Origin of the sequence: Burkholderia sp. RS01, from assembly GCF_039748055.1 — a bacterium.
Lineage (GTDB): Bacteria > Actinomycetota > Actinomycetes > Actinomycetales > Micrococcaceae > Arthrobacter.
On record NZ_JBDLAK010000018.1, the window covers coordinates 1 to 57,075 of the forward strand.

52 protein-coding genes and 1 pseudogene (1 of these 53 only partly in view) are annotated in these 57,075 nt (G+C 66.2%); 16 read left to right on the top strand and 37 right to left on the bottom strand.

Annotated features, from left to right (window positions below; genetic code table 11):
• The 3 genes and pseudogenes from ABFP37_RS16175 to ABFP37_RS16185 form a co-directional block, all read left to right on the top strand.
• Window positions 1-481, top strand: a pseudogene (locus ABFP37_RS16175) (lipoyl synthase); the annotation flags it as partial.
• An 89-nt stretch (window positions 482-570) separates the two neighbouring features.
• Window positions 571-1,317, top strand: a complete 747-nt coding sequence (locus ABFP37_RS16180) for a DUF4191 domain-containing protein (RefSeq protein ID WP_078028940.1) — start codon at window positions 571-573, stop codon at window positions 1,315-1,317.
• A 107-nt stretch (window positions 1,318-1,424) separates the two neighbouring features.
• A complete protein-coding gene (locus tag ABFP37_RS16185) occupies window positions 1,425-1,829 on the top strand; it encodes a DUF3817 domain-containing protein (RefSeq protein WP_078028941.1) in 405 nt (134 codons plus the stop codon).
• A 68-nt stretch (window positions 1,830-1,897) separates the two neighbouring features.
• Here ABFP37_RS16185 and ABFP37_RS16190 read toward each other — a convergent pair whose 3' ends face one another.
• Window positions 1,898-2,335, bottom strand: coding sequence for an RDD family protein (locus tag ABFP37_RS16190; protein WP_078028942.1), 438 nt, complete (start codon window positions 2,333-2,335; stop codon window positions 1,898-1,900).
• 273 nt (window positions 2,336-2,608) lie between these two features.
• Here ABFP37_RS16190 and glnA (ABFP37_RS16195) point away from each other — a divergent pair, with 273 nt between their 5' ends.
• On the top strand, window positions 2,609-4,033 hold the full coding sequence (glnA, locus tag ABFP37_RS16195) for a type I glutamate--ammonia ligase (protein WP_078028943.1): 1,425 nt from the start codon (window positions 2,609-2,611) through the stop codon (window positions 4,031-4,033).
• Window positions 4,034-4,525: 492 nt separating this feature from the next.
• Here the strand turns inward: glnA (ABFP37_RS16195) and ABFP37_RS16200 are convergent, their stop codons facing one another.
• The 5 genes from ABFP37_RS16200 to glnA (ABFP37_RS16220) form a co-directional block, all read right to left on the bottom strand.
• A complete protein-coding gene (locus tag ABFP37_RS16200) occupies window positions 4,526-5,161 on the bottom strand; it encodes a hypothetical protein (protein ID WP_347034179.1) in 636 nt (211 codons plus the stop codon).
• A gap of 249 nt (window positions 5,162-5,410) precedes the next feature.
• Window positions 5,411-5,926 (bottom strand): GNAT family N-acetyltransferase, encoded by a 516-nt coding sequence (locus tag ABFP37_RS16205; RefSeq protein WP_078028945.1) that lies wholly within the window; start codon window positions 5,924-5,926, stop codon window positions 5,411-5,413.
• A 31-nt stretch (window positions 5,927-5,957) separates the two neighbouring features.
• Entirely contained in the window at window positions 5,958-6,386 is a 429-nt protein-coding gene (locus ABFP37_RS16210; RefSeq protein WP_347034180.1) for a VOC family protein, read from the bottom strand.
• A gap of 75 nt (window positions 6,387-6,461) precedes the next feature.
• Window positions 6,462-9,476, bottom strand: a complete 3,015-nt coding sequence (locus tag ABFP37_RS16215; protein ID WP_347034181.1) for a bifunctional [glutamine synthetase] adenylyltransferase/[glutamine synthetase]-adenylyl-L-tyrosine phosphorylase — start codon at window positions 9,474-9,476, stop codon at window positions 6,462-6,464.
• A gap of 9 nt (window positions 9,477-9,485) precedes the next feature.
• Window positions 9,486-10,826 (bottom strand): type I glutamate--ammonia ligase, encoded by a 1,341-nt coding sequence (gene glnA / locus ABFP37_RS16220; RefSeq protein WP_078028948.1) that lies wholly within the window; start codon window positions 10,824-10,826, stop codon window positions 9,486-9,488.
• Between the two features lie 268 nt (window positions 10,827-11,094).
• Here glnA (ABFP37_RS16220) and panB point away from each other — a divergent pair, with 268 nt between their 5' ends.
• The gene (gene panB, locus ABFP37_RS16225) at window positions 11,095-12,000 is read left to right on the top strand and encodes a 3-methyl-2-oxobutanoate hydroxymethyltransferase (protein WP_347034182.1); all 906 of its coding nucleotides are present in this window, start codon (window positions 11,095-11,097) and stop codon (window positions 11,998-12,000) included.
• Window positions 12,001-12,038: 38 nt separating this feature from the next.
• On the opposite strand, the gene ABFP37_RS16230 is transcribed toward panB, so the two are convergent.
• Window positions 12,039-12,203: an SPOR domain-containing protein gene (locus ABFP37_RS16230; protein ID WP_139362865.1), complete on the bottom strand. Its 165-nt coding sequence runs from the start codon at window positions 12,201-12,203 to the stop codon at window positions 12,039-12,041.
• 126 nt (window positions 12,204-12,329) lie between these two features.
• On the opposite strand from ABFP37_RS16230, the gene map reads away from it, so the two are divergent.
• Window positions 12,330-13,208 (top strand): type I methionyl aminopeptidase, encoded by an 879-nt coding sequence (gene map, locus ABFP37_RS16235; RefSeq protein ID WP_347034183.1) that lies wholly within the window; start codon window positions 12,330-12,332, stop codon window positions 13,206-13,208.
• A gap of 81 nt (window positions 13,209-13,289) precedes the next feature.
• Window positions 13,290-14,093 carry a polyphosphate--glucose phosphotransferase gene (gene ppgK, locus ABFP37_RS16240; RefSeq protein WP_078028951.1) on the top strand — a complete coding sequence of 268 codons (804 nt, stop codon included), beginning with the start codon at window positions 13,290-13,292 and terminating at the stop codon, window positions 14,091-14,093.
• 136 nt (window positions 14,094-14,229) lie between these two features.
• Here ppgK and nrdR read toward each other — a convergent pair whose 3' ends face one another.
• The 3 genes from nrdR to ABFP37_RS16255 all read right to left on the bottom strand — a co-directional run bounded on the left by nrdR (window position 14,230) and on the right by ABFP37_RS16255 (window position 16,884).
• On the bottom strand, window positions 14,230-14,742 hold the full coding sequence (gene nrdR / locus ABFP37_RS16245) for a transcriptional regulator NrdR (protein ID WP_078028952.1): 513 nt from the start codon (window positions 14,740-14,742) through the stop codon (window positions 14,230-14,232).
• A gap of 113 nt (window positions 14,743-14,855) precedes the next feature.
• Window positions 14,856-16,238, bottom strand: a complete 1,383-nt coding sequence (hisD, locus tag ABFP37_RS16250; protein WP_078028953.1) for a histidinol dehydrogenase — start codon at window positions 16,236-16,238, stop codon at window positions 14,856-14,858.
• Between the two features lie 82 nt (window positions 16,239-16,320).
• The gene (locus ABFP37_RS16255; protein WP_078028954.1) at window positions 16,321-16,884 is read right to left on the bottom strand and encodes a hypothetical protein; all 564 of its coding nucleotides are present in this window, start codon (window positions 16,882-16,884) and stop codon (window positions 16,321-16,323) included.
• A 138-nt stretch (window positions 16,885-17,022) separates the two neighbouring features.
• Here ABFP37_RS16255 and ABFP37_RS16260 point away from each other — a divergent pair, with 138 nt between their 5' ends.
• On the top strand, window positions 17,023-17,523 hold the full coding sequence (locus tag ABFP37_RS16260; protein ID WP_078028955.1) for a flavin reductase family protein: 501 nt from the start codon (window positions 17,023-17,025) through the stop codon (window positions 17,521-17,523).
• 70 nt (window positions 17,524-17,593) lie between these two features.
• Here ABFP37_RS16260 and dnaE read toward each other — a convergent pair whose 3' ends face one another.
• The 23 genes from dnaE to dinB all read right to left on the bottom strand — a co-directional run bounded on the left by dnaE (window position 17,594) and on the right by dinB (window position 44,832).
• On the bottom strand, window positions 17,594-21,151 hold the full coding sequence (dnaE, locus tag ABFP37_RS16265) for a DNA polymerase III subunit alpha (protein WP_078028956.1): 3,558 nt from the start codon (window positions 21,149-21,151) through the stop codon (window positions 17,594-17,596).
• Window positions 21,152-21,276: 125 nt separating this feature from the next.
• On the bottom strand, window positions 21,277-22,203 hold the full coding sequence (locus ABFP37_RS16270) for an RluA family pseudouridine synthase (protein ID WP_347034184.1): 927 nt from the start codon (window positions 22,201-22,203) through the stop codon (window positions 21,277-21,279).
• Entirely contained in the window at window positions 22,196-22,768 is a 573-nt protein-coding gene (gene lspA / locus ABFP37_RS16275; protein WP_078028958.1) for a signal peptidase II, read from the bottom strand. Before lspA ends, ABFP37_RS16270 begins: the two co-directional genes overlap by 8 nt.
• Before the next feature lie 81 nt (window positions 22,769-22,849).
• Window positions 22,850-23,536 (bottom strand): DivIVA domain-containing protein, encoded by a 687-nt coding sequence (locus tag ABFP37_RS16280; protein WP_078028959.1) that lies wholly within the window; start codon window positions 23,534-23,536, stop codon window positions 22,850-22,852.
• 166 nt (window positions 23,537-23,702) lie between these two features.
• On the bottom strand, window positions 23,703-23,990 hold the full coding sequence (locus tag ABFP37_RS16285) for a YggT family protein (RefSeq protein ID WP_347034185.1): 288 nt from the start codon (window positions 23,988-23,990) through the stop codon (window positions 23,703-23,705).
• A gap of 127 nt (window positions 23,991-24,117) precedes the next feature.
• Complete coding sequence (gene sepF / locus ABFP37_RS16290) at window positions 24,118-24,648, bottom strand: cell division protein SepF (protein WP_078028960.1); 531 nt, start codon at window positions 24,646-24,648, stop codon at window positions 24,118-24,120.
• Between the two features lie 88 nt (window positions 24,649-24,736).
• Entirely contained in the window at window positions 24,737-25,477 is a 741-nt protein-coding gene (locus ABFP37_RS16295) for a YggS family pyridoxal phosphate-dependent enzyme (RefSeq protein WP_078028961.1), read from the bottom strand.
• On the bottom strand, window positions 25,470-26,159 hold the full coding sequence (locus ABFP37_RS16300; protein ID WP_078028962.1) for a polyphenol oxidase family protein: 690 nt from the start codon (window positions 26,157-26,159) through the stop codon (window positions 25,470-25,472). The genes ABFP37_RS16295 and ABFP37_RS16300 overlap by 8 nt, the downstream gene beginning before the upstream one ends.
• A gap of 69 nt (window positions 26,160-26,228) precedes the next feature.
• Window positions 26,229-27,461 carry a cell division protein FtsZ gene (ftsZ, locus tag ABFP37_RS16305; RefSeq protein ID WP_078028963.1) on the bottom strand — a complete coding sequence of 411 codons (1,233 nt, stop codon included), beginning with the start codon at window positions 27,459-27,461 and terminating at the stop codon, window positions 26,229-26,231.
• A 189-nt stretch (window positions 27,462-27,650) separates the two neighbouring features.
• Window positions 27,651-28,643 (bottom strand): FtsQ-type POTRA domain-containing protein, encoded by a 993-nt coding sequence (locus tag ABFP37_RS16310; RefSeq protein WP_347034186.1) that lies wholly within the window; start codon window positions 28,641-28,643, stop codon window positions 27,651-27,653.
• The gene (gene murC / locus ABFP37_RS16315; RefSeq protein WP_078028965.1) at window positions 28,636-30,015 is read right to left on the bottom strand and encodes a UDP-N-acetylmuramate--L-alanine ligase; all 1,380 of its coding nucleotides are present in this window, start codon (window positions 30,013-30,015) and stop codon (window positions 28,636-28,638) included. The genes ABFP37_RS16310 and murC overlap by 8 nt, the downstream gene beginning before the upstream one ends.
• Window positions 30,012-31,112, bottom strand: coding sequence for an undecaprenyldiphospho-muramoylpentapeptide beta-N-acetylglucosaminyltransferase (gene murG, locus ABFP37_RS16320; RefSeq protein WP_347034187.1), 1,101 nt, complete (start codon window positions 31,110-31,112; stop codon window positions 30,012-30,014). The genes murC and murG overlap by 4 nt, the downstream gene beginning before the upstream one ends.
• A 10-nt stretch (window positions 31,113-31,122) precedes the next feature.
• Entirely contained in the window at window positions 31,123-32,463 is a 1,341-nt protein-coding gene (gene ftsW / locus ABFP37_RS16325) for a putative lipid II flippase FtsW (RefSeq protein ID WP_078028966.1), read from the bottom strand.
• Between the two features lie 2 nt (window positions 32,464-32,465).
• Entirely contained in the window at window positions 32,466-34,055 is a 1,590-nt protein-coding gene (gene murD, locus ABFP37_RS16330; RefSeq protein ID WP_347034188.1) for a UDP-N-acetylmuramoyl-L-alanine--D-glutamate ligase, read from the bottom strand.
• Entirely contained in the window at window positions 34,052-35,161 is a 1,110-nt protein-coding gene (mraY, locus tag ABFP37_RS16335) for a phospho-N-acetylmuramoyl-pentapeptide-transferase (protein WP_078028968.1), read from the bottom strand. Before mraY ends, murD begins: the two co-directional genes overlap by 4 nt.
• Entirely contained in the window at window positions 35,158-36,627 is a 1,470-nt protein-coding gene (gene murF / locus ABFP37_RS16340) for a UDP-N-acetylmuramoyl-tripeptide--D-alanyl-D-alanine ligase (protein WP_078028969.1), read from the bottom strand. Before murF ends, mraY begins: the two co-directional genes overlap by 4 nt.
• A 6-nt stretch (window positions 36,628-36,633) precedes the next feature.
• Complete coding sequence (locus ABFP37_RS16345; RefSeq protein ID WP_078028970.1) at window positions 36,634-38,319, bottom strand: UDP-N-acetylmuramoyl-L-alanyl-D-glutamate--2,6-diaminopimelate ligase; 1,686 nt, start codon at window positions 38,317-38,319, stop codon at window positions 36,634-36,636.
• 106 nt (window positions 38,320-38,425) lie between these two features.
• A complete protein-coding gene (locus ABFP37_RS16350) occupies window positions 38,426-40,234 on the bottom strand; it encodes a penicillin-binding protein 2 (protein WP_347034189.1) in 1,809 nt (602 codons plus the stop codon).
• Window positions 40,235-40,278: 44 nt separating this feature from the next.
• On the bottom strand, window positions 40,279-40,908 hold the full coding sequence (locus ABFP37_RS16355) for a hypothetical protein (RefSeq protein WP_347034190.1): 630 nt from the start codon (window positions 40,906-40,908) through the stop codon (window positions 40,279-40,281).
• Entirely contained in the window at window positions 40,905-41,903 is a 999-nt protein-coding gene (gene rsmH / locus ABFP37_RS16360; RefSeq protein WP_347034191.1) for a 16S rRNA (cytosine(1402)-N(4))-methyltransferase RsmH, read from the bottom strand. Before rsmH ends, ABFP37_RS16355 begins: the two co-directional genes overlap by 4 nt.
• Window positions 41,904-42,068: 165 nt before the next feature.
• The gene (gene mraZ / locus ABFP37_RS16365) at window positions 42,069-42,497 is read right to left on the bottom strand and encodes a division/cell wall cluster transcriptional repressor MraZ (RefSeq protein ID WP_347034192.1); all 429 of its coding nucleotides are present in this window, start codon (window positions 42,495-42,497) and stop codon (window positions 42,069-42,071) included.
• 438 nt (window positions 42,498-42,935) lie between these two features.
• Window positions 42,936-43,307 carry a DUF3040 domain-containing protein gene (locus tag ABFP37_RS16370; RefSeq protein ID WP_078028974.1) on the bottom strand — a complete coding sequence of 124 codons (372 nt, stop codon included), beginning with the start codon at window positions 43,305-43,307 and terminating at the stop codon, window positions 42,936-42,938.
• 298 nt (window positions 43,308-43,605) lie between these two features.
• Window positions 43,606-44,832 carry a DNA polymerase IV gene (dinB, locus tag ABFP37_RS16375; RefSeq protein WP_078028975.1) on the bottom strand — a complete coding sequence of 409 codons (1,227 nt, stop codon included), beginning with the start codon at window positions 44,830-44,832 and terminating at the stop codon, window positions 43,606-43,608.
• 74 nt (window positions 44,833-44,906) lie between these two features.
• Between dinB and ABFP37_RS16380 the strand changes: the two genes are divergently transcribed.
• Both ABFP37_RS16380 and ABFP37_RS16385 read left to right on the top strand, forming a co-directional pair.
• Window positions 44,907-45,440 carry a hypothetical protein gene (locus tag ABFP37_RS16380; protein WP_078028976.1) on the top strand — a complete coding sequence of 178 codons (534 nt, stop codon included), beginning with the start codon at window positions 44,907-44,909 and terminating at the stop codon, window positions 45,438-45,440.
• On the top strand, window positions 45,437-46,531 hold the full coding sequence (locus tag ABFP37_RS16385) for a polyprenyl synthetase family protein (RefSeq protein WP_078028977.1): 1,095 nt from the start codon (window positions 45,437-45,439) through the stop codon (window positions 46,529-46,531). The genes ABFP37_RS16380 and ABFP37_RS16385 overlap by 4 nt, the downstream gene beginning before the upstream one ends.
• Before the next feature lie 109 nt (window positions 46,532-46,640).
• Here the strand turns inward: ABFP37_RS16385 and ABFP37_RS16390 are convergent, their stop codons facing one another.
• The gene (locus tag ABFP37_RS16390; protein ID WP_078028978.1) at window positions 46,641-46,994 is read right to left on the bottom strand and encodes an Rv2175c family DNA-binding protein; all 354 of its coding nucleotides are present in this window, start codon (window positions 46,992-46,994) and stop codon (window positions 46,641-46,643) included.
• 253 nt (window positions 46,995-47,247) lie between these two features.
• Here ABFP37_RS16390 and ABFP37_RS16395 point away from each other — a divergent pair, with 253 nt between their 5' ends.
• Together ABFP37_RS16395 and ABFP37_RS16400 are read left to right on the top strand one after the other, a co-directional pair.
• Window positions 47,248-48,573 carry a LysM peptidoglycan-binding domain-containing protein gene (locus ABFP37_RS16395; protein ID WP_347034193.1) on the top strand — a complete coding sequence of 442 codons (1,326 nt, stop codon included), beginning with the start codon at window positions 47,248-47,250 and terminating at the stop codon, window positions 48,571-48,573.
• Between the two features lie 102 nt (window positions 48,574-48,675).
• Window positions 48,676-50,880 (top strand): PASTA domain-containing protein, encoded by a 2,205-nt coding sequence (locus ABFP37_RS16400; RefSeq protein ID WP_347034194.1) that lies wholly within the window; start codon window positions 48,676-48,678, stop codon window positions 50,878-50,880.
• 133 nt (window positions 50,881-51,013) lie between these two features.
• Here the strand turns inward: ABFP37_RS16400 and ABFP37_RS16405 are convergent, their stop codons facing one another.
• Both ABFP37_RS16405 and ABFP37_RS16410 read right to left on the bottom strand, forming a co-directional pair.
• On the bottom strand, window positions 51,014-52,372 hold the full coding sequence (locus ABFP37_RS16405) for a 3-deoxy-7-phosphoheptulonate synthase class II (protein ID WP_347034221.1): 1,359 nt from the start codon (window positions 52,370-52,372) through the stop codon (window positions 51,014-51,016).
• A 132-nt stretch (window positions 52,373-52,504) separates the two neighbouring features.
• Complete coding sequence (locus tag ABFP37_RS16410; protein ID WP_347034195.1) at window positions 52,505-53,368, bottom strand: lysophospholipid acyltransferase family protein; 864 nt, start codon at window positions 53,366-53,368, stop codon at window positions 52,505-52,507.
• A gap of 126 nt (window positions 53,369-53,494) precedes the next feature.
• Here ABFP37_RS16410 and ABFP37_RS16415 point away from each other — a divergent pair, with 126 nt between their 5' ends.
• From ABFP37_RS16415 to ABFP37_RS16425, 3 genes are read left to right on the top strand one after another with little or no spacing between them, the layout of a single operon-like run.
• Window positions 53,495-54,283 (top strand): alpha/beta fold hydrolase, encoded by a 789-nt coding sequence (locus ABFP37_RS16415; protein WP_347034196.1) that lies wholly within the window; start codon window positions 53,495-53,497, stop codon window positions 54,281-54,283.
• The gene (locus tag ABFP37_RS16420; RefSeq protein ID WP_347034197.1) at window positions 54,280-55,092 is read left to right on the top strand and encodes an alpha/beta fold hydrolase; all 813 of its coding nucleotides are present in this window, start codon (window positions 54,280-54,282) and stop codon (window positions 55,090-55,092) included. Before ABFP37_RS16415 ends, ABFP37_RS16420 begins: the two co-directional genes overlap by 4 nt.
• Window positions 55,085-55,699: a hypothetical protein gene (locus ABFP37_RS16425; protein ID WP_347034198.1), complete on the top strand. Its 615-nt coding sequence runs from the start codon at window positions 55,085-55,087 to the stop codon at window positions 55,697-55,699. The genes ABFP37_RS16420 and ABFP37_RS16425 overlap by 8 nt, the downstream gene beginning before the upstream one ends.
• A 28-nt stretch (window positions 55,700-55,727) precedes the next feature.
• Here ABFP37_RS16425 and ABFP37_RS16430 read toward each other — a convergent pair whose 3' ends face one another.
• Window positions 55,728-56,843 (bottom strand): ROK family glucokinase, encoded by a 1,116-nt coding sequence (locus ABFP37_RS16430; RefSeq protein WP_347034199.1) that lies wholly within the window; start codon window positions 56,841-56,843, stop codon window positions 55,728-55,730.
• A 171-nt stretch (window positions 56,844-57,014) separates the two neighbouring features.
• On the opposite strand from ABFP37_RS16430, the gene ABFP37_RS16435 reads away from it, so the two are divergent.
• On the top strand, window positions 57,015-57,075 hold the 5' end (the start) of the coding sequence (locus ABFP37_RS16435; protein ID WP_347034200.1) for an AMP-dependent synthetase/ligase. The gene runs 1,760 nt beyond the window's last position; 61 of the gene's 1,821 nt are visible here — the first part of the coding sequence; it begins with the start codon at window positions 57,015-57,017; the stop codon falls past the right edge of the window.

Below are 57,075 nucleotides of genomic sequence, written 5' to 3' on the forward strand. Positions count from 1 at the left end.
CTTCGCCCACAACGTCGAGACCGTGCCGCGGATCTTCAAGCGGATCCGCCCCGCGTTCCGCTACGACCGGTCCCTGGACGTCATCACCCAGGGCCGGAACCTGGGCATGGTGACCAAGTCCAACCTGATCCTGGGCATGGGCGAGACCCGCGAGGAAATCTCCGAGGCGCTCCGGGACCTGCACGAGGCCGGCTGTGACCTGATCACCATCACCCAGTACCTGCGCCCGTCCGAACGCCACCTCCCGGTGGACCGCTGGGTCAAGCCGCAGGAATTCGTGGACCTGCAGCAGGAAGCGGACGAGATCGGCTTCCTCGGCGTCATGTCCGGACCCCTCGTCCGGTCCTCCTACCGGGCCGGCCGGCTCTGGGCCACCGCGATGCGCAAGAAGGGCTGGGACATCCCGGCCGAACTCGCCCACATCGAGTCCTCCGGAACCACCCGCCAGGAAGCCAGCTCACTGCTCGCGGCGCACTCCTAAAGAAACACATCTTTTCCTTGGCCGGGGGCCGGGGCCGGTTCTCTCCGGCGTCCGGCCCTTTGTCGTGAATCACGTAGAATTAAGGCACTATGGCGAAATCCCCTGATTCCAGCAACTCACCGGCAGCTGACGCTCCCAAGCGCGGCCTCTTCTCGCGCAAGCCCAAAGAGGCAAAGGACAAGAAGCCCAGCCGGCTTAAGCAGATCGGCGAAGTCTTCAACATGACGCGCCGCCACGATCCCATGGTTCCGTGGCTCATGTTGCTGGCCTTCCTTGGCGTCGTCGCCGTAAGCCTCATCATTGGCCTGGTGCTGGAAAACTGGATCACCGCGCTGATCATCGGCATCCCGCTTGGCTTCCTCGCCGCCACCCTGATCCTGTCACGGCGGGCCGAGCGTGCGGCGTTCGCCCAGATCGAGAACCAGCCGGGAGCATCGGGGGCCGCCCTGAGCACGCTCAAGAGGGGCTGGATCACCGAGGAACAGCCGGTAGCCGTCAACCCGCGCACGCAGGACGCGGTCTTCCGCGCCATCGGCCGTCCCGGCGTCGTCCTCGTCTCCGAGGGACCGACGCACCGTGTGCGGCCCCTGGTGGAAGCCGAACGGAAGAAACTCGTCCGGATCCTGCCCAACGTCACGATCCACGTCATTGAGAGCGGCCGCGGAGAAGGCCAGGTCCCGATCAGCCAGGTCGCCAAAAAGATGAACAAGCTGAACAACGAGCTCACCAAGACCGAGGTCAGCGCCGTTTCGAAGCGCATCTCGTCCCTGGGCGGCCGGCTCCCCATCCCCAAGGGCATCGACCCCTACAAGGCCCGCCCCCAGCGCGGACGCTAACACACCCCTGAACCGCCCCGGCGGCCGCCGCATCCGCGCCGGCCCCGGGGCGCTTTTGTCAGGATTGCCAAGCCAGCCCAGCGAAACCAACTGAAGCCGGAGCCCCTGTGAATTACCCGCCAACGTCCGCCGTCATCCGCGTCTTCCGGCTCCTGGCCGTAGCCGAAGCCTTCAGCTGGGCTGCCCTGCTGACCGGAATGTACTTCAAGTGGGTCGCCCGGACCACCGAACTCGGCGTAGAGATTGCCGGGCCCGTGCACGGCGCACTGTTCATCGGCTACGGCGTGGCCGCATTGGTCCTGTGGCGTCTGCAGCGCTGGCCGTTCCCCGTGGCGCTGTTCGCCGGGCTATCGGCCGTTGTCCCCTTTGCCACCGTGCTGTTCGAACGCTGGGCTGGCCGAAGGGGGCACCTCACAGCAACCGGGACGACAGCCGCCGATGCCGCAACGGCAGGACAGGGCGGCGAGGCTCCGGCCCCGGAACGGGCCGTCGAAGAGACAGCGGTCCGCTAGCCGGGCAACGAAAGAGCCGCGCCCTGACGCAGGGCCCTGCGTCAGCCGGGCTCTGCGTCAGGGCGCGGTCACATCCGCACCAGCACGGTGTCCATGGCCTTGTCATGCAGCCCGCGCTGGTCGGGATCGAAAATTACTGCGGGAACCACCAGGCAGAGCAGCAGCGTGCGGACGAGCGCCGCGATTGGCCCGGCGGGCATGCCGCCCAGACGGACCACGTGGATCCCCAAGACCCTGTGTCCGATGCTGTAGCCCAGCGTGCCGACGAGCAGGATCTGCTCGGCGGCGAAGACAGCGAGCGTGGCCCAGGAGTTGCCGGCGAAGAAAGAGTTGCTGATCAGCAGGGCAACGGTCCAGTCGATGGTAATCGCCAGGATTCTGCGTCCCGCGCGGGCGATGGACCCGGGGCCCGATTCGGGGAGGCCGAGGCGCTCCCCCGGGTACTTTGAAATGCCGGAAGTGTCCGGCCCACTGAGCCAGGAGCCGATGTCTCTGCGATCTACCACCGTCCCAGTTTAGCGAGCCGGCCGCGCCGCCAGGGACGCTCACACTGTGGATGCGGATGGACCACAGTGTGGACACCGTATAGCGTTTACATATCAGGCGGTTCTGTAACCTGCCGGAAACAAAGCGGACACGGCCGAGAAATCCCATGTCCCTAGGGTGGTAACAGTTGCTAGCGAGCTGGGAGCGGGGGCACTTTTGTGTTTTCGCCCCTTCTGATTGCGCTGAGCCACATGGCTTTCCAGCCAGTTATTACATATGCGTAAGGAGCATAGATGTTCAAGACTGCGGACGAAGTCCTCAAGTTCATCAAAGACGAAGATATTAAGTTCGTCGATATCCGCTTCACCGATCTTCCTGGCGTTCAGCAGCACTTCAATGTGCCCGCCAAGAGCGTGGACGCAGATTTCTTCGTCAACGGCCAGCTCTTCGACGGATCCTCCATCCGTGGCTTCCAGGGCATCGCAGAATCCGACATGCAGCTCATTCCGGATGTCACCACCGCATTCCTGGACACGTTCCGCATGGAAAAGACCCTTGCGCTGAACTTCTCCATCGTGAACCCCCGCACCGGTGACCCTTACCACCGCGACCCCCGTGGTGTTGCCGAGAAGGCTGAAGCCTACCTCGCCTCCACCGGCATCGCCGACACCGCGTTCTTCGCCCCTGAGGCAGAGTTCTTCGTGTTCGACAACGTCCAGTACCAGTCCTCCCCGCAGGGCAGCTTCTACAAGATCGACTCCGAAGAAGCCCACTGGAACACCGGCCGCGAAGAAGAAGGCGGAAACCTCGGCTACAAGACCCCTGTCAAGGGCGGTTACTTCCCGGTTTCCCCCACCGACAAGCAGGCCGACCTGCGCGACGCCATGTGTGTTGCCCTGGACGAGGCCGGCCTTGAGGTCGAGCGCAGCCACCACGAAGTCGGTTCCGCCGGCCAGGCTGAAATCAACTACAAGTTCACCACGCTGACCCACGCGGCTGATGACCTGCAGAAGTTCAAGTACGTCATCAAGAACACCGCCGACGCGTGGGGCAAGTCCGTCACGTTCATGCCGAAGCCGGTCTTCGGTGACAACGGCTCGGGCATGCACTGCCACCAGTCGCTCTGGAACGGTGGCGAGCCGCTGTTCTACGACGAGAAGGGCTACGCCGGCCTGTCCGACATGGCACGCTGGTACATCGGCGGCCTGCTGAAGCACTCCTCGGCTGTGCTGGCCTTCACCAACCCGACGGTCAACTCCTACCGCCGCCTGGTCAAGGGCTTCGAAGCCCCCGTGAACATGGTCTACTCGCAGGGCAACCGCTCCGCCGGTATCCGCATCCCGATCACGGGTTCCAACCCGAAGGCCAAGCGCATCGAGTTCCGCGCTCCGGACCCCTCCTCGAACCCGTACCTGGCCTTCGCTGCCCAGCTGATGGCCGGCATTGACGGCATCCGCAACCGCATCGAACCGCCGGCTCCCATCGACAAGGACCTCTACGAGCTCCCCGCCGAGGAAGCCAAGGACATCCCCAAGGCCCCGGGCACGCTCGAGGAAGCCCTCGACGCACTGGCCGAGGACAACGAGTTCCTCCAGGCCGGCGGCGTGTTCACCCAGGACCTGATCGATACCTGGATCGAGTACAAGTACGAGAACGAGATCAAGCCGCTCTCCCTGCGCCCGAACCCGTACGAATTCGAGCTCTACTACGGCGTCTAGTCAGATGAACCGGCTGACGCGGCATTAGTCCGCGGATAGTCCGCAAGAGTCTCGCTACAACAAAGGCCGGCCCCGGGTTTCACCACCTGGAGCCGGCCTTTTGTCGTCTGCGGATCTGTCTGTCCGAGTTACTGGGTCCGCGGGTTCAAACGCCAGCACCCTCGGCGGTGGTGGCGTGCAGGGAGCCCAGGTAGCTCCTCAGGGGCGGGACCTTGCCCGGAGGACCGCGGCAGACAGGCCAAGGACGGCCATCAGGGATCCAAACATAACGGCAACGCCTGAGATGTATTCAGTAATAGTCATGGCCGTGCACCTTCCGCTTGTGTTGCACTGAAGCTACGCGCCCAAACGTGGCATTGCCGGAGAATCGCCGGGGAAATTGCTCACGATTAGGACACGGCCCGTAAGCCCGGTCGTGTTCCTCACCATGAGTTACCCTGAACCCCGACCCGGTGCCGGGCAACTCCCCCTGCGGGCGTGGGCCGCCGAGCTTCAGCTTCCCCGGCAGGGCTCCGCCGCGTAAAGTCCCCAGAGCGAATCGGATCCGGCACCGCCAAACGCGTCCCTGTCTGCGGACAGGGCGCGGCACAGGATGAGCGATTCCGCAAAACTTCGCCTGATATACGCCTCCCAGTCTGCCCGTTCAGAGGTGAAGGCCTGCGTTCCCATCTGGTACTTCAAGTGGGCAAAGTGATCCAGTATCCGGTGGGCGGTGGCTTCAGACCTGGCGGCCAGCTGCTGTGCCTCCCGTTTGGCCGCCGGATCCCGGATGGCCGCAGGATCGGGCAGTTCCTCGCGGCGCCAAAAGTACGGCTGAAGGTCCACATTTTCCACGAAGATCTTGTCGATCTCCTGTTGCTGGGCATACAAAGACGCTGCAGTGCTGCTTTCCAGTGTGCTCCTGATGCCGAAGTACTGGTACGCCGCTGCAATGAGGGTGGCGGCCACGCCGGCCGCGATGAGCAGCAGCTCGACCCTCCTGTGTTTCCTGGAGCGGCTGCTTTTCAGCTGCGCCCGGGCATGGTCCGTGTCCCGGCCCACCGTGCCTCGCCGGCCGACGCCCGGTTCCTCCCGGGGCGCGGCCATGGCCTGTCTGCCTGGTCCGCCGTCCGGGTCGCCGAGTTCCATGTCCGCACTCCGTGGTGGTCACATTGCGGTGCTGCTGACGGCGCCGGATAGAGCGCCGAAAGCTGGCTCCAGGCGTGCTGAGACCATGGAGCCAGCCTTTTTCGGCGAGTGTCCCCGAGATGAAGACTCTTTCAAGCCTTCCCCCCAACAAGGTTTGAAGAACACTGCCAAGACACAGAGTAGGCACGTAGCGGGAACGGTGCAATGGTCCGGGCGCCCTCTCTCAACCGGCGGTGACCCGGCGCCGGCTCAGAAGGCGGCGTACATGATTCTCTGCGGCCCGGCGTCGCCGCCCAGATATCTGCCGGCATCCTCAAATCCCGCCTTGAGATAGGCGGACTGCCCGGCACCGTTGCGTTCGTTGACGGAAAGTACGACGCCGGCCTGGCCGCTTCCCGTCCTCGCCGTCAGTTTTGCGGCGGTCACCACCGCCGCGGCAGCCGCGGCCTTCCCCAAGCCTGCGCCCTGGCGGCGCCGGTCAATCAGGAATCCGCGGAGCAGCCACACGGAATCGTCGTCCGGCCACCCGGCGAGCCGGGCGGCTCCCGACTGCAGCGTCAGCACGCCCACTGCCTCCCCGCCCGCTTCAATGACGTAGGGCCTGCGGGACTCTTCCTCGAGCCCCACCAGCATCATCCGCAGGGGATCGCCCACGAAGTCCTCCTGGCCGGGCCCCACTTCCATCCCGGCCACTTCGCCGAGGTGGATGGACCGGGCATCGGCGTCAAGGTCCCGGAGGGAAATGAGCCATACGGTGGAAAGCATGATCCGAGCCTACCCGCGCGGCGGTCGCCTTTTATCCTGCTGGCGGCGCCGGGGCGTCGGCCGGAGGTCCCGCCGGATCCATCCACATCACTTCCCACAGGTGGCCGTCCGGGTCCTGGAAACTGTGGCTGTATATGAAGCCGTAATCCTGGACCGGCTGGGACTCCGTCCCTCCCGCGGCGATCGCTTTCCGGTACATGTCATCGACACCCTCACGGCTGTCCACCGAGAACGCCATGATCGCTTCGGTGCTGCTGGTGGCGTCCGCGATGCTCTTGGACGTGAAGGTCTTGAAGAATCCCTCGACAAGGAGCATGACGTAGGCGTCGTCGTTGATGATCATGCAGGTGGCATTCTCATCGGTGAAATCCGGGTTGAAGGAGAACCCGAGGGCCGTGAAGAATTCGACCGACCTGCCGAGGTCCTTGACAGGCAGATTCGTGTAGATTTGGGTTGCCATGCGCCCCAACCTAGCACTTGGCCCAGCACGTGTCAGCCCTTCGCGGCCGCCGGAATCCTGCCCCGCGGCCGGCGCCTACTGGCCGTAGAAGACCTTCTCAAAGACGCCCCGTGCACGCCGGCTGACCCGCAGGTAGTCCTCCTCGAAGGCCGCTGCCATCCCCTCCTCGTAGCCGCACCACCGGGCCACCGCCTCGAGGTCGCGCCGTGAGGACGGCAGGAGGTCCGACGCCCGGCCCGTCCAGATCACGTTCGCGGAGCGGATCCGGCTGGCCAGCCGCCAGGCGTCCGCGAGCAGCCCGGCGTCGGCTGCGTCGATCAGCCCCAGCGAAGCCGCGGCGTCGAGCGCCTTCAACGTTGACGTCGTGCGCAGCTCGGGATGCTTTCCGGCGTACTGGAGCTGCAGGAGCTGGACCAGCCATTCGACGTCACTGAGTCCGCCGCGGCCGAGCTTGAGGTGCCGGGCGGGATCCGCGCCGCGCGGCAGCCGCTCGGATTCCACCCTCGCCTTGATCCGACGGATTTCGCGGACGTCAGAGTCGGAGAGCGATTCCGGGTACCGGATCGGGTCGATGAGCGTGACGAAATCCGCGGCGAGCTGGTCGTCGCCGGCGATCGGCCGGGCACGCAGGAGCGCCTGCGCTTCCCAGCCCAGTGACCATCGCCGGTAATACTCCGCGTAAGACTCCAGCGACCTCACCATGGCGCCGCTCTTGCCCTCGGGACGCAGGTCGGCGTCGACCGCTAGGACCCGTTCGGCCATGATCGCCGGTTTGAGGGGCTGCGTCAGCAGGCTCGACAGGTGCCCCACGATCTTCGCGGCCTGCTGCTGGGCTTCATCGTCCGAGGCGCCCGGCAGCGCCCGGTGGACGTACAGGACATCGGCATCGGAACCGTAGCCGATTTCGCGGCCGCCCTGCCGGCCCATGGCCACCACAAGCACCGACGTCTTCAGCGGGCCGGACGCGGCGACGATGTTCTCGGCGGCACGCAGGGCACCGAGGATGGCCGCCCTGTCGGTCTCGGCGAGGGCCTCCCCCACCTGGTCCTGGGCGAGCAGTCCCGCGCTGTCGGCTATGGCGATGCGCAGGATTTCCCGACGGCGGATCAGCCGGATGAGCCTCATGGCGCTTTCCGGATCCGCGTGCCGGGACATCTTTGAGGCGATTTCCTGCCATTGGGCCTCGAAGCTGAGCGGCGCCAGTTCCTTGTCCGTTCCCAGCCACGCCACGGATTCCGGCGACACCTCAAGAAGGTCGGCAATGAGCCGTGAATTGGACAGCATGTGGCAGAGCCGCTCCGCCGCTGCCGCGGAATCCCGCAGCATTCCGAGATACCAGTGCGTGGTGCCCAGCGTTTCACTGACCCGGCGGAAGGCGAGCAGGCCGGCGTCGGGATCCACGCCTTCGGCGAGCCAGCCCAGCAGGATCGGCAGCAGCTGCCGCTGCAGGGCGGCGCGCCTGCTGACGCCCGCAGTAAGCGCCTCGATGTGCCGCATGGCACCCTGCGGATCGCGGTAGCCCAGCGCCGCGAGCCGGCCCTGCGCGGCCTCCGGCGTCAGGCGGGCATCCTCGCTGCTGAGCTTGGCGGCGGTGTTCAGGAGCGGGCGGTAGAAAATCCGGTCGTGGAGTTCCCGGACCGAGCGTTTCGTTTTCTGCCACGTGGCCAAGAGCGCGTCCGGGTGGGGCCGGTCAAGGGAGAACGGCCCCAGCACGGCCTTGGCCAGGGCACGGAGCAGGTCCTCCTTGACCGGCATCAGATGGGTCCGGCGCAGCTGAAACAGCTGGATGCGGTGCTCGAGCAGACGAAGGTACCGGTAGGCGTGATCGAACTCGGCTGCGTCTGCGCGGCCGATGTAGCCGCCCGTGGACAGGGCGGCTATCGCCGAGGTGGTGTCGCGGTGCCGGAGTGTTTCGTCGGATTTCCCGTGGACCAGCTGGAGCAGCTGCACCGTGAATTCGATGTCCCGGAGCCCTCCCCTGCCGAGCTTGATCTGGCGCTGCTCCTCCGCCACGGGAATGTGTTCGGTGACGCGGCGGCGCATGGCCTGCACGGATTCGACGAACCCCTCCCGGCTCGCCGACGTCCAGACCAGCGGCGAAACCGCATCCTCATACCGCTTGCCCAGGCCGGCGTCGCCGGCGATGGTCCGTGCCTTCAGCAACGCTTGGAATTCCCAGCTCTCGGCCCAGCGCGCGTAGTAGCTCTGGTGCGAAGCCAAGGTCCGGACCAGGGGCCCGGATTTTCCCTCGGGCCGGAGGTTGGCGTCCACTTCCCACAGGCTCGGCTCCCGCGCCGGCGACGAAATAGCGCGGGAGATGCCCGAAGCCAACGCCGTGCCGATGGTGTTTGCCCGGGCGTCGTCATCCAGCTTCCCGGCTTCCACCACATAGATGACATCGACGTCGGAGATGTAGTTCAGTTCGCGGGCACCGCATTTGCCCATGCCGATCACGGCCAGTGCGACGTCGGCGACCTCGGCGGGGTCGAACTGCGTGGCCGCTTCAGCCCGGGACACGGCGAGGGCGGCTTCGACGGCCGCCCCGGCCAGATCGGCGAGCTCGGCTCCTACGGCGGGCATGAAGTCGAGCGGATCGGCGGCGCAGAGGTCCTTGACGGCCAGGTCCACCACGCCCCGGCGGTACGCCGTCCGCAGCGCCTCGTAGGCTTCTGGCCCGGAGATCCCCGCCACCGGCCGGGAGGCCTTCGGGTCTGCGCGCACTGCCCTGAGCAGCTGGGCCCGCAGCTGGTCCGGTGCCGCCTGGAGCGGCTCCGGGCTGGCGGTCACCTCGAAGGCGTCCAGATGCTCCGGATGGCGGATGAGGAATTCGCCCAGCGCCTCGCTGGCACCGAGGACACGGTAGAGCGGCTCGCTCGTGTCGGTGTCCGCCGCTGCCAGCTTCCTCAGGTCCGGGTGCTTCTCGATGAGCCGCACCAGGGACTGAAGGGCCACATCCGGGTTCGCGGCGAGCTGGAGCCCGGCGAACAGCACGTCCTGGTCAATCCCCTCGAGCTCGCGGGCAGCGAGGAACCGTTCGCCCTTCTCCAGGTCGCTGAAGCCGGCCGATATGAGACGGCGGGCGAGGCTCACCGCGGCCGCCTAAAGGATGGCGAGGTTGCGCTGCAGTTCATAGGGCGTCACCTGGAGGCGGTAGTCCTGCCACTCGGCGCGCTTGTTGCGCAGGAAGTGTTCAAAGACCTGCTCGCCCAGGATCTGCGGCATGAGTTCGGAGTCCTCCATGGCGCGGATGGCGTCGTGCAGGCTTGCCGGGAGGGGATCGTGGCCCATGGCACGGCGCTCCGCCGAGCTCAGCGACCAGATGTCGTCCTCCGCCGCGGCCGGCAGCTGGTAACCTTCCTCGATCCCCTTCAGTCCGGCGCCCAGGAGCACCGCGTAGGCGAGGTAGGGGTTGGCCGCGGAGTCGATGCCTCGGTACTCGATGCGGGCGGATTGTCCCTTGCCCGGCTTGTACAGCGGAACACGGACCAGGGCCGAGCGGTTGTTGTGGCCCCAGCTCAGGTAGCTGGGCGCCTCTCCCCCGCCCCACAGGCGCTTGTAGGAGTTCACGAACTGGTTGGTGACGGCGGTGAATTCCGGGGCGTGCTTGAGGATTCCGGCGATGAACTGACGGGCGGTTTCCGAAAGCTGGAACTCGGCCCCGGCCTCGTAGAACGCGTTGGTGTCGCCCTCGAAGAGCGAGAAGTGCGTGTGCATGCCTGACCCCGGGTGCGCCGTGAACGGCTTGGGCATGAAGGTGGCGTACGTGCCCTGCTGAAGTGCGACTTCCTTAATGACGGTCCGGAACGTCATGATGTTGTCCGCCGTCTGGAGGGCGTCGGCGTAGCGAAGGTCGATCTCGTTCTGCCCCGGTCCGGCCTCGTGATGGCTGAACTCCACGGAGATGCCCACGGACTCGAGCATGGTCACCGCGGTGCGGCGGAAGTCCTGTGCCACGCCGCCGGGGACGTGGTCGAAGTAGCCGCCCTCATCAACCGGGATGGGTGACCCGTCGGGACCGGGTTCCTGGGACTTGAGGAGGTAGAACTCGATTTCCGGGTGCGTGTAGCACGTGAAGCCCATGTCCGCGGCCTTGGCCAGCGTGCGCTTGAGGACGTTGCGGGGATCGGCGGCCGACGGCTCGCCGTCGGGCGTCAGGATGTCGCAGAACATCCGCGACGTCTGCTCCGTCTCGCCGCGCCACGGCAGGATCTGGAACGTCGAGGGATCCGGCTGGGCCAGCATGTCCGATTCGAAGACGCGCGCCAAGCCTTCGATGGCGGAACCGTCGAAGCCCAGGCCCTCTTCAAAGGCACCCTCTACTTCTGCCGGCGCCAGGGCCACGGACTTGAGTGAACCCACGACGTCGGTGAACCACAGACGCACGAACCGTACGTCACGCTCTTCGATCGTGCGCAGGACAAACTCTTGCTGGCGGTCCATGAAGGCCTCTTCTCCGGGTCATCGTCCATGCCCCGGGTCCGTTGATGACGAAGCCGGCGGCAGTTCACGAATCACTTTACTAAGCATTTCGGCGCGGTGCTGGCGCAGCTGCGGCGCGTAACACAGCGTTAACACGACGGGACGGCCGGACCGGTGGCCGGCAGGACCCGGGGAGGCACGTGCGGACGGCCGGGTTGTGGCGCGAATCACCCGGGGAGCCCCTGCCGCCCGGTAGCAAGGACCGCGGGTCTCGCATTACGCTCTAGCCATGGCCTCAAGCAGCAGTTCCGACTCAAGCATGTCCGCCGAAGTATCCGCACCGTACGGAAACGGACCCGCGGCGGCCGCGGCGCCGTCGTCGGAAACTCCCAAGAAGCCGGCAGCCCGAATCCGCACACACCACCTGCAGCAGGCCAAAACCAAGGGTGAGCGCTTCGCGATGCTGACCGCCTACGAGCAGTACACGGCGGAGATTTTCGACCAGGCGGGCATCGAAGTGCTGCTGGTGGGCGATTCGGCGTCGAACAATGTGTTCGGCAACGAAACCAGCCTGCCCGTCACGGTCGACGAACTGCTGCCGCTTTGCCGCGCCGTGTCTCGTTCGGCCAAGCGCGCGCTGGTGGTGGCGGACCTTCCGTTCGGCAGCTACGAGGTATCGCCGCAGCAGGGTGTTGCCACGGGCGTCCGTTTCCTCAAGGAGGGCCTGGCGCACGCGGTCAAGATCGAGGGCGGCAAGTTCTACGCCGAAACGGTGCGCGCCATGGTGCAGGCGGGCATTCCCGTCATGGCGCACATCGGCTTCACGCCGCAGAGCGAGCACTCCCTCGGCGGCTACCGTGTGCAGGGCCGCGGCGATGACGCGGCGCGGCTGATCGAGGATGCCGTTGCCCTCGCCGACGCCGGCGCATTCTGCGTCCTCATGGAAATGGTTCCCGCCGAGACAGCCGCTGCCGTGGACGCAGCAGTTCCGGTGCCCACGATCGGGATCGGGGCCGGGAACGTGACCACTGGCCAAGTCCTGGTCTGGCAGGACATGGCGGGGCTCCGCGGCGGCAAGATGGCCAAGTTCGTCAAGCAGTACGCGGATCTGCGGACGGTACTCAGCGATGCCGCCAAGGCATACGGCGACGACGTCCGCTCCGGCCAGTTCCCCGGTCCTGAGCACTCCTTCTAGGACAAACCGGGCCTGCTAGCGCGAACGGGGGCCGCCGGTCAGTCCTCGTCGCCTTTGTCCCAGGCCTCGTTGCGTGCTTTGACCTTCTCGAGGGCGTGTTCCGCTTCCTGCCGGGTCTTGTAGGGGCCAATCAGCTGGCTCCAGTCCGACATCGCGTCTTCTTCGACCTCGTGGGTGTTCACGTTGTACCAGTACTCGGGCATCGACGTTCCTCGCTTCCGGTTGGCAGCCGGCCCCGCGGGCGTGATCCACGTAACGTAAACCGCAACCGGGGCCGGGATGCCGCATAAATTTACATGGCATTCTGCGCTGCCTTATATGATCAATCTATGCCTTCCTTAGCCTCGACCGCACCCACCGGCACGCTCACCCAGGGATCTGTCAGCCCGCAGCGGCCTGTACCCGCGTCGATCCCGCGGCCCGAGTACGTCGGCAAGCCCGGCCCGGCGAAATTCACCGGCTCTGAGGTCAAGTCGGCCGAAACCATCGAGAAGATCCGCGTCGCGGGCCGGATCGCCGCCCAGGCGATCGTGGAAGTCGGAAAGCACATCGCGCCCGGCGTCACCACTGACGAACTTGACCGGATCGGCCACGAGTTCCTGCTGGACCACAACGCCTATCCCTCCACGCTCGGTTACCGCGGCTTCCCGAAGTCCCTGTGCTCCTCGCTCAACGAAGTCATCTGCCACGGAATTCCGGACAGCACGGTGGTGCAGGACGGCGACATCCTCAATATCGACATCACGGCGTTCATCGGCGGCGTGCACGGCGACACGAATTACACCTTCCTCGTCGGGGACGTGGACGAGGAATCGCGCCTGCTCGTGGAGCGGACGAAGGAATCCCTCAACCGGGCCATCAAGGCGGTGGCTCCCGGGCGGCAGATCAACGTGATCGGCCGCGCCATCGAGTCCTATGCCAAGCGCTTCGGCTACGGGGTGGTCCGCGACTTCACCGGGCACGGCGTCGGAGAAGCCTTCCACACCGGCCTCATCATTCCGCACTACGACGCCGCACCGGCGTACAACACCGTGATCGAAGCGGGCATGGTGTTCACCATCGAGCCCATGCTGACCCTTGGCACCATCGAATGGGACATGTGGGCGGACGACTGGACCGTGGTCACCAAGGACCGCAAGCGAACCGCCCAGTTCGAACACACGCTCCTGGTCACCGAATCGGGCGCGGAAATCCTCACGCTGCCCTAACACCCGCCGGCTGCCCCGGCCGCAATCCGGCAAGCCACTCTTGCCCCCCGAGCCCCTTACCCTGCCACGAACGGAATTCCATTGGCCAAGAAGGACGAAAAAACCCGCAAGAACGCACCGCTGATCGGCATCGACATCGGCGGAACCGGAATCAAGGGCGGCATCGTCGACCTGAAGAAGGGCAAACTGATTGGTGACCGGTTCCGGCTGGCCACGCCCCAGCCTGCGACCCCGGCAGCGGTCGCGGAGGTTGTGGCGCAGGTGGTCGAAGAACTGTCGGCGCGCCCGGATGCCCCCGACGCTGACAGCCCGGTTGGCGTGACGTTCCCCGGCATCATCCAGCACGGCGTGGTCCACTCCGCCGCCAACGTGGACAAGAGCTGGATCGACACCGACATCGATGCGCTGCTGACGGCACGGCTGGGCCGCCCAGTGGAGGTCATCAACGACGCCGACGCCGCCGGCCTCGCGGAGGCCCGCTACGGCGCCGGCGCGGGAATCGGCGGCACGGTCCTCGTCATTACCCTCGGCACCGGCATCGGCTCGGCGTTCATCTTCAACGGCCAACTGGTACCCAACGCTGAACTCGGCCACCTCGAGATCGACGGCTTCGATGCCGAGACCAAGGCCTCTGCCGTGGCGCGGGAACGGGACGGCCTCAGCTGGGAAGAGTACAGCGTGCTCCTGCAGCGTTACTTCTCCCATGTGGAGTTCCTGTTCTCCCCCGAGCTGTTCATCGTCGGAGGGGGCATCTCCAAGCGTGCCGACGAATACCTGCCGCACATGAAGCTGCGCACACCGATCGTTCCCGCCGAGTTGAAGAACGAGGCCGGTATCGTCGGCGCCGCCATCGAAATCGCGCTGCAGCACGACCTGGCGAAGTAGGTCCGGACAGGCCCCGGGGCTGGACTAGCAGCAAGCGGCTTACGCAGAAGGCGGCAGACACAATGTCTGCCGCCTTCTGTTGTCCTTCTGGAGCCGGTGGCGGCCGCGGCTTCCCCTCCGCTGCCGCCACCGGAGCTTAGAGCGGGCTCTTTTCGGAGCTCTTGCCTTCGGAACGCTTGGCTTCGGCACCCTTGGCTTCCACTTCGGCCTCGTGGCGAAGCAGCGCAATGGCGGATTCGAAGTCTTCCAGCGATTCGAAGGCCTGGTAGACGCTGGCGAAGCGGAGATACGCCACCTTGTCCAGCTTCTGGAGGGGGCCGAGGATGATCAGGCCCACCTCGTGGGCATCGATCTCGGCCGCGCCCGAGGCACGGATGTTTTCTTCGACTTCCTGCGCCAGCAGGGCGAGATCGTCCTCGCTGACCGGCCGGCCCTGGCAGGCCTTGCGGACGCCGTTGATGACCTTGCTGCGGCTGAAGGGCTCGCCCACGCCGGAACGCTTGATCACCGAGAGGCTGGTGGTTTCGACCGTGGTGAACCGGCGCCCGCACTCGGGGCATTGGCGGCGGCGGCGGATGGCGGAGCCGTCGTCGGCCATCCGGCTGTCCACCACGCGGGAGTCGGGGTTACGGCAAAACGGACAGTACACGCTGTTCCTTCCCCGGTGCGTCATGGCGCTTCCGGCTTCAGACGGCCGGAGCTTTGTTCCGGATCCAGTTTACGGCTACATGTAGCTGAATAACAAGCCTGTAATTACTACATCTAGTGGTTAGCGCCGTTCCTGAAGCGGGCTGTCACAGCGTCTCCGTGTGCCGGGAGGTCTTCCGCGCCGGACAGGCTGACGATGTGTCCGCTGACCTGTTCCAATGCGGACTCCGTGTAGTTGATGACCTGGATTGCGCGTAGGAAAGTGGTCACGTTCAGCCCCGACGAAAATGCCGCAGTTCCGCTGGTCGGCAGCACGTGGTTTGAGCCGGCGCAGTAATCGCCGAGGCTGACGGGGCTGTAGTCCCCGACGAAGATGGCGCCGGCATTCCGGATCCGCCCCGCCACAGCGGCGGCGTCCGCCGTCATGATCTCAAGGTGTTCCGCGGCATAGGCGTCACAGGCGGCGATCCCCTGCTCGAGGTCATCCACGAGGACGACGCCGGACTGCGGCCCGGACAGGGCTTCGCGGACGCGCTGGCTGTGCTTGGTGGAGGCTGCCTGCAGCTCGAGTTCTTCCCGCACCTCCGCGGCAAGCTGGAGGGAGTCCGTGATCAGGACGGACGCGGCCTTCGGATCGTGCTCGGCCTGGCTGATCAGGTCCGCAGCGACGAACGCTGCCCGTGCGGTGGAATCCGCCAGGATGGCAATTTCCGTGGTGCCTGCCTCGGAATCGATGCCCACGACGCCCTTGACGAGCCTCTTGGCCGTGGCCACGAAGATGTTGCCGGGTCCGGTCACGACGTCCACCGGCTCCAGGTCCGGCTCGCCGTCGGCGCCGGGAACTCCGTAAGCGAACGCGGCGATGGCCTGGGCCCCGCCGATCGCGTACACCTCGTCGATGCCCAGCAGCGCGGCAGCGGCGAGGATGGTGGGGTGAGGGAGTCCGCCGAAGTCCTTCTGCGGCGGCGATGCAAGCGCGATGGACTCCACGCCCGCGGAAAGGGCGGGGACCACGTTCATGATGACCGAGGACGGGTAGACAGCCAGGCCGCCCGGGACATAGAGGCCGACGCGGGCCACCGGAACCCACTTTTGGCTCACCACGGCTCCGTCGCCGAGGGCGACGTCGACGTCGGCCGGCCGCTGGCCGTCCGCGAACCGCCGGGCCCGGCTGATGGACTCCTCAAGTGCGGCCCGCACGGCCGGGTCGAGGCCGTCCAAGGCCGACTGGAGCGCCGCCGACGGAACGCGCGGGTGCGTCTGTTCCACGCCGTCGAACGCCTGTGCAAAGTCAGCGAGGGCAGCGAAGCCGCGCTGGCGGACGGCGGAAATGATGTCGGTGACTTTCTGCTCTGCGTCGGCGACGGTCTGGTGCCGTGCCCGCGGCACCGCCTGGCGGAGTTCCGCCAGGCTCAGGCGCCGCCCCCGCAGGTCAACGGTGCGGAATTCGACGGCGGGGGAAGTCGGGCGTACGGAACTGTCCGGAGAAGTGGTCACCCGTTCATTTTACGCGCCGCGGCGCCGGCGCCTGCGGTGTTACGGGATGCCGTCCCGCCAGCGTGCAGGACGGCGGGCAACGTCAGGAAACCTGCCCTGCGTCTTGCCCTGCCGCCGGGCCCCTGGACTTGCCCAGCAGGCTGATCACGCGCAGGACGAAATAGCCGGCTGCCACGGCCGCGGGCCAGAGCAGGAGGACAGTGTGGGACCTCAGCGAGAACGCGACGCTGGCATTGGCCGAGGTGTCCTCGGGCTGCCCCAGCCAGAGGCCCGCCAGCACCCCGGTCTGCCAGGCGAGGACGGCTGCCGCCCCGGCCGCTGCCACCGAGAGCACCAGTATGCGGCGTGTTGCGCCGTCCGTGCGCCCGGAAAGCAGCACGGCAACGAGGCTGCCGGCGAAGACAAACAGCCCGGCCAGGACCAGGTCCCGCGGGAGCCAGCCCTCAGTGTTGGTTCCCGACGCGAGCGCGGCGTTGCCGGAGATCAGGTTCATTCCGCCCGGGGCCAGGAGCCACCACAGCACGCCTGCCGGGATGCCGGCCCCGATGATGCCGGCCACCCACGGCCAGCTCCGCCGGACGCTCTCCGGGGCCCCATCCGGCTGGTGGTGGTGGCGGACCGGAGGTGCGGTTGCAGGCTGTGTCATGAAGAAACGTTAACAAATGTTGGTCCGCGTTGCGGAAACGGGGCTGTGCGGGGGCCGGATGATGCAACACCCGGGAAGCCCAATAGTCTTGTAGTAGAGACAGAATCACCAACAGGTTCAGCAGGGAGATCGATCACAGTGGCCTCAGACAACAACGCCTTCGAGGGCACGTTCAAGGAAATGTTCCGGCGCCATGCGGCCGGTGTGGCGATTATCACGGTGAACTACGACGGCGTGCCCTACGGGTTCACGGCAACGTCGGTAGCATCCCTGTCGGCGAAGCCGCCCCGCTTCACTTTCAACATGGCCCGCAGCTCGAGCTCGTGGCCGGCCGTTGCCAACACAACATACATCGGCGTCCACATGCTGGGGCTCGACAACCAGGAACTGGCTGACCGCTTTGCACGCACCAAGGAGCGGTTCGCGGGCGACCACTGGGCCCACGGGCCCTACGATGTGCCCGTCCTCAAGGACGTGGCCGGCTGGCTGATCGGAAAGATCCAAATGCGGCTTTCCTTCGAAAACAACGCCGTGGTGGTCGTGGAAGTCGTGGAGGGGGAAGTCGGCGAAGACGGCGCCCCGCTGCTCTACCACTCCGGAGCCTACGGGCAGCCGGTTCCGCTCGACTACGAAATCTAGGCCGGCCGGCCGCGGCCCCAAGTGCCGGAACGCCCGCACGGCGTCCCGGGCACCCAGCGGGCCGAACAGCTCAGGCGTCCAGGCAGGCCGGACCGAGCAGCACTTTGAGGTCTCCGAAGAGTGACGGGTTGGGGTTGACCCGCAGGTGCACGGGCAGGCCCATGACCTCCACGCGGGTGTCGCCCTGCAGGTGGACCCGAACCTCCGAGTTTCCGCGGTGGTTGCGCAGCACATCCCCGAGTTCGGTGACCACGGCCTCCGTGGCCTTGTGCGTGGGCATCGTGATCACGATGGGCCCGTTGGTGCCCTCGCTGAGGTCCGGCACGGACAGTTCCATGCAGTTCAAGGCGATGGCGCCGTCGTCGCGGCGCTGCAGCCGGCCCTTGACCACCACGATCAGGTCCTCGGCGAGGACCGACGCGATGGGGCCGTAGACCTGGCCGAAGAACATCACTTCCATGGATCCGCCCAGGTCCTCGACCTCGGCCCGGGCGTAGGCGTTGCCGCTGGCCTTGGCGATCCTTCGGCTGAGCGAGGTGATCATGCCCGCAATGGTGACGATCGCGCCGTCGTGCGGGCCGTCCTCGGCGATGATCGACGTGATGGACTGGTCGGCGTGCTGGCTCAGGAGCCCTTCCAGCCCCTGCAGCGGGTGGTCCGAGACGTAAAGCCCGAGCATGTCGCGTTCGAACGAGAGCTTGTCCTTCTTCTCCCACTCGGGGAGGTCGGGGATCTCGATGCTCAGGGACGCCTCGGATTCGGCTTCGTCGAAACCGGCAAAGAGGTCGAACTGCCCGATCGCCTCGTTGCGCTTGAGCGTGATGACGGAGTCGATCGCCTCTTCGTGGATCATGGCGAGGGCCCGCCTGTGATGATTCAGGGAGTCGAAGGCGCCCGCCTTGATGAGGGACTCGATGGTGCGCTTGTTGCACACCACCGCGGGAACTTTCATGAGGTAGTCCTTGAAGGAGGTGTAGGCGCCTTCTTTTTCGCGCGCCGCCACCATGGCTTCGACGGCGTTCACGCCGACGTTGCGGATGGCGCCCATGCCGAAGCGGATGTCGTTGCCGACCGGAGTGAAGTTCAGCGCTGACTCGTTGACGTCGGGCGGCAGCACCGTGATGCCCATCCGCCGGCATTCGTTGAGGTAGATCGCCGACTTGTCCTTGTCGTCGCCCACCGAGGTCAGCAGGGCAGCCATGTACTCCGGCGCGTAGTGCGCCTTCAGGTAGGCGGTCCAGTAGGAGATCACGCCGTAGGCGGCCGAGTGCGCCTTGTTGAAGGCGTAGTCGGAGAACGGCAGCAGAATGTCCCAGAGGGTCTTGACCGCGGCCATGGAATAGCCGTTGTCCTGCATGCCCTGCGAGAAGCCGGCGAACTGCTTGTCCAGCTCGGATTTCTTCTTCTTGCCCATGGCGCGGCGCAGGATGTCGGCCTGGCCGAGGCTGTAGCCGGCGAGCTTCTGCGCCACGGCCATGACCTGCTCCTGGTACACGATCAGCCCGTAGGTGCCGCCGAGGATTTCGGCGAGCGGTTCCTCCAGCTCCGGGTGGATCGGGATGACTTCCTGGATCTTGTTCTTGCGCAGCGCGTAGTCGGTGTGCGCGTTGGCGCCCATCGGTCCGGGCCTGTAGAGCGCCAGCACGGCGGAGATGTCTTCGAAGTTGTCCGGCTTCATCAGCTTGAGCAGCGACCGCATGGGTCCGCCGTCGAGCTGGAACACACCCAGGGTGTCACCCCTGGCCAGCAGCTCGTAGGACGCGGCGTCGTCCAACTCAAGGGTTTCAAGGTCGAGGTCGACGCCGCGGTTCATCTTGATGTTTTCCAGGGCATCCGAAATGATCGTCAGGTTTCGCAGCCCGAGGAAGTCCATCTTGATCAGGCCGAGGCCTTCGGACGTCGGATAGTCGAACTGGGTGATGACCTGGCCGTCCTGGAAGCGGCGCATGATCGGAATCACGTCGATGATGGGGTCCGAGGACATGATGACGCCGGCGGCGTGTACGCCCCATTGCCGCTTCAGGCCCTCGATGCCCAGTGCCGTCTCGAAAACCTTAGCGGCCTCGGGGTCAGTGCTGATCAGCTGGCGGAAGTCGCCGGCTTCGCTGTAGCGCTTGGCATCCTTGTTCTGGATGTCGGCCAGCGGAATGTCCTTGGCCATGACGGCCGGCGGGAGCGCCTTGGTCAGCTGCTCGCCCATGCTGAACGGGTAGCCCAGAACGCGCGACGAGTCCTTGAGGGCCTGCTTGGTCTTGATGGTGCCGTAGGTGACGATCATCGCGACACGTTCGTCGCCGTATTTGCGCGTGACGTAGTCGATCACTTCGGAGCGGCGCCGGTCATCGAAGTCGACGTCGAAGTCAGGCATGGAGACGCGGTCCGGGTTGAGGAACCGCTCGAAGATCAGGCCGTGGTGCAGCGGATCAAGGTCGGTGATGCGCATGGCATAGGCCACCATGGAGCCTGCACCCGAGCCACGGCCGGGACCGACCCGGATGCCGTTGTTCTTGGCCCAGTTGATGAAGTCGGCCACCACCAGGAAGTAGCCCGGGAAGCCCATGGAGGTGATGACCTCCAGCTCATAGTCGGCCTGCTTGCGCACCTTGTCCGGGATGCCCTGCGGATACCGGTACTGGAGTCCCCTGTCGACTTCCTTGACCAGCCAGGACGTTTCGTCCTCCCCCTCCGGGCAGGGGAACCGCGGCATGTAGTTGGCCCCGGTGTTGAACGAGACTTCACAGCGCTCGGCGATCAGCAGCGTGTTGTCGCACGCGTCCGGGTGGTCGCGGAACAGTTCACGCATCTCCTGCGGCGACTTCAGGTAGTAGCCGCTGCCGGAGAAGGCAAAGCGCGAACCGCCGTTGTCGTAGGTCGGCTCCAGGAGCGTGGAACCCGACTGGATGGCCAACAGGGCCTCATGCGCCTTCGCGTCGTGCTCGTGCGTGTAGTGCAGGTCGTTCGTGGCAACGAGCGGCAGGTTCAGGTCCTTCGCCAGGCGCAGCAGATCGCCCGTGACACGCCGTTCGATGTCCAGGCCGTGGTCCATGAGCTCGCAGAAGTAATTCTCCGCGCCGAAGATGTCGCGGAACTCTGCGGCAGCCTCAAGCGCCTCCCGGTACTGGCCGAGGCGCAGCCGGGTCTGGACCTCACCGGACGGGCAGCCGGTGGTCGCAATGAGCCCTTCCGAGTACGTGTTCAGCAGCTCACGGTCCAGCCGGGGCCATTTGCCGAAGACCGAGTCCAGGGAGGCGATCGACGAGGCACGGAACAGGTTCCGCATGCCAACGTTGTTGTAGCTCAGCAGGGTCATGTGGGTGTAGGAACCGCCGCCGGAGACGTCATCCTTGCGCTGGCTTTCCTCGCCCCAGCGGACCCGGCTCTTGTCACCGCGGGCGGTCCCGGGAGTCACATAGGCTTCGACGCCGATGATCGGCCTGATGCCCTTGTCCGTGGCCCTCTTCCAGAAGTCGAAGGCGCCGAAGAGATAGCCGTGGTCGGTGGTGGCCAGGGCGGGCATGCCCAGCCGCTCGGTTTCGTCGAAGAGCTCTCCGAGCCGGGCGGCGCCGTCCAGCATCGAATACTCGGTGTGGTTGTGGAGATGGACAAACGAGTCATTGCTGGAAGTCACCGGACCATTCTAGTGCCGCCGGGCGACATTCACGGCGCCCGCGCCGCCGGCCCGGAACCGGGCAGGTCCAGCCCCAGGACAGGGCATGCTCCAGGGCATGACACGTCAGGCCGCCGCCCCGCGCTTCAGGCCTTGCCGGACTCCAGGACTTCCAGCGCGTAGGACAGGTCTTCGGGGTAGTCGCTGATGACGGTCACCCGGTCCCCGGTCCGCGGGTGGTCGAAGCCGAGTTGGCGGGCGTGCAGCCACTGGCGGGTGAGGCCGAGCGTGGCGGCGAGCCGGGGATCGGCCCCGTAGGTCAGGTCGCCGGCGCACGGATGCCGGAGCGCGGCGAAGTGGACCCTGATCTGGTGGGTGCGTCCCGTCTCCAGGTGCACCTCCACGAGGGTCGCCTTCCCGAATGCCTCAAGGACCTCGTAGTGCGTGACAGACGGGCGGCCGTCCTCGATGACGGCGAAACGCCAGTCGTGGCCCGGGTGCCGCCCGATGGGTGCGTCGATGGTACCCTGCAGCGGGTCCGGGAGGCCTTGGACGACGGCGTGATAGACCTTCTCCACGGTGCGTTCCTTGAACGCGCGTTTGAGGGCCGTATACGCCTGTTCCGATTTGGCCACCACCATGACACCGGATGTTCCGACGTCGAGCCGGTGGACGATGCCCGCCCGTTCCGGAGACCCGGACGTGGAGATGCGGTAGCCGGCGCCGGCGAGTCCGCCGACAACTGTCGGCCCCACCCAGCCGGGAGACGGATGGGCCGCGACTCCTACCGGTTTGTCGACAACCACGAAGTCGTCGTCGTCCAGCAGGATCTTCAGGCCTTCCACTACTTCCTCCACTACTTCAAGGGGGTCCCGCCGCTCCGGGACGGTCACGTGCAGCACGGCGCCGGACGTGAGCTTGGCGGACTTCCCCACGCGCTTGCCGCCGCTGAGAACGTTCCCTTCGGCGATCAGCGTGGCTGCGAGCGACCGCGACATGCCCATCAGCTTGGCCAGGCCCGCGTCCACGCGGCTGCCGTCAAGCTCGTCGGGCACGACGACGCGCTCAGACATCCGTGGCTCCTTCGCGTTTGGCGACGGCGTGGTGCGAGCCGTCCAGGGCGATGCCCCGCAAGGTCAGGAGGCAGATGATGACCACGGAGGAGACGACGGCCGAGTCCGCAATGTTGAAGATCGCGAAGTTGGGCAGCTGGATGAAGTCGACGACGTGGCCCATGGCGAAGGACGGCTCCCGGAAGAGGCGGTCCGTCAGGTTGCCCAGCGCGCCGCCGAGCAGCAGGCCCAGGGCCAGCGCCCACCAGGCCGAACCGAGCTTGCGGAGCTGGAACAGGATGGCGACGGCGACGGCGACCATGATGATGGTGAACACCCAGGTCACGTTCTCGCCGATGGAAAATGCGGCTCCGGAGTTCCGGATGAAGTACCAGTGCAGCACGGGCGGGAGCACGGGAATCCGTTCGCCCTCGACCATGTTGCCGGTGACCCAGAGCTTGGTCAGCTGATCGAAAACGTACGCGAACGCCGCGAAGCCTGCGAACAGGGACAGCAGCAGGGCGCGCCGCGGCCGCGGTGAGGAGGAGGCTGGGTGCGCTGCGTCAGCGGCAAGTTCGTCAGTCATGGTGCTTTCATTCGGGAACCGTTGTTAATCACAAAAGCCGGTGGCCGAGGAATCCTCAGCCACCGGCTTTCAGAATACGTGCTAAACGGCAGCGCTGCTTTCGCCGACCTCGGGGGCAGCGACAGAACCGCGGGCGTCCAGGTCGCGCAGCTGGCCTTCGATGTAGGCCTTCAGGCGTGAGCGGTAGTCGCGCTCGAAGCCGCGCAGCTGCTCCACCTTGCGCTCCAGGACAGACCGCTGCTGCTCCAGTGCGCCGAGGATCTTGCGGGACTTCTCCTGGGCGTCGTTGACGAGGCTGCTTGCCTCGATCTGCGCTTCGGCGATGATTTTGTCGCGCTGCTCCTGGCCGTCCGCAACGTGGCGGTCGTGCATCTGCTGCGCCATGGCCAGCAGGCCGGCAGCTGACTCGGAGGCGTTCGGGTTCGTGGTGGCGGGAACCTGGGCCGGGGCAGCCTGCTCGGCTCCCTTCTTCTTGGCCAGTTCAGCAGCCTTGGCCTCAGCTTCGGCCTTGGCGCGCGATTCGTCCTTGTCGGACTTGACGGGCGCCGGGACCTTTTCGACCACCGGTGCGACCGCTGCGGAGGCCGCGGGCGATCCGGAACTGACTTCGGCGAGCTTCTTGCGAAGTTCGTCGTTCTCCTGGTTCAGGCGCCGCAGTTCGACGACGATTTCGTCCAGGAAGTCATCAACTTCGTCCTGGTCGTAGCCTTCGCGGAACTTGGTCGGCTGAAAGCGCTTGTTGACAACGTCTTCTGGCGTCAAAGCCATCTGGTCACCTCGTTGGTCTAGTTAGTCAGTAGGCCTTCCGGCCGTCAAAACTACGGTACCTAAATATGGTCTGGTTACTCTAATTCAACACTGTGATGTCAAACCGGAGATTCTCCGCGCCGCGGCCGATTCTCGAACGGCCGTTACGCTGCAAGCTGATATGAAACTACGCAAATGCCTTGGTAAAGGTCATGGCCAGGCTCAGGGCGATGAACAGCCCCAGGAAGCCAAGGTCGAGCGAGACGCCCCCGAGCCGCAGCGGCGGAATGAGCCGCCGAAGGACCTTCAGCGGCGGGTCCGTGACGGAGTACACCGCGTGGGCCGCCACCAGGGCAACGCCGCGGGGACGCCATTCGCGGGCGAACATCTGGACCCAGTCAAAGACCAGTCGGACAATCAAGGCCACGAAAATGAACAGCAGCACGATATAGACGAGCCCGAATACTATTCCCATGAGCTAACCAATATCTCCATGATTCATTCCGGATACCGAAGTGTCCTGTGGATCTTGCCTGTTGTGCTTCCACTATTTCAGCACGGATGCCAGGCAGGTGTCCCTGCCTGGCATCCGGAGAGCCTTCTTAGCTTTGGTTGAAGAAGCTGGCGGTGGTCTCGCTGGCCTTCTTGTCGTCGCCGATGACCTCGATGTACGACGGCGACAGCAGGAAGACCTTGTTGGTCACGCGCTCAATGCTTCCGCGCAGGCCAAAGACGAGGCCCGCGGAGAAGTCCACGAGGCGCTTGGCATCGGACTCACCCATGTCGGTGACGTTCATGATGACAGGAATGCCGTCCCGGAAGCTTTCACCGATGAGCTTGGCGTCGTTATAGGACCGCGGGTGGATCGTGGTGATCTGCCGCAGGCCGGTGGTCTCTTCGCGGCTCGAAGCCGCACGCTTTATGGGTGTCACGGGTGCGCGGTATTCCTCTTCGGCAGCTGGTGGCACTTCACGGACGACCTCGCGGACCGGCGCCGGGGCGCGGCGCTCCTCACGGTCATGCTCCATTGAGTGGTCCTCGTCTTTTTGCTGGGTGGAAAGCTCAGACTCGTAGTGTTCGTCGCCATCGGCGAGCCCAAGATAGATCATTGTCTTGCGCAGAGCGCCGGCCATGGTCGACTCCTAATCGTGTCCGTAAGCGGGCCGCCCAAAGTCCTGACAGCATTGAAAGTGCCCGCCATTCACTTCCAATACTCAGACGCTACCGCACGGCCGGGCGCGAACCGAGAATATCCGAACCAATTCTGAGGTGTGTCGCACCGAACCGCACGGCCGCTTCAAGATCCTGGCTCATTCCGGCGGAAATCCCCGTCGCCGCGGGGTAGTCACCCCTCAACCGGACCGCAATGGCAGCGAGTTTCTCAAACGCCCGGTCCGGATCGGCGCCCAGGGGCGCAACCGCCATGACGCCGGCAAGCCGAAGGCCGCCCGCTTCTTCCAGCTGTTCTGCCAGCAGCGGAACGTCAGCCGGGGCCGCGCCGCCCCGGTGGGCACCGGCGTCGTCGTCGAGGCTCACCTGGATGAAGCAATCGAGGCTGTCCCGCCCGGACCTTTCCTGTTCGGCGGCCATCGCCTTTTCCAATGCCGTCACGAGCTGCGGCCGGTCCACGGAGTGGACGGCGTGGGCGTACCGGACCACGGTCTTGGCTTTCTTGCTCTGGACCTGGCCGACGAAGTGCCACTTAAGGTCCAGTTCCAGGAGCAGGGCCGCCTTCTCCGATGCCTCTTGGTCGCGGTTCTCGCCGAAGTCTGTCACGCCAAGACCTGCCAGCCGGCGCACGTCCTCGGCGGGGTGGAACTTGCTGACGACGATCAGCCGTGGAGGATCATCGTTGCGGTCCGCTGCCGCCGTCGCCTCGGCGATCCGCTGCCTGACGGCCTCCAGGCGTTGCCGCAGCTGGTCCGCCCGCGGATCTTCCCGCACCGGGTCCGCCTCAGTCATGGGTCCAGACCAGCCCGGCGAACCGCCCTGATTGGGTATCCCTGCGGTAGCTGAACAGGGAGTCGTTTTCGAGGGTGCACGGGCCCCGGAATTCGACGGGCACGCCCGCTGATTCGAGCTGGCTCGCAGCGCCTGCGGGCAGGTCGAGTGCCGGCGTCCCCCAGGATGTGGTGGACCAGGCGGAAGGAACGGCGGCGGCAACCTCCGCGCGCAGTTCCGCCGGCACCTCGTAGCACCGTCCGCAGACGGACGGCCCGAGCCAGGCGCGGATGCCCGTGGCCCCAGCGGCGCGCATCTGCTCGACCGCGGCCGGGATGACACCGGCGGAAACCCCGGGGCGTCCGGCGTGGACGACGCCAAGCACGTGGCCGGCGGGGCCATCGCCCACCAGAACCAGGGGAATGCAGTCAGCCACCATCACTGCCAGCGGGAGGCTGACGGACACCATGGCGTCCGCCGTTGGCGCCTCACAGCCGGTTTCAACGACGGAAACATGGTTTCCATGCACCTGGTTCATGTACTGGAACCGGCGGGGCGCGATGCCCGCGGCATGCTCCAGCTCCTCCCGGCGGCGAATGACCGACGGCGCGTCGTCGCCTACGTGCAATGCGAGGTTGCCCGCCCCGGTGTCCGTGAACGCCACAGACACGCCCGGCAGGACTTCAGCACGCCACAAAAACAATCAGAACACCGACAATCAGGAGAGCAACAGGCGGAGGACGGGTGGACGGCAAAGCCGGCCGGCGGCCTCCTACTTCAGGAAGTCCGGGACATCCAGGTCGTCCGAGCGGTTGCCGGACAGGTCATGTTCAACAACCGACGGAAGGTCGACGTCGAATCCCGAGTCCGCGGGAACCGCCGACGGGCGGTGCTGGCCCCAGTTGCTGAGGCCGGCGGCGCCGACCCCGGCGTGCGCGGGCTGGACATGGACCTGCTGGCTGTGCGACGGCGGCTGGCTCGCCGGTGCGGCGGCCGGCACTGCCGGGCGCTGCGGGGCCGACTGCGGCTGCGACTGGTCCATGGACGGCGAGGTGGCCTTGACGTCGTCGAATCCGGCAGCGATCACGGTGACGCGCGCTTCATCGCCCAGGGCGTCGTCAATGACGGCACCGAAGATGATGTTGGCCTCGGGGTGGGCGACTTCCTGAACCAGGCGGGCTGCCTCGTTGATCTCGAACAGGCCGAGGTCGGAACCGCCCTGGATGGACAGCAGGACGCCGTGGGCGCCGTCAATGGAGGCTTCCAGCAGCGGCGAGGCGATGGCAAGCTCGGCGGCCTTGACCGCGCGGTCTTCGCCCCGCGCCGAACCGATGCCCATGAGTGCGGATCCCGCACCCTGCATGACCGACTTCACGTCGGCAAAGTCAAGGTTGATCAGGCCCGGCGTGGTGATGAGATCCGTGATGCCCTGGACACCGGACAGCAGGACCTGGTCAGCGGAGCGGAACGCATCAAGGACAGAGACGTTGCGGTCGCTAATGGACAGCAGGCGGTCGTTGGGGATCACGATCAGGGTGTCGACCTCGTCGCGGAGGGCATCGATGCCTGCCTCTGCGGAGCCGGCACGACGGCGGCCCTCGAAGGTGAACGGGCGGGTGACAACACCGATGGTGAGCGCGCCGAGGGAGCGAGCAATGCGGGCAACCACGGGGGCGCCGCCTGTGCCGGTGCCGCCGCCCTCGCCCGCCGTCACGAAGACCATGTCCGCGCCGCGGATGACCTCTTCGATCTCGTCAGCGTGGTCTTCTGCCGCCTGCTTGCCCACTTCGGGGTTCGCGCCTGCGCCAAGGCCCCGGGTCAGCTCGCGTCCGACGTCAAGCTTGACGTCGGCGTCGCTCATCAGCAGGGCCTGCGCATCGGTGTTGATGGCGATGAATTCGACACCGCGGAGACCCACCTCGATCATGCGGTTGACTGCGTTCACGCCACCGCCGCCGATGCCGACGACCTTGATGACGGCCAAGTAATTCTGCGGAGCTGCCACGTTACGTGTCCCTTGTTCGTGTCCTATTGCGAAAACTGATGGAGTCGAGCTTGAAGTTCCGAACCTTAACCTTCGAGTTGAAGGTTATAGTTATGTCAAGTAACTCATGTCTGTGACGCTATTTCCTATGCCTCGTACATTCAATAACCGCCGCCGCGTGTCGGACTAATCACCGCGAAATAGAGCGGTTCAGCGCGTCACCGGATGCCGCGGCACGCTGACGTCATAGGTGTTGACGGGATTTGCCGGATCGGCGGGAACCTTCAGGAGGGCCTCCAGCACGCGTGCCTTCAGCTCCTTCTCCCCCGCATTGCCCCAAATGATCGTCTGGCCGTCCACCAGCTTCAGTTCCACGGCGTCGACGGACTTGGCGGAAGCGTTGGAGAGCTTGGCAAGGACATTGGCGGGAAGAGCGCCCAGGACTGCTGCGGTCGCCTGGAACAGATCCTTGCCGATGGTGCCGGCCCCGCCGTCGATGACGGGCAGCTTCACCGATCCCGGATCGGCCGTCGCGCCGAGCCGTACGCCGTCCACATCCACCAGCAGGTACTCCTGGCCGCGTTTGACCAGAGCCACCGGCACGCGCTCATGCACCTGGACCACCAGGACGGACGGCGGGTGCGCCTGGGTGGTCACCGATTTGATCTGGACGAGCGGCTTCAGCAGCGCGTTGACGTCCTCATCGCTCACCTGCGGCAGCGGCGTACCCAGGAGCGGCTTGAGTGCCGCCTGGACCTGGGCCGGCTTGAGCAGCTTCGTGCCGCTGACCGTCACCGTCTGGACGGCGAGCACCGGGGAGTAGACCGCGGCCAGCAGCAGGCCCGCAACGAGGGCGGCAATGATGCACGACGCCACGATGACATTGCGCCTGACGCGTTTGCCCTTGGGCTCGGGGAAAGCGAGAACGTTGTCCGGTTCGGCTTGGCTGCCTGACAGCTGCTGCCCTTGCTTCCCCGGCCCCTGCTCTTTCGCCGCCTGCCCGGAACCCTGTCCGGATGCCTGTCCGGCCGGCTGCTTTGCCGGCTGCTTCCCCCGCTGGCTGTCCTGCGGTGCGGCCGGCGACGCGGGTGCGCTCTTGGAAGCCGAGATCACGCCCGGCTGCGTTGCTTCGCGCGGTTCCGACGCTTTGTCCCGGCTCCCCGGCCGCACAGGCTTGTACGTGGGACGGCGGCTGCTAGCCAAGGAGGGACTCCACGATGAGGGGCCCGTAGGCGGTCACGTCTCCGGCCCCCGCCGTGAGGATGATGTCCCCCGGCTGGGCGGCGGAGGTGACGGCCTCCACGGCGGCGGCGCCGGCCGCGACGAGGCGCCCGCCGGGGCCCAGGTGCTGGGCGATGAGTCCGCTGCTGACACCCGGGATGGGATCTTCCCTGGCGGGGTAGATGTCCAGCACCAGGGCGGTGTCGGCTGCGTTGAGGGCGTCGGCGAATTCCGAGGCGAATTCCCTTGTGCGGGAGAAAAGGTGCGGCTGGAAAAGCACGTGGACCTTGTGGGCGCCGGCAACAGAGCGGGCAGCCGCAAGTGCCGCGCGGACCTCCGTGGGGTGGTGGGCGTAGTCGTCGTACACGCGCACTCCCCTGCCTTCTCCCTTGAACTCAAACCGCCGGGAGGCACCGGCGAAACCTGCCAGGGCCGCGGCGGCTGAGCCTGCCTCGACGCCCAGTTCAAGGGCCACGGCCATCGCCGCCGCGGCGTTGAGCGCGTTGTGCCGCCCCGGCACCTGCAGGGTCAGGGGAAACTGTCCTGCCGCCGTCGAGACCGCTACGTTGCCGGGGCCGGCGTCGTCCAGCCTGAGGTCGGCGGCAGCAGAGGTGCCGTAAAGAACAACGCGGGTGTTTCCGCGTTCCCGCGTGCGGCGGGCCAGCGCAAGCGCTCCGGCGTCGTCCGCGCAGGCCACCAGCACGCCGTCCGCGGGCAGGAGCGCCGTGAAGCGGTCGAACGATTCGTACACTGCCTCGGCCGTGCCGTAGTGGTCCAGGTGGTCCGGTTCAACGTTTGTGACGACGGCGATCTGCGGGCGGTAGTTCAGGAACGACCCGTCGGATTCGTCGGCCTCCGCCACGAACACCTTGGAGCTGCCGTTGGCGGCATTGACGCCGAGCGCCGGGACGTTGGCTCCGATGGCGAAGGAGGGGTCCAGGCCCGCGCCCTGCAGCAGCACGGTGATCATGGACGTGGTGGTGGACTTCCCGTGTGTGCCCGCCACGGTGACCACGAGGTCGTCGGCCATGGTGGCCGCCAGCGCCTCGGAACGGTGCAGGACCGGAAGCCCGGCTGCCCTCGCTGCGGCCAGTTCGGGGTTGTCAGCTCGAATGGCCGAACCTGCCACGACGGTCTGGGTGTCGCCGAGGTTTGCCGCCGCATACCCGACCGAAATCTTCGCCCCGGCTGCGGCGAGGTCTGCCATCACGGGCAGGTCCTTGGCGTCGGATCCGCTCACCGGGACGCCGCGGGCCACCATGATCCTGGCGACGGCGGACATGCCCACCCCGCCGATCCCGATGAAATGCACGCGGCCAAGCGCGTCCTGCCGGAGTGGGGCGTTGCCTGTCATTTGGATACCGCTTCCAGTACAAGATCGGCCATGAGCCGATCGGCATCCCTCATGCCGAGGTTTTCCGAGTTCGCCGCCATGGAGCCGAGCCTGGCCCGGTCAGTAAGCAGCGGTATGAGCTGGGTCCGGACCCAGTCGGGGGTGAAGTCCCGGTCCGCGACGATCAGGGCGCCGCCGGCCTTCACGAGTCCGTCCGCATTCAGTGCCTGCTCGCCGTTGCCGATGGGCAGCGGCACGAACACCGCAGGAACGCCGACGGCGGCCACCTCGCTGACCGTGGCCGCTCCGGCCCGGGCGAGCAGCAGGTCCGCGGCGGCGTAGACCGTCTCCATGCCGTCGACGTATTCGCGCTGCCGGTAGCCGTCGGCCTGCAGCGGGTTGCCGGCGCTGTCCTCGACCGACTTCCCGCGGCCGGTGATGTGGAGGGTCTGTATTCCGGCGTCCGCCAGGGCCTGGAGGGAGGCGGCGACGGTGCGGTTGATGCTCTGCGCTCCTGAGGAGCCGCCGGTGACGATCAGCACCGGCTTGTCCGGCTGCAGGCCCAGGGCACCGAGGGCGTTGGCGCGTGCGGTGGCCCGGACCAGGGCTGAGACTTCACGGCGCATCGGCATGCCGACATGCCTGGCGTTCTTCAGCCGCGTGCCGGCGAAGGCCACGGCCACGTGGCTGCTCAGCCGGGCACCCACCCTGTTGGCCAGGCCGGGCCGGGTGTTGGCCTCGTGAATCACGATCGGAATCCTGCGCCGCCACGCGGCCAGGTACATCGGCGTGCAGACGTAGCCCCCGACCCCCACGAGGACATCCGCCCTGGCGTCGTCGAGGATGCGGCCGGCCTGCTTTACGGCTCCGGCCAGCCGGCCGGGCAGGCGCAGCAGTTCCACGGAGGGCCTGCGCGGGAACGGGACGCGGTCAATCGTGGCGAGCTCGAGGCCTGCGGCCGGCACCAGCCGGGTCTCCATGCCAGCGGAGGTTCCCACCGCCAGCAGCCGGGCGTCGGGGCGCGCATCGCGGATGGCGGCGGCGATGGCCAGTAGCGGATTGATATGGCCCGCCGTTCCGCCGCCGGCGAGGACCACGGACAATGACTCGGTTTTCATCAGGTGCTGTTTACGCTTTCGTACGGGGTTTCTTGCGTCCGGGCATCCGGAGCGGGCCCAGCATTTTCCGGGGCCTCATGCTGGGCGCCATCTGGACCCGGGCCAGTGACAACACTACGCCGATTGCGCAGAGCGACATGAGCAGGGCCGAGCCGCCGTAGGAAATGAACGGCAGCGGAACACCGATCACCGGGACGAGCCCCGTGACCACCGCCATGTTGACCGTGGCCTGGCCCAGCAGCCACACCATGATGGTGCCCGCGAGGACCCGGTGGAACAGGTCCTCCTGCGCCACCACCACGCGGTAGATCGCGGCGCCCAGGATGGCGAAGAGAATCAGTACGACGACGGTCCCCACCAGCCCGAGTTCCTCGCCGATGATGGCGAAGATGAAGTCGTTGTGCGCTTCCGGGATCCAGCTGTACTTCTGGCGGCTCTGCCCCAGCCCGACGCCGAACCAGCCGCCGGAGGCCAGGCCGTACAAGCCGTTGGTCGACTGGTAATTGGCGTCGGTGCCGTCGCCGCAGGACTGCCCCGTCCACCACGAGGTAATGCGGCACATTCGGTTCGAGCTGGTCATGGCCATGACGGCGGTGGCCGCGATGCCGGCGATCGCGGCGAAGCCGAACAGGTAAAGGCGCACGCCGGCGAAAAACAGGGCGGCGGCCATGATCATCATGATGATCATGCCGGTGCCGAGGTCGTTGCCGGCAAGAACCAGTCCGATGATGCCCAGTGCGAGCGGGACCACCGGTATGACGGCATGCTGCCAGCGCTGGAGGAGCCGGCCTTTTTTGGCCAGCACTGTAGCCATCCACAGCGCCAGGGCAAGCTTGGCCGCCTCGGACGGCTGCAGTGTGAAGAACGGGCCGACCTCGATCCAGTTCTTGTTGCCGTTTACGGTGGTGCCGATGAGCAGGACCAGCCCGAGCAGGCCGTACGCGAGCATGATACCGGGCCACGCGAGGCGCTTCAGCCAGACCACGTTGATCCGGGACAGCATGAACATCAGGAAGATGCCGATCCCCGCGAACAGTCCCTGCTTGAGGGCCGCCGTGTAGGGGGACTCCCCTGCGGCGATGGCCTCCACGCTGGACGCCGAGAGCACCATCATGATGCCGATGGCCGTCAGGGCGAGGGTGGTGCCAAGGATGAGGTAGTACGTGGAGCCGTTGCGCGACTTTCCGGTTCCCTCGAGCGCGGACCAGAACGAACGGTACCAGCGCAGCAGCCTGGCAACGGCCGGAGGCTTCTGCCCCGGGCCTTTGCCGGCAGTCGTCACGGCGGTCCCACGAGCCGTGCCTGCGGTTCGCGTCTTGGCGGCCGCGGGACGTGTGGGCGTGCTGACCATTCTTACTCCTTGCCGGTCTGGGCCTGCCCTTCCACGAGCTCGCGGACTGCTTCGATGAAGGCGTCGCCACGGTGAGCATAGGAAGAGAACTGATCCATGGAAGCAGCCGCCGGGGCCATGAGCACAGTGTCACCCGAGGTGGCCAGCTGCGCCGCCGAAGCGACGGCCCGTGCCATCACGTCCTCACCGGTCTCTGGCGAAGCCGGGGCGGCGTCAGGTCCGGTTCCGGCAGGCTGCACCATTTCAGTGTGGCCCGTGGCCGGCCGTATGACGGGGACATCGGGAGCGTGTCGCTGCAGGGAGTCTTCCAGTGACGCCGTGTCGGTGCCGATGAGCACCACTCCCTTGAGCCGCCCAGCGTTCTCACGGACGAGTTCGTCGTAGTTGACGCCTTTGGACAGGCCGCCGGCGATCCAGACCACCGGGTCGAAGGCGGAGAGCGATGCAGCCGCCGCGTGCGGATTCGTGGCTTTTGAGTCGTTGATCCAGAGCACGCCGTCCTGCCTGGCCACGGGCTGGATGCGGTGATTTCCCGGAATGTAGGCCTGCAGTCCCTGCCTGACGTGCTCGGGCTTGAGGCCGTAGGCCCGCACCAGCCCGGCGGCCGCCAGGGCGTTGGCCACCATGTGGCGCGGAGCCACCGGTCCGAGATCCGACATCGACGCCAGCTCGGCGGCGCTGTCCTTGCGCTCGGCGATGAACGCCCGGTCCACCAGCAGGCCTTCGACGACGCCCAGCATGCTGATGGCCGGGGTGAGCGTGGTGAAGCCGACTGCGCGGCAGCCTTCCACAACGTCGGCGTCCTCCACCATGCGCTCGGTTTCGATCTGCTCGGCGTTGTAGATGCAGGCTTTCTGGGTATGTTCGTAGATCTTTGCCTTGTCGGCGAGGTACGAGGTGTAGGAGCCGTGCCAGTCCACGTGGTCCTCGGCCACGTTGAGGCAGACGCTCGCCACGGCGGACACGGATTCGCACCAGTGCAGCTGGAAGCTGGAAAGCTCCACTGCCAGGACGTCGTATTCGACCGGATCCCGAAGGGCGTCGAGGATGGGCGTTCCGACGTTTCCGACGGCCAGTGCCTTGAGCCCGGCTGCGCGCAGCATCGATTCGGTCAGGCCGACGGTCGTCGTCTTGCCATTCGTGCCCGTGATGGTCAGCCAGTCCGCCGTCTTGCGGCCCTCGCGGACCCGCACGCGCCAGGCGAGTTCGACGTCGCCCCACACCGGGATGTGCGCACGCTTGGCGGCCGCCAGCAGAGCCTGGTCCGGCCGCCAGCCGGGCGACGTCACGATGAGGTCCGGCTTCACGCCGTCGATCTTCGGAACGGATCCGACCGCGCTTTCGCCCAGCAGCGCGTCCACGGCTCCGACGATTTTGAGCGTGTCCGCTTTGGCGGTGGCAATGTCGGTCGCGGAGGCGTCCACCACCACCACACGGGCTCCGAGCTCGATCAGCGTGTCCGCAGCTGCGAAGCCTGAGACGCCGATTCCGGTGACCACCACGCGGAGTCCGGCCCAGTCCGAGTCCCAGCTGACGAGGTCCTTGAGCCTGTCGGCGGCGGCGTGGCCGGCGCCCGGTGCGTTGCTGCTCACAGCAGGACCACCCATTCTGCGTAGAAGATGCCCAGGCCCGCGGCCACAAACAGTCCGGCCAGTATCCAGAACCGGACCACCACGGTGACCTCCGCCCAGCCCTTGAGTTCGAAGTGGTGCTGCAACGGGGCCATTTTGAAGAATCTCTTGCCCTTGGTGACCTTGAAATAGCCCACCTGGATGATGACGGAGAGCGTGATGAGGACGAACAGGCCACCGATGAAGGCGAGCAGCAGTTCGGTGCGCGACAGGATGGCGAACCCGGCGATGGCCCCGCCAATGGCCAGGGATCCGGTGTCGCCCATGAAGATCTTGGCGGGCGACGTGTTCCACCAGAGGAAGCCGACGAGGGCCGCGCTCATAATGGCGGCAAGCAGCGCGAGGTCCAGCGGGTCCCGCACGGAATAACAGCCGCTCCCGGCCTGGCGGGGCGAACCACACGCCTGGTTGCTCTGCCAGATGCCCATCAGCGTGTAGGCGCCGAAGACCATCACGGCGGCGCCCGCGGCCAGTCCGTCCAGTCCGTCGGTGAGGTTGACGCCGTTTGTCGCGGCGGTGACGATCAGGTTGGACCACAGCACAAAGAGGATCGCGCCGAGCACCGAGCCGCCGAAGGCGAGGTCAAGCCACGGGATGTCGCGGACCAGGGAAATCTTGGTGGACGCCGGCGAGAGTCCGTCCGGGTCCGGGAAGTACAGGGCCAGCACGGCGAAGATGACGCCCACGGCGGCCTGGAGGATCAGCTTGGCCTTGGCGTCCAGGCCGAGGCTGCGCTGGCGCGAGATCTTGATGAAGTCGTCGAGGAAGCCGACCAGGCCCATGCCCACCATGAGGAACAGGAGAAGCAGGGCGGACACCGACGGGCCGGCCGATCCGGGGTTCAGGAGCCACATGATGAGGTGTGTCAGTCCGTAGCTGGCCAGGACCGCCCCCACAACGACGGCGCCGCCCATGGTGGGGGTGCCGCGCTTTGTGTGGTGTGACGTGGGGCCGTCATCGCGGATGAACTGGCCGTAGCCCTTGCGGACCAGCAGCCGGATGAACAGCGGAGTTCCTACCAATGCCATCAGCAGGGCCAGGCCAGCGCCGATAAGTAGTGCAATCACAGCAGCTCGCTCCCTTCGTTGGCAGTTGCGGGGTTTTGTGGGGGTAATGCTATCCGATCGCCCAAATGGCGAAGTCCGACGCTGTTCGAGGATTTGAAGAGCACCAGGTCACCGGGTTCGAGCTGTTCCTGGAGCAGGTCATACGCTTCGTCCGCGTTCTCGGCAAAGACGCATTCGTCACCCCAGGACCCTTCCTGGACGGCTGATACGTAGAGCGAACGAGCCTCGCGCCCCACTACCACCAGGCGTGAGATGTTGAGCCGGACCACCTGGGTGCCCACGGCGGTGTGCTCGCGGATGGAGTCCTCGCCAAGTTCGAGCATCGCTCCGAGCACGGCCCAGGTCCGGCGTCCCCGGCCAAGGTCGGCCAGGGTCCGGAGTGCCGCCCGCATGGATTCCGGGTTGGCGTTGTATGCGTCGTTGATGACGGTGACGCCGTCGGGCCGCTCGGTCCGTTCCATGCGCCACCGGCTGGCGGCTGACTGCGAGCTGAGTGACGCGCCGATGCGTGCGGCCGGGATGCCGGCAGCGTGGGCGGCGGCTGCCGCGGCGAGCAGGTTTGAGACGTGGTGCTCTCCGATGAGCCGGCTGCTCACCCGGACAGCCTCCTCCCCCGGCAGTTCAAGGTCGAACTCGGGGTGGCCGGACGCGTTCGTGTCCAGGTGTTCTGCACGGACGGTCGGTCCTTGGGCGGCGGCGTTCCGGGCAGAGAAGCCCAGAACTGTGGCAGACGTGCGCACCGCCATGGCCGCAACCCGCGGATCGTCCAGGTTCAACACGGCGGTGCCGGCGGGGTCCAGGGCTTCCACGAGTTCGCCCTTGGCTGCCGCAATATTCTCAACGCCGCCGAATTCGCCGGCATGTGCCGTTCCCACGCCGAGCACGACGCCGATCTCGGGGGCGACCATGTTCGCCAGGTACCGGATATGCCCGATGCCCGTGGCGCCCATTTCAATGACAAGGAAGCGGGTCTCGAAGCCTGCCTGGAACACGGTGAGGGGAACGCCCACTTCACCGTTGTACGACCCGTGCGGCGACACCGTCTTGGCTTCCGTGGAAAGGATCCCGGCCAGCAGGTCCTTCGTGGTGGTTTTGCCCGCGGAACCGGTGATGCCGATGACCGTGAACTGTTCGCCGGATGCCTCGCGGCGCGCCCGGATCCGCCGGACCTGCTCCGCTGCCAGGGCGCCCATGGCCAGTACGGCGTCGTCGACGATCACCGACGGATACGTCTGCCCGGCGCCGTCGGCGATTTCGCGTTCGGCAAGGGCCAGCACGGCGCCCTTGTCGAACGCCGCGCCCACGAACGCGTGCCCGTCGGCGTGCTCGCCCGGCTTGGCCACGTACAGCGACCCGCCGATGGCCTCGCGCGAGTCGGTCACCACGGATCCCGGAGTGACGTCGGGGTCGGCAAGCAGCCGGCCGTTGGTGATTTCGGCGATTTCCGCCGCAGTTAGTGCAATCATGTCGGTCTAGGACTCTATCCGGTCGTCGCCAAGAACGGTGAATCCTCGTGCCGTCAAGGCGTTCCGGAGTTCCACCCTGTCGTCGAGGGCAAGGTTGACTCCCTTGACCTCCTGCCACACTTCGTGTCCGCGCCCGGCTATGAGGATGGTGTCCTCCGGCGCCGCCAGTTCCACGGCCTCGCGGATTGCGGCGTCGCGGGGGAAGACCTCCATAATGCGGCAATCGAGCTGCTCTGCCTCTTTGGCGTCCGTGGCTCCCACCAGGACGTCCGCGCGGATCGCCGCGGCGTCCTCATCGTGGGGATCGTCGTCGCTGATGATCACGACGTCGGCAAGCCGGGCAGCGATGGCTCCCATGGCCGGCCGCTTCCCCTGGTCGCGCTGTCCGGTGGCGCCGAAGACCACTATGACCTTGGCGGCCGGGTCCGGGGACCTGACGGCCTCGAGGGCACGCGCCAAGGCATCGGGGTTGTGCGCAAAGTCCACCACGGCTGCGGGCTTTGCGGAGACGAGCTGCATCCTGCCCGGCACGGCTACGGTGAAGGGGTCGCTGGCGTCCAGCGCGGCCTGGACTTCTGCCGCGTCCGCACCGCCTGCCAGCACCATGGCAAGGGCCAGCGCGGCGTTGGAGACATTGAACGCGCCGGGCAGCCCGGTGTGGACGCGCAGCTCCGTCCCGGTCCTGCCGCGGAGGGTGAATTCCGTGCCAAGGCCCCTGGGCCGCGGATCGGCCACTGTCCAGTCGGCGTCTGTCCAGTCGGTGTCGGGCGCCTCCACGGTGCCTGCCTGCCGGCCGCCCGGCTGAAGGGTGGTGGCGAGGGTGGTGACCGGGAGCTTCGCCTCGGCGGCGAGGCGGCGGCCCCATTCGTCGTCGACCGTCACGACGGCAGCCCGGGCGCGCTCCGGCGTGAAGAGCTCAGCCTTGGTCCGGAAGTAGTCGTCCATGGTGCCGTGCAGGTCCAGGTGGTCCTGGGTCAGGTTGGTGAATCCGACGACGTCGAAGACGACGGCGTCCACGCGGCGGAAGGACACGGCGTGCGAGGACACTTCCATGGACGCTGCGTCCAGGCCCCGTTCCCGCATGAGGGCGAGCAGCGCGTGGACGTCGGTGGACTCAGGCGTGGTGAGGAGGCTGGGAATCGGTTTCCCCCCAGCCACAATCTCTATGGTGCCGATCAGCCCGGTCTTCTTGCCCAGTGCCTGCAGCAGGGCGTTGAGAAAGTATGTCGTGGTCGTCTTGCCATTGGTGCCGGTGACGCCGAAGAGCGCGGGGGAAGCGCTGTCGGCAGCCTGGCTCCGGTAGATCAGCGCGGAAAGCCGCCCCACCACGGCGCGTGGCTTGTCCACCACGAGCACGGGCACGGAGATATCCGGCGACAACGCCAGGAGCCGGGCGCCGGCGTCGTCAGTCAGGACGGCAACCGCGCCGGCCTCGATCGCCGGAGTGGCGAAGTCGGCGCCGTGGCGGGCCGCACCCGGCAATGCGACGTACAGGTCTCCCGGCTCCACAGCGCGCGAATTGAGCGAGATGCCGGTAACGGGGACTGACGCCGAGGCTCCGGCCACTGTGACGCCGACCGACCGTCCGATGGCACCCAGCTCGACTGCGGCGACGGCCGTGGGCCGGAATCCGCTGACGGACTCCTCTCCGTCCGGGGCATCGGCAGTGCCGGGGGCATTGTGCTCTGACAAGTGGATCTCCGTTGGTACTAGTGGACCAACGGACACGACAGAACGGTTTGTTCAGGTGCGCCGCGGTCTTTGTTTAGCGGGCGTGCTACTTGGTTTAGCGGGCGTGCTACTTGGCGTACTGCGGCAGTCTGACCGGTTCGCCGGTGGACGGCGGAACGTTGTACGTCCGCAGTACCTGGCTCATGACCGAGCGGAACACAGGCCCGTTGGTGATTCCGTAAATGGACCCCTTGGGCCGCTGCAGGACCACCTCAACAATAAACCGCGGATCGTCCATGGGCGCCATTCCCAGGATAGAAGCGGTGTAGCCGCAGAACCCGGCTGTTCCGTCGTCGCATGGCGATTCGGATGTTCCCGTCTTGGCACCGACCCGGTAACCGTCGAGGGCCGCTTCCTTGATTTCGCCCTCGGTCACGGCGCTTTCAAGCATGTCCCGGACCTGTTTGGCTGTGTTTTTGGAGACGATCTGGCGGGACGGTTTGGCCGCTACTTTCTCTTCGCTGCCGTCCGGACTGATGTAGCTGTCGATAAGCCGGGGCTGCAGCATGACGCCGTCGTTGGCAATTGTCTGGTACGCACGCACGGTCTGCAACGTCGACTGGGATACGCCCTGGCCAAACAGGACAGTGTACTGCTGCCGGTCATCCCACTGCGCCGCCGGAGTCAGGATGCCTTTGGCTTCAGCGGGAAGTCCGATGTCCGGCGCCTCCCCGATGCCGAACTTCTGCAGCCAGTCATGCCGCTGGTCCCTGGTCAGGCGGCTGCCCGCCATCACGGTTCCGGTGTTCATGGAGTAGCCGATGATGCCAGCGAGGGTCCGTTTCTCTGTTCCGTGGGAAAACGCGTCATCGAATTGCTGTCCGTCAATCACCAGGGACGGCGGGATCGTGAAGGTGTCCAGCGGGCTGGACTTGCCTTCCTGGATCAGCGCGGCGGTTGTGAGTGGCTTCTCCACGGATCCGGGCTCGTACGCTGCGGTCACGGACCGCACGCCGCGGTCCTTGGCCGCCACCTTGCCGGGATCGTTGGGATCGGGGGCGTTGGTATCGGCCATGGCAATGATGTTCCCGGTCTTCACGTCGGAGACGATGATGACGCCCCATTCGGCGCTGAGCTTGTCCGCCTGGCTCTGGATCGCCTGCTGCGCGAAGTACTGGATATCGGAGTTCAGGGTGAGTTTGACGTCCTTGCCGTCCTGCGCCGGTGTCAGCTGGTCCACTCCCACGGGGATGCGGAGGCCGTCGGCGCCGATCTCAAACAGGCGCTTGCCGGGGGTGCCCCTCAGGATTTCGTCCTGGGTCTGTTCCAGTCCGGCCTGGCCCGTGGTGCCGTTCTCCAGGAAGCCCACGATGCCGCCGGCCACCGAACCGTTGGGGTAGACGCGCTTGCTGGTTCCCTCGGAGAAAATGCCGGGGATCTGCAAGTTGGAGACGCGGTCCTCGACGTCCGGCTTGAGGTCCTTGGCCACGACGTAGTAGGTGCGTTCGCCCGTGACGGCCTTCCGGACGTCCTGGGCGTCCATTCCCAGGACATCGGCGAGCTCGGAAATCCCCTGGTCCCGGGATACCGTCACCAGCTCTTCCTTGCCGTTCACCGTCTCAAGCCGTTTGAAGGATTCCGTCTTGGTGTTGACGGACTGGTCAACAGTGATGTTGTAGCGGATGACACTGTTGGCCAGTACCGTTCCGTTTGCATCGACAATGCTGCCGCGCTCGGCGGGGAGGACGGTGGGACGCAGCCGGTTATCAAGGGCAGCTTCAGCCATGCCGCCGACGTCGAGGCCCTGGACCAGGAAGAGTTTTCCGCCGACCACGAGGAGCAGCGCCAGCATGATGCTCAGGCCGAGACGGAGCCTCTTGGTGGCGTTCGGGACTTTCTGCCTGCCTGCCTTGCCGGTGCCTTGCGCCACGATCATCCCTTACTGCTTGCCTTGCCGGCTGGTCGCCGCGCCCGTACCAGTTACTGCCCCGGTGCTTTTTGTTCCGGCGCCGGAATGGTGCCTCCGTTGAGGACCGCCGCTGGCTTCTTTGCGGCCGCCGGGGCCGCCGCCACCGGAGCCGCAGCCTTGTCGCTGCCCGCGGGCCGCCTGCTTTCCAGCGGATCCTTGGTGCTTGCCGGCGGGACAACGTTCAACTGGCCCGGGACTGCCGGGGCGGCGATCACGGCACCTGCGGAGTCGCCCTTGACCGCCGGCTTGGCCTTTCCGCTGACAGTCAGTGTGGACAGATCAATCTGGCCTTTGCCGGTGGAAGCAACCATTCCCAATTCTGAGGCCTTGGCCGCGAGATTCTGGGGAGCCTCGAAGTTTTGGACCTGCTGTGTCAGATCCTGGTTCTGCTTCGTGAGCGCCGTCTGCTCGCTGCGGAGCTTCACGAGCTGGTACTGGGCCGTGGACACGGAGATGTTGAGCACCAGGACCGCCATGAGCGCCACTGCGAGCATCCCAAAGCAGAGAACCACGAAGGGGGCACGGCGCTTCTTGGGCATCGAGCGGACCAGCGAGAGCGGGGTCCGCGCCTTGCGCGCGCTTTCCTCCTGAACGCCGGGGCCGGAGGTGAGGGTGAGGTTCTTGACAGCTGCGGTGCTCATGCGGCTCTCCTGGCTCTGATGCGTTCCACGGCGCGCAGCCGGGCTGAAGCTGCGCGCGAATTCTCCGCGATCTCGACGGCGGTAGGCACCTCGGTGCCTTTGGTCAGGGTCTTGAGTTCGGCTTTGTGCTCTTCGAGCTCCACCGGGAATCCGAGCGGAGCTGACGACTTGGAACGCGCCTGGAAGACGCTTTTAACGATCTTGTCCTCCAGGGAGTGGTAGGACATGACGACGATCCGGCCGCCCAGGGCGATGGCTTCAACCGCCGCCGGGACCGCGCGCTCGAGGACCTCGAGTTCTTCGTTGACCTCGATCCGGAGCGCCTGGAACGTCCGCTTCGCCGGGTGGCCTCCGGATTTGGCGGCCCCCGCCGGAACAACTGCCCGGATTTGTTCCACCAGCTCGCCGGTGGTGGCGAAGGGCTTCACGGCCCGGGCCGCGACAATCCGGTTGGCGATGCGGCCGGCGAACTTCTCCTCGCCCCACTTGCGGATGATCCTGACCAGGTCTTCTTCGCTGTAGTTGTTGACGACGTCCGCCGCCGTCTGCCCGCGGCTGGTGTCCATCCGCATGTCCAGGGGCGCGTCGAATGAGTAGGCGAAGCCCCGCTCACGCTCATCGAGCTGAAGGGAGGAGACGCCGAGGTCCATCAGGATGCCGTGGACCTCCGGAACGCCGAGGTCCTCGAGGACGTCGGCGATTTCGTCGTAGACGGCATGGACAAGGTCGGTGCGGGCGGCGAAGGGCTTGAGCCGCTCACCGGCGAGGGCCAGCGCTTCTTCGTCCCTGTCGATGCCGATCAGGTGGAGGTCCGGGAAGCGCTGGAGCATAGCTTCGGCATGTCCGCCCATTCCCAGCGTGGCGTCGATGGCCACCGGGGTCTCGCCCCTCTGGCGTGCTGCTTCGAATCCCGGCGCCAACAGATTAATGCACCGGTCCTTCAGGACCGGCACATGGCGTTCGGACTTAGGTTTGGCCTGGTCGTGTTCGTTCATACCTTCGTCCTTCCTTGAGCGCCTCGTGTGGTTTCTTGAGCCAGATCCCCATCCGCGCCTATCCTCATGGCTGCCTGGCTCCGGGGAAGTGAGCCAGGAAGTCGTGTGGATGGGCGGCTGGAGATCTCGTCCAAGAAACAGGTTGCGATATTTCGTGCCGGCATCCTAGAGAATGCCGGCAATGGGGTTGTCGGTTTCGGAGAAGGAGGTTTCCTTCTCCGCCAGGTACACAGTCCAGGCCTGGGCGTCCCAGATCTCAGCGCGGGTGCCGGCACCGATCACCGCCAACTCCCTGCCAAGCCCTGCGTACTCCCGGAGCGCGGGAGGAATAGTCACGCGCCCCTGCTTGTCAGGCACCTCGTCCGAGGCTCCAGAGAGAAAGACCCGGATGTAGTCACGAGCTTGCTTGTTGGAGATGGGAGCCTCCCGGATCTGCTCGTGAACCCTCGCGAATTCCTGCTCGCTGAAGACGTAGATGCAGCGCTCCTGACCTCGCGTGAGAACAAGTCCGCCGGCAAGCTCCTCACGGAACTTGGCGGGAAGAATGATCCGCCCCTTTTCGTCCAGACGCGGCGAGTGTGTCCCCAGGAACACGTCCCCACCGCCCGTCTGCCGTCAGAAGCCGAACAACCCCCGCGCTGCCACTACCCTCTTACGCGCTCCACTTTACTCCACTTCTCCCCACAGTCAACGCAACACGGACGTTTCTCTGAGGCTTGGACAAACTTATTCCGCTAAATATCAAGGGTTTTTCGCGGGGGTGGGAAGTGGAGGGAAAATTGCCGGCCCGCACGGAAGCGTCAGCCACGACCGGAGCCTTTCATTTCCACAGCCATGGGCCCGGAAACGGACGGATTCGGGTGCCGGGCACTGCGGCAGTCCAGGGCCGGAATTCCGGGGTTAAAAACAAAAGACCCGCCGGGAGCGGGTCTTTGTTCGGGCCTGGTCGTGAACCGGTGGCGCTAAGTGGAGGCGGCGCAGAAATCGAGGTGGTGCGAAGTGGAGGTGGTGGGAAGTGGAGCGCGGATAAGCTCAGGGCTCCCCGCGGCGCCTTTCGTCCCAGCGCTCTTCGAGGCTGTTCATGAAGGAACTCTTGCCCTTGGACTTCTTGCCCCGTCCGGAGGTCTTTGCCTTGCCCGCCGCAGCGCTGCGCATCGTGGCAAAGTAGACCCCGGCTCCCATGACGACAAATCCGAGGACACCAACGAAGATGTTCTGCAGGGAAACGCCCACGAGGAGGAGCAACACTCCCGCCAGCGTGGCCAGCACACCGATCACAATGTGCCTGGTAGACCATGTGCGGCCCGGATCCGAGCCCATGGAATTGGCAAACTTGGGATCGTCCTCATGCAGTTGCCTCTCGAGTTGCTCGAGCAGCTTCTGTTCGTGCTCCGAGAGCGGCATCACGACCTCCTTAAGTAGGCCAACGTCCGGACTGATCGGGACCAGTTCTTTCTGCCACGTCAACGACCGGCATGCTGTACAGGTTCCCGGCCTCCCGACATTGGCAGATCCATGGATCCAAGCATACGGACGCGGGCGGGTCAGTTGATCCACACATGTCCAGACGTTCGAAATCTTTGTATATCTAAGGATAGTTTGTTAGGCGCTGATCTGAAAGACGCTGTTCACGGACCGCAACCCGATTTGACCTTGAAATCCCGGCAAAAGTTGCTGTTCCCGCACCTGGCGGGGAGCCGGCTCAGCGCGTGCCGCTCCCCGGGTCCAGGAGGCGGGCCGGCAGCACTGATTTACTGCCGAATTTCTCCGTCACCCTGTCCAGCGCCTGCTCCGCGGCACGCCAGTTGTCGTCACGCCGGTCAAAGCTCAGCTGGAGCGAGGTCTGGGCCGCCGCCTCGAGTTGCTCGGCACGCACACCCACGAGCCGGACGGTCATGGACCGCTCACCCAGCGACTCCAGCAATTGCACGGCCACAGCGTAGAGGAGCTGCGCGCTGTCCAGCGGCGTGTGGACCGTCCGGCTCCGCGTCACGGTCGAGAAATCGGCGTAGCGCAGCTTGAGGGCAACAGTGCGCGCCACCAGGCCGGACGCGCGCAGGCGTTCGGCTGTCCTGTGGCAAAGGCGCAGGAGTTCCCGGTGGAGGAGGGCGTCGTCGGCGGTGTCCACCGCGAAGGTCTCCTCGGCTCCAATGCTTTTCTCAAGCCGCACGGGAGTCACGACGCGCGGATCAATCCCCCACGCCAGCCGGTGGACATGTTCGCCACCAGCGCCCAGCACCTTCTTGAGGGACGAGACGGGCGTCGCGGCGACATCGGCCACGGTGCGGATTCCCATCCTGGCAAGGACGTCCGCGGTCTTCGCACCTACGCCCCAGAGTGCGTTGACGGGGAGGCTGTGCAGATACGGAACGGTCTGCTCGGGCCGGATCAGCAAAATGCCGTCCGGTTTGCACCTTGTGGAGGCGATCTTGGCCACGAACTTGCTGGCCGCGACCCCCACGGAGGCTGTGATTCCCAGTTCCCTGGAGACCCTGATCCGGACCAGCTCCCCGATCTGCAGCGGCGTGCCGAGCCTCCGGATCGCACCGCCGACATCGAGGAACGCCTCATCCACGCTCACGGGCTCAACGAGCTCCGTGATCGACTCGAAAATGGACATCAGCTGGCCGGAGACCTCGTAGTAGAGCTTATGCCGGGGCTCAATAATCACGGCCTGGGGGCACAGGCGGTGGGCAATCACCATCGGCATCGCGGACTTGACGCCGAAAGCCCGGGCTTCATAGGACGCCGACAGCACCACGGAGCGGTCCGCCGGATAACCCACGATGACCGGTTTGCCGCGCAATTCCGGGCGTCCCCGCAGTTCGACGGAGACGAAGAAGGCGTCCATGTCCACGTGCATAATGCTGCTGCGCCGGAGGTCGCGAAGACGCGCTTCTATTTGCTCTTTGTCCTGGTCCGGCCCCACATCTGCAATCCTATGCCCTGCTACTGACTAAACTGGAGGCTGAATCCGGCATCAACCCCAGGAGGAACGCACCTGTGAAGGTCATTGGAACGCCCGTGCCTGCACGCCTAGGCCTGCTGGCGGCCGGAACGGTATTGCTGGCGGTGTCGGCGTGCAGTGCGCCGTCGCCGGGCTCCGCTCCGTCCCCCGAAGCTTCGGCTTCCACCTCGGCATCAGCACAGGTGAGCACTACGGCGCCTCCGAGTCCGTCGGCCTCACCCGGCACCTCGGCAGCAGTGGGAGCGCTCGTTGCAGGATTCCCGCAAAAGCTCCTTCCGGTCATGCCCGGGGCCAAGATCGTCGCCAGCAGTTTCGATAAGTCCACCTCCCCCGCAACGGTCGCCTTGGTGGGTTCCATCGCTGCCAAGCCGGCCGCCGTCGTCGATTTTTATACCAAAGCGCTGGAGGCGCAGGGCTTCAAGCCGGTCCCGGGCAACACGGTGGGGACGGTGGCCTCCAAGGACTTTGTCCGAACCGGAAACGAAACCGTCAACATTGCGGTTCCCGAGATTGCCGGGGTATCTACCTTCACTATCGGCGCCAACGTGGCTCCCGAGTCCGTCAAGTGACCGTGGCAGAGCAGCTGCGCGATGAGCAGACAGCCTTTGTTGCTGCCGTCGCGGGACGACTCACCGACTTCCTGACCACAAGGCAGTCCGTGATGGCATCGATCTCCCCGGACATCGATCCCATCATGGGCTCGATCTCCAACCTCGTCACCGGGGGCAAGAGGCTCCGGGCCCTCATGTGCTACTGGGGATGGCGGGGCGCCGGCGGACCGGCGTCCGCTGTCGACGTCGTCACCGCCGGCGCGGCACTTGAGCTCTTCCAGGCCGCCGCCCTCATCCACGACGACATCATCGACCGGTCCGACACCCGGCGGGGCGGCCCCAGCGTCCACCGCAGGTTCATGCAGCTCCACGAGGCGCAGGGCTGGGCCCTGGACAGCGAACGGTTCGGTCATGCGGCCGCCATCCTTGCCGGCGACCTGTGCCTGTCCTTCAGCGAGGAAGCCTTTACGGAGATCGGCGAGCATGCCGCATCCGGGAGCAGGGCGAGGCTGATCTTCAACCTCATGCGGGCCGAAGTCATGGCCGGGCAGTACCTGGACATCCTGGAAGAGGTGGCGGGCCCGGTGCGGGACCGCGCCGGCGCCGTCAGCAGGGCCCAGTCGATCATCCGCTTCAAGTCGGCCAAGTATTCCACCGAGCATCCTCTCGCCCTCGGTGGTGCACTGGGCGGAGCCTCGGACGAACTGCTGCGGGGCTATTCGGCCTTCGCCCTTCCGCTGGGAGAGGCCTTCCAGCTTCGCGACGACGTCCTGGGCGTTTTCGGTGACCCCGTCACCACGGGGAAGCCCGCCGGCGACGACCTCCGCGAAGGGAAACGGACCGTCCTGGTGGCGTTTGCGCTGGACCTGTCCACGCCCGAGGAGTCCGCCTTCATCGACGCGAGGTTGGGCAGCCCCGACCTGAGCGACGAGGACGTGGCGGAGATCCGCAGGATCATTGCGGACTGCGGGGCGTTGCAGGCAACGGAGACCCTCATCGGGGACTTCGGCGCCGCCGCGTTCGCGGCCCTCGAAATCCTGCCCCTGGAGGACCTGCCGAAGACGGCGCTGCGCAAGCTGGCCGAAGCAACGGTGAGCCGGGCCGCCTGAGCGGCCAGCCGCTACTGGCCCGCGTCGATTTCCGACGCGGGCCAGCAGCAGCGGCTATAAGGAGCAGGGTTTACTGGTCCGGATATCGGACCGGTACTACCGCCCCGGGCTACCAGGCCAGGGACTGGGCCCTGCGCCGGATTTCGGTCTTCCGGCCCTCCCGAAGGGCATCAATCGGCCGACCCCGGAGTGATTCATCGGGCGTGAAGAGCCAGGTGATCAGTTCTTCGTCGGAATAGCCGGCGTCCGCCAGCACCACAATCGTGCCCTTGAGGCTTTCCACGGCGTGCCCGTCCTGGATGAACGCCGCCGGGACGGACCTGATACGGCGCTCGCCAACCCTCAGCGCCGCCAGCGCGCGCTCATCGAGCAGCCCGTGGACTTTGGTAATGGAAACATCCAGCAATTGGGCGACGTCGGGCAGCGGCAACCAGTCGCCAACAAGGCTTTCTACAGTACTCACGGGTCAAGGTTGCCACGGCGGGCGCCCGCGCGCCTAGTCGGAGAGCCACGTCGGTGCGTTTCAACCACTTTCCGGCCACGACACACCCAGATACCCTGACTTTCTGCACGTCGGCCGCTTCTTGTGCTATCCGCGAAATCGTGAGAGATTCTCATAGGTCACATTTGTAACAGCATTAACTCAAGTAACATTGGTATCAATAGTCACACTGGCCTGACCGACAGCATTCGCCGCTGAGAAGAGGATCTTTCCCATGACGACGACCCGCTCACCCAAGCAGACTCCCCGGCCGAGCTTGCCCATGATTGCGGCGACGACGGCAACGCTGCCCGCCGTCATGCTCTCCTCCCTTGCTGTTGCCCAGCCCGCAGCCGCGGAATCCCGGCCCAGCGCCATTCCGGCCACGCTCGCCGCCGCCATCCAGGCGCAGGCCGCAGCAGTGAAGGCCGGCATCATTCCCGCCGCTTCCGTTCCGGCAGCGATTCCGGCCGGCCTGCAGCCCGCACGCGTGACCCCTGGCGCTCATACGGTTGTCCGTGGCGACACGGTGAGCGGCATCGCCGGGCGTTACGGACTCAGCACTACGGCTGTGCTCAAGCTCAACCATCTGAAATCAAACTCCGTGATCTACCCGGGCCAGCGGATCAAGCTGACAGGCACCGCCGCCGCGCCGGCCAAAAAGGCCGCTGCAACGGTTGCACCCGCCAGCACGAGCCGGACCTACACAGTGAAGTCCGGGGACACCCTGGGCGGCATCGCTGCGCGGCACGGCGTCAAGCTCTCCCAGGTTCTCGGCTGGAACGGCCTGAAGCTTGCTTCCGTCATCTATCCGGGCCAGAAGATCCGGATCGGGGCGGGCGTGGCGGCGTCACCGGCCGCCAAACCAGCAGCAAAAGCGGCTGCCACGCCGTCAGGTTCCTATGTCATCAAGGCCGGGGACACGTTGTCCGGCATCGCGTCCAGGCACGGCGTGCGGCTGGCCGACATCCTGTCGGCGAACCGGCTCAAGGTGACCAGCGTCATTTACCCCGGGCACAAGCTCGTCATCCCGGGAAAGTCGTCCGCCATCCAGCCGGCGTCGAGTGTGACACCGCTGGTGCCCAGTTCCTTCCTCGGGTTCACGTACCCGGCCGCCGTGGTCAGCTCGGCCAACAAGAACAAGGCGCTGCTGAACGCCTCGCCGGTCCCCTCCCTGGCCCAGATGCAGTCCATCGTGGCTGATACGGCCCGCCGGATGGGAGTGGATCCCGCGCTTGCCCAGGCCTTCGCGTACCAGGAGTCCGGATTCAACCAGCGCGCGGTATCCCCCGCGAACGCCATCGGGACGATGCAGGTCATCCCGTCGTCGGGCGAGTGGGCATCCGACCTTGTGGGGCGCAAGCTCAATCTGCTGGACCCGTATGACAACGCGACCGCCGGCGTAGCCATCATCCGGCAGCTGATCCGAACCAGCAAGAGCGTGGATTACGCCATCGCCGGCTACTACCAGGGCCAGTACTCGGTCAGCAAGCACGGCATGTACTCCGACACGAAGAACTACGTCGCAGCCATCAAGGCGCACCGCAAGACCTTCAGCTAGCCTCCTGGGCCGGGCGTCCTGATGCCGGGCTGAGGATAACGATACGGGTCCGGATCGCATGTTGGTTCGGACCCGTTTCCGTGCAGCAATTAGTATCTTAAGGTGCAGGAAAACGTGTCGGACACCCTCGTTGGCTCCCTGGTAGATAATCGCTACCAGGTCAATTCGAGGTTGGCGAGGGGCGGGATGTCCACCGTCTACGTCGCCACGGACCAGAGACTGGACCGGGATGTGGCGCTGAAGGTCCTCCACCCGCACCTGGTGAACGACGGCAATTTCCTGGACCGGCTGGCCCGCGAGGCGCGGGCCGCCGCGAAGCTCTCCCACCCGCACGTGGTGGGCGTCCTTGACCAGGGACATGACGGACACACGGCCTACCTTGTGATGGAGTACATCAAGGGCCACACGCTCCGGGACGTCATCAACACCAAGGGTGCCCTGTCCCCCCGGCTCGCCCTCGCCCTGATTGACCCGGTGGTCGAAGGGCTCGGAGCCGCCCACGCGGCCGGCCTCATCCATCGTGATGTGAAGCCCGAAAACGTCCTCATCGCCGACGACGGCCGGATCAAGATCGGCGACTTCGGCCTGGCCAGGGCGGTGACTGCGAACACGAGTACTGGCGCCCTGATCGGCACCGTGGGCTACCTTTCGCCTGAGCTGGTGCTCGGCAAGCCCGCCGACGCACGCAGCGACATCTACTCCACCGGCATCATGCTGTTCGAAATGCTGACGGGCCGCCAGCCCTTTGACGGCGAGGTTCCCATTCAGGTCGCCTACCAGCACGTCAACTCGACGGTCGGACCGCCGTCGGGGTTGGTTCCCGGCCTGGCCGGCGAAGTGGACGAGCTTGTGCAGTGGTGCACCGCCAACGACCCCGAGAACCGGCCCGTGGATGGAAATGCGCTCTTGGCAGAGCTGCGGCACATCCGGACCAACCTTTCGGACGCCGAACTTGACGTGCAGCCGCCTGCTGCCGCCGCCGTTGCGTCCGCCGCGGCCGCGGGTTTGGCCCCTGCGGCGCGGGGCATGGAGACGCATCCCCTGCCGGACCGAATGCCGTCCCTGGGGAACCACACCGAACTGCTGTCCCCTGTACAGATGCCGTCCGCGCAGGTGCCCACAACGCAAATGCCCCCTGCACAGGGCCGCGGCGGACAGGGTCCCTCAGTTCAGGGTCCTGCAGGTCAGGGTCCTGGTGTCCAGCGGCCCACGGAAATCATCTCGCACACCAGTAACCCGACAGCGGTCTTCCCCCAGTCCCGGCAGCTGCCGCCCGGGTTCGCGTTCGAACCGGGCGAGGCGGAAGGCCCCACTCCCGCCGCCTTGAGCAAGCGGGAACTGCGGAAGCTGGACCGCGACGATCAAAAAGCCCGGGCGCGCGCCGCAGCCACTCCGGTCCGCACGCTGCGGGAGGGCAATTCCAGGCGTCGCGGAGCTCTCTGGATCGTGATACTGATCATCGCGGCGCTCCTGGCCACGGGTGCCGGCTGGTTCTTCGGCATGGGGCCAGGCTCCCCCGGCACGGTGCCAGCGGTGGCAAACAGGACCGTCGCGGAGGCCCAGGCCCTCCTCAGGTCCGCCGGCTTCCAGTCCAGCACCCAGGATGTGTTCGACGACGACGTCAGGGCGGGTCTGGTGGTGGGCTCTGAACCCACCGCGGGGACCGAGATCAGAAAGTTCCAGCCGGTTTCGCTGTTCGTGTCCAAGGGCCCCCAACTTTTCCCCCTGCCGCAGCTGGCGGGAAAAACGCTCGACGCCGCCAAGAGTGAACTTAACCGCGCCGAGATGGCCCTGGGCAAAATCACCGAAAAATTCGACGAACAGGCGGCGGCCGGCACGGTCCTTGGCCAGACGCCGGCATCCGGGACCGCAGTCAAACACGGCACGCCCGTAGCACTGACGGTGTCGAAGGGCCCGCAGCCCATTCCGGTTCCGGACGTCCGCGGCGAGGACCAGAGCGCGGCTTTCAGGGCGATCGAGGCGGCCGGGCTGAAGGCAGTGGTGGCCGAAGAAACCGTCAATGACAGGAACGTCCCCAAGGGCGCCGTGGTGAAGCAGGAGCCGGCCTCCGGAACACTCACCCGGGGACAGACCGTCACGCTGACGATCTCCGAGGGACCAAAACTTGTCAAGGTGCCGAACTACATCGGAAAGCAGGTGCGTGACGCCCGCGAGGCCCTGGAGAAACGCGGCTTCGAGGTCCGGGTGAACAACATCCTGGGCGGATTCTTCGGCACGGTGCGTGACCAGGATCCCGTGGACACCGAGGTGCCTGAGGGGTCCGTCGTCACGCTCACGGTCGTTTAGCCGGCTCCGGGACGGCTCCCCCGCTGACGCCGCATAAACGGCGCAGGCATCAGCGGGAGGCACAGAGCGGGAACGCTATTTCAGCAGCGACTCAACGGCAGCCATCCGACGCCGGGAATCTGGTGCCGTGAATCTAGTGCCGTGTAAGGGCGCCAGCCACGAGGAAGGCCATCTCCAGCGACTGCATGTGGTTCAGCCGCGGGTCGCACACCGACTCGTACCGGTCCAGGAATGCTTCCTGGTCGATGGGGTCGGCACCGCCGAGGCACTCCGCGACGTCGTCACCGGTCATCTCGACGTGGAGGCCGCCCGGCACGGTCCCGAGGGCATGGTGCACCTCGAAGAACCCGCGGACTTCGTCGATGACGTCGTCGAAATTACGGGTCTTGTAGCCGTTGGGCGAGGTGACGGTGTTGCCGTGCATCGGGTCGGTGACCCAGAGGACCTGCGCACCGGAAGCGGTGACTTTTTCCACGACGGCGGGGAGCTTTTCGCGGATGTTGCCCGCACCCATGCGGGTGATGAAGGTGAGCCTGCCGGGCTCCCGTTCCGGATCCAGTTTGTCGATGAGCCTCAGGGCGTCGTCCCCGGAGGTGGTCGGACCCAGCTTGACGCCGATGGGGTTGCGGACGCGGGACAGGAAGTCGACGTGCGCGTCGTCCAGCCCGCGGGTCCGTTCACCGATCCAGAGGAAGTGCGCCGAGGTGTCATAGGGAAAGCCTGTCCGCGAGTCGATGCGGGTCAGGGCCCGTTCGTAGTCGAGCAGCAGTGCCTCGTGGCTGGCATAGAACTCCACGCGCTTCAGCGCCTCGAAGTCAGCGCCGCAGGACGCCATGAACTTGATGGCGCGGTCGATGTCCCGTGCCAGGGATTCGTAGCGCGCGTGGGCAGGGTTTTCCGTGAAGCCCTTGTTCCACTGGTGGACGAGGCGCAGATCCGCGAAGCCGCCCTGGGTGAAGGCGCGGATCAGGTTCAGCGTGGAAGCGGACGTGTGGTACGCCCGAAGCATCCGGCTGGCGTCGTGGCCCCTGGACTCGGGAGTGAAGTCGTACCCGTTGACGATGTCCCCGCGGTACGCGGGCAAGGTCACGCCGTCGCGGGTCTCATCATTCGAGGAACGGGGCTTGGCAAATTGCCCGGCCATCCGGCCCATCTTGATGACCGGCATCGCGGCGCCGTACGTCAGGACAACCGCCATCTGCAGGATGGTCTTCACCCGTGCGCTGATCTTGTCCGCGGTCGCGTCGCCGAATGTCTCGGCACAGTCACCGCCCTGGAGCAGGAACGCTTTGCCCTGGGCTGCGGCCGCGAGGCGTTCGCGGAGGATGTCCACTTCACCGGCGAACACGAGGGGTGGAAGCACCGAAAGTTCCTTGACGGAGGCGTCGAAAACGTCCCTGTCCTGCCAGCTCGGCTGCTGGGAAACCGGAAGGTCCCGCCAGTTGTCGAGTCCCGGATAGTTGGCTGCACCGCTTTGTGAGGTGCTGGTCAGGGAAGAGGCAGGTTTTGCAGATAGCTCAGTCACACTACTAAGAGTAGTTGCCGCAACCGGCATCCGGACACCCGATCTGTCATCGACCCCGCGCCCGGCGTCACAGAGGTATCCGCGCCGGGCCTGTACCGCTCAGGCAGAGCGGGAAGTGCCGACGTCGTTCCCGTCGCCGGAGTCCCGCCCGGATTCCCCATCCGGTACGTCCTCAGACCCTGCGGGCGCATCGTCCGGTCCCTGCGCGGGCCCCGCCGCCTCGGGTTCGGGCTCGGGTTCGGGCTCGGCTGCGGTCTGGGCAGGGCCAGCGCCGGCGACTGCCGGGGCGGCAGTGGCCTTCCCGGCCAGCTGCAGCTTGACGACGGCGGCGTATTCGTCGACGTATTCCTGCCCGGAGAGCCGCATGAGCTCATACATGATCTCGTCGGTCACAGACCGCTGGATCAGCCGGTCTTCGGCCATGCCCTGATAGCGGCTGAAGTCCAGCGGTTCGCCGAAGATCATGCCGATCCGGCGGATATTGGGCAGCCGTTTTCCGATCGGCTGGACCTTGTCGGTTCCGATCATCGCCACGGGAATGACCGGAACGCCGGCCGCTAGCGCAAGGCGGGCTACCCCGACCTTCCCGCGGTAGAGCCGCCCGTCCGGGCTGCGCGTGCCCTCGGGGTAGATGCCCAACAGTCCGCCGCCGGTCAGCACATCCATGCCGGCCTCCAATGACGCGGCGGAGGCGGCACCGCCGGAGCGGTCCATGGGGAGCTGGTTGGTGAGCCGGAAAAACAAGGCGGTCAGCCGGCCCTTGAGGCCGGTGCCGGTGAAGTACTCCGATTTGGCCAGGAAGATGACGGGCCGCTGCACCATGAGCGGCATGAAGATGGAATCCGAAAACGACAGGTGGTTCGAGGCAATAATCGCCGCGCCTTCAGCCGGAACGTTGTCCAGTCCCTTGACCCATGGCCGGAAGAGCGTGCGGAGCACCGGCCCCAGGAAGATCCTTTTCATGACCCAATAGAACACGTGTCTTACCCCTCCGGAAGGCAACTGGCAGGCGCTCCAAAGGGCCCGGCCAGCACTGCAATGCAACCCTACTCTAGTGAGAATTGTCCGGAACAGTGACACGATGGTCTCATGACAGAAAGCAGCGCCCGGACTACGCCCGCCGCTTTCAGCTACCCGGGCCACGGACCCAATGCGCGGATCGGAATCGCCATTTGCCACGGCTTCACCGGCAGCCCGTTGAGCATCCTGCCGTGGGCCGAGTTCCTTGCCGGCCGCGGCTTCGCCGTATCGGTGCCGCTGCTCCCGGGGCATGGAACCAGCTGGGAGGACCTGGCCCGCACGGGGTGGCGGGACTGGCACAGCACCTTTGAAGAGGCGTACCTGGACCTCGCCGCTACGACGGACGATTGCTACGTGGCCGGGCTGTCCATGGGTGGCGCCGTCGCGCTGCTGACCGCGGCCCGCCAGAAGGTGTCCGGTGTGGCGGTGGTGAATCCGGGCCTGAGCTTCTACGACCGCCGCGTCCGGATCATCGGCCTCCTCAAGTACTTCCAGCGGACCACACTTCCCATCGAGGAAGAGAGCCCGACGTCGGCCCGCACCGACGACGGCGATTACTCCGTGACCCCGCTGGCTGCCGTCCATCAGCTGAAGCGGCTCTTCGCCGCCGCCGTCCGCGGACTTCCGCGCGTCACGGCGCCGGTCCTGGTCTTCAAGTCGCGGAACGACATCGTGGTGCCGCCGACGTCCCTGGCGCTTATCCGGAGGCGGCTCGGGTCGCCCGTCCTGGACGTCGTCGCGCTGGAAAACAGCGGGCACGTGGCAACCCTTGATGTGGATGCCGCGGAAATTTTCGAAGCCTCGGCGCGGTTCTTCCAGGTGCACGCGCGAAGCACCATACCGTCGGAGAAGTCATGAGCATAGTTCCGGACCACAGTCCGTTCAGTAGCCCGTTCTCCGGCGAGGGGCCCCGCGTCGGCGTGGTCCTGTCCCATGGATTCACCGGCAGCCCGCACGGGGTCCGGGCCTGGGCCGTGGAACTGGCCGCAGCCGGCTTCGCCGTGCGCATGCCGCTGCTCCCGGGCCACGGCACCACGTGGCAGGAGCTGTCGCGCAGCCGCTGGACCGAATGGCACGAAGCCGTGGATGCCGCCTACCGTGAACTCGACTCCGAGTGTGAGTATGTCTTCGCCGCGGGCCTGTCCATGGGAGGCGCACTGGCGCTTCGCATCGCCGCGACGCGCCCGGTTGCCGGAGCCATCCTGGTCAACCCTGGCCTGGTCATTGACGACCCCCGCGCCCCGCTGGCCGGCATCCTCAAGCTCGTACTCAAGAGCACCCCCGCCATAGCCAACGACATCCTCAAGCCCGGCATGGATGAGGGCGCTTATGCCCGGACGCCGGTGGCGGCGGCACACCAGCTGAACAGGATGTTCAAAGACACGCTGCGGCTGCTTCCGGACGTCACTGCTCCGGTGCGGGTCTTCCGCTCCACCGTGGACCACGTTGTTTCCGACTCCAGCATGGCTGCGCTCCGGTGGGGACTGACGCACGCCCCGCTGCAGGTCAGCATGCTGGCGAACAGTTACCACGTGGCCACCCTTGACAACGACGCCGAGGAAATTTTCAGCGGCTCGGTGGACTTTATCCGCTCCGTGGTTGCGGAATCCCGCCAGGCTTCGAACCAGTCCGCGACCGCCAGCGAGAAGGGCACGCCCGATGAATAGGCCCGATTCAAACCCGTCCGATCCGAGCGCCAACCAGGACGACGCCGTCTGGCTTGACCTCGTGGCCAGGCTCCAGGGCGGTACGCCCGCTCCCGGCACCGGTGCCGGGCCCGAAGACGGCGCCGGTTCGCAAGGGGACGGCGGCGCAGCTGCCGCAGACGGCCGCGGACCTGACGGACCGGAACACGGCCGGGCCAAGCGGTTCACTGATTTTGATCCGCTGGGACTCGCCCCCGGGGCTCCGACGGAATTGTCGGCAGCGGAGCGCCAGGCGGCCGCAGCCCGGCAGCGGGACGCCGAGAACAGCGAAGCCGCCGAGCAACCAGTAACCGACGGCCCGCGCGATTACGGCTTGGAGGACGACGACGGCGGCGCGTTCGTTCCGGAGGAACCCCCCAGCCTTTCCGCCACGGATCCCCTGACCATGCTGGCGTGGCTGGGCGCCGTGGGCGCGCCGGTGGCGCTGGTCCTATCGGCGATGTTCTGGCGTTCAGCGCCGCTGCTGGCCATCCTGGGCATGGTGGCCGCCTTTATCGCAGCCGTGGTGTACCTGATCATGAAACTGCCCCAGGAGAAGGACGAAAATGACGACGGCGCGCGCGTCTGACGGCGCCTGACCCGCTGCGCCGGCCGGGTCAGACGTGCGTTCGGCTGCTCACGCGGGACAGGTCCGCGGCACCGATGAGTCCTGCATTCGGCCCGAGGGCGGCGAGGTCGATTTCCGCGGCGGGCCGGAACCCGCGCCCGGTCAGGTTCCGGGCAAAGGCCTTGCGCGCCGGTGCCACGAGCAGCTCTCCGGCGGCACAGAGCCCGCCGCCGATCACGAATTTTCCCGGGTCAAGGGCGGCGGCAAGGTTCGCCAGGCCCAGTCCCAGCCAGTCCCCCACGTCCTCCAGCAGCTCCCTCGACGCAGCGTCGCCGGAGATGGCCAGCTCGGTGACGGTGGCGCCGGTAATGCGGTCCGCCTGGCCGTCCACTGCCTTCAGGAGTTCCTGGGCTACCGGGGAGTTGGCCAACGCCAGTTCCCGGGCCTCCCTGCCCAGCGCGTTGCCGGAGGCGTACTGTTCCCAGCAGCCGCGGTTGCCGCATTCACACCGGTGGCCGCCGGGCATGATGATCTGATGCCCGAACTCGCCCGCGACGCCGAACCTGCCGCGTTCCACGCGCCCGTCCATCACCATGGCACCCCCGATGCCGGTCCCCAGCGTGATGCACACCAGGCGGTCCTGGCCCTGCCCGGCGCCGAAGCGCCATTCCGCCCACGCCGCGGCGTCGGCATCGTTGACCAGCATGACCGGACGGCGCAGCAGGCGCTGGAGGTTTTCCCTCAGCGGCTCGTTGCGCCAGGCGAGGTGCGGGCTGAAAAGGACGGTGCCGCCGTCGAGGTCCATCCAGCCGGCTGCGCCGATGCCCACCGACCTGATGCGGGAACCACGGCTCAGCTCATCCACCAGCTCCACGATGACCTGCTCCACGGCGCGGGGATCGCTTCCGGGAGTGGAACGCCGGGCTTCGCGGAGAATCCTTCCGTCTGCGTCAACAACGCCGGCCGCCACCTTGGTGCCGCCGATGTCGATGCCGATGGCCAGTCCCCGGCGCCGCAGCCGAAGCTGTTGCCGCAGCATCCTGTGGTGCGCCCCGCGGCCCTGCTGTCCCAGCGGCCCCCGCTGCCACGCGCGGATCCCGTAGTGCCCGGTTCTGCCGTGGTGGTCGGTTTGGCTGGACTGTCCAGTGGGCGGGGGAGGCTGCATAATCTCCCATTCTAGGTGTCCGGCCGCATGGGTCCGGCCGCGACACAGTGGCGCATTCCGGCCTGCCGACGTAAAGTTACTGGCCAGTAGGTAATGTGCGCCCGACCGTTCAAGGCGGCGTACTAAGGTTAGGACTACCCGCTGCGGCCTACGGATATCAAAGGAGCTATCGTGCGCGAATTCATCGTTCCGCCCCTGGCAAACGTCCCACGGGACACCAACATCACGGACC

What these genes read in the sequence shown, in the direction of transcription:
- ABFP37_RS16180 (WP_078028940.1), top strand. Translation starts at nt 571, where the DNA reads ATGGCGAAATCCCCTGATTCCAGCAACTCACCGGCAGCTGACGCTCCC.
- glnA (WP_078028943.1), top strand. Translation starts at nt 2,609, where the DNA reads ATGTTCAAGACTGCGGACGAAGTCCTCAAGTTCATCAAAGACGAAGAT.
- ABFP37_RS16200 (WP_347034179.1), bottom strand. Translation starts at nt 5,161, where the DNA reads ATGGAACTCGGCGACCCGGACGGCGGACCAGGCAGACAGGCCATGGCC.
- ABFP37_RS16205 (WP_078028945.1), bottom strand. Translation starts at nt 5,926, where the DNA reads ATGCTTTCCACCGTATGGCTCATTTCCCTCCGGGACCTTGACGCCGAT.
- ABFP37_RS16210 (WP_347034180.1), bottom strand. Translation starts at nt 6,386, where the DNA reads ATGGCAACCCAAATCTACACGAATCTGCCTGTCAAGGACCTCGGCAGG.
- glnA (WP_078028948.1), bottom strand. Translation starts at nt 10,826, where the DNA reads ATGGACCGCCAGCAAGAGTTTGTCCTGCGCACGATCGAAGAGCGTGAC.
- panB (WP_347034182.1), top strand. Translation starts at nt 11,095, where the DNA reads ATGGCCTCAAGCAGCAGTTCCGACTCAAGCATGTCCGCCGAAGTATCC.
- ABFP37_RS16230 (WP_139362865.1), bottom strand. Translation starts at nt 12,203, where the DNA reads ATGCCCGAGTACTGGTACAACGTGAACACCCACGAGGTCGAAGAAGAC.
- map (WP_347034183.1), top strand. Translation starts at nt 12,330, where the DNA reads ATGCCTTCCTTAGCCTCGACCGCACCCACCGGCACGCTCACCCAGGGA.
- ABFP37_RS16255 (WP_078028954.1), bottom strand. Translation starts at nt 16,884, where the DNA reads ATGACACAGCCTGCAACCGCACCTCCGGTCCGCCACCACCACCAGCCG.
- ABFP37_RS16270 (WP_347034184.1), bottom strand. Translation starts at nt 22,203, where the DNA reads ATGTCTGAGCGCGTCGTCGTGCCCGACGAGCTTGACGGCAGCCGCGTG.
- lspA (WP_078028958.1), bottom strand. Translation starts at nt 22,768, where the DNA reads ATGACTGACGAACTTGCCGCTGACGCAGCGCACCCAGCCTCCTCCTCA.
- ABFP37_RS16280 (WP_078028959.1), bottom strand. Translation starts at nt 23,536, where the DNA reads ATGGCTTTGACGCCAGAAGACGTTGTCAACAAGCGCTTTCAGCCGACC.
- ABFP37_RS16285 (WP_347034185.1), bottom strand. Translation starts at nt 23,990, where the DNA reads ATGGGAATAGTATTCGGGCTCGTCTATATCGTGCTGCTGTTCATTTTC.
- sepF (WP_078028960.1), bottom strand. Translation starts at nt 24,648, where the DNA reads ATGGCCGGCGCTCTGCGCAAGACAATGATCTATCTTGGGCTCGCCGAT.
- ABFP37_RS16295 (WP_078028961.1), bottom strand. Translation starts at nt 25,477, where the DNA reads ATGACTGAGGCGGACCCGGTGCGGGAAGATCCGCGGGCGGACCAGCTG.
- murC (WP_078028965.1), bottom strand. Translation starts at nt 30,015, where the DNA reads ATGACAGGCAACGCCCCACTCCGGCAGGACGCGCTTGGCCGCGTGCAT.
- murG (WP_347034187.1), bottom strand. Translation starts at nt 31,112, where the DNA reads ATGAAAACCGAGTCATTGTCCGTGGTCCTCGCCGGCGGCGGAACGGCG.
- ftsW (WP_078028966.1), bottom strand. Translation starts at nt 32,463, where the DNA reads ATGGTCAGCACGCCCACACGTCCCGCGGCCGCCAAGACGCGAACCGCA.
- murF (WP_078028969.1), bottom strand. Translation starts at nt 36,627, where the DNA reads ATGATTGCACTAACTGCGGCGGAAATCGCCGAAATCACCAACGGCCGG.
- ABFP37_RS16350 (WP_347034189.1), bottom strand. Translation starts at nt 40,234, where the DNA reads ATGATCGTGGCGCAAGGCACCGGCAAGGCAGGCAGGCAGAAAGTCCCG.
- ABFP37_RS16355 (WP_347034190.1), bottom strand. Translation starts at nt 40,908, where the DNA reads ATGAGCACCGCAGCTGTCAAGAACCTCACCCTCACCTCCGGCCCCGGC.
- rsmH (WP_347034191.1), bottom strand. Translation starts at nt 41,903, where the DNA reads ATGAACGAACACGACCAGGCCAAACCTAAGTCCGAACGCCATGTGCCG.
- ABFP37_RS16370 (WP_078028974.1), bottom strand. Translation starts at nt 43,307, where the DNA reads ATGCCGCTCTCGGAGCACGAACAGAAGCTGCTCGAGCAACTCGAGAGG.
- ABFP37_RS16395 (WP_347034193.1), top strand. Translation starts at nt 47,248, where the DNA reads ATGACGACGACCCGCTCACCCAAGCAGACTCCCCGGCCGAGCTTGCCC.
- ABFP37_RS16410 (WP_347034195.1), bottom strand. Translation starts at nt 53,368, where the DNA reads ATGAAAAGGATCTTCCTGGGGCCGGTGCTCCGCACGCTCTTCCGGCCA.
- ABFP37_RS16415 (WP_347034196.1), top strand. Translation starts at nt 53,495, where the DNA reads ATGACAGAAAGCAGCGCCCGGACTACGCCCGCCGCTTTCAGCTACCCG.
- ABFP37_RS16420 (WP_347034197.1), top strand. Translation starts at nt 54,280, where the DNA reads ATGAGCATAGTTCCGGACCACAGTCCGTTCAGTAGCCCGTTCTCCGGC.
- ABFP37_RS16425 (WP_347034198.1), top strand. Translation starts at nt 55,085, where the DNA reads ATGAATAGGCCCGATTCAAACCCGTCCGATCCGAGCGCCAACCAGGAC.
- ABFP37_RS16430 (WP_347034199.1), bottom strand. Translation starts at nt 56,843, where the DNA reads ATGCAGCCTCCCCCGCCCACTGGACAGTCCAGCCAAACCGACCACCAC.